Here is a 45,784-nt window from a genome sequence, read left to right on the forward strand (position 1 = left end):
TCCTGAAGTTGCAAGGCGACAGAGAATCTGTGCGGAGAGATTGTTCATACGATCAGCGGGTCGAATCTGTAATAACGGGGTTACCGGCCGTGTGCTCCGGAGCAAATGTGAACCTGAATTTAGTGCGGGGTTGACAACTTTGCAAGTGAATAAAAAAGGCGCCCTGCCGGACACCTTTTTTATTCACGCAATGGCGGTTCACTTTCCCATGGAGGCCATGGTAGTGGTTTCGTAATTCTTCCGGTAGCTCTCCAGCCCCTTGAAAATACCATAGGCTATTTTGGCCTGCTCCTGACGATCCCGAAGAACGCGCTCTTCGTCGTAGTTCGAGAGGTATCCAACTTCGACAAGAGCACTCGGCATGGAGGGTGTCCATAAAACCATAAATCCTGCCTGACGAACACCACGACCATTATTGCCCGGAATTTTTTCGACCGGCTTGAGAATATCCTGGGCAAGCGAAGTAGACTGCCGGGCAAAGGCGTTCTGCGCCATACTGCTCATAATGAGATGTTCCTCTGAAAACCCTTTATACTGCAACTGATAGTCATCCTCCTTGCGGATAACCGAGTTTTCAAACAGAGCCACATCAAGCGCTGCCTGCGTTTTGTGCAGACCGAGAATATAGACCTCGGAGCCCCGGGCTGATCGATTCGGACTTGCATTGCAGTGAACGCTGATGAAGAGTTTTCCTCCTGCTCGGTTAGCGATCTTCCCCCGTTCATGCAGAGGGATGAAGGTGTCATCCTTTCTGGTGTAGATCACGTTCACATCCGGCCAGTTCTGCTCAATAAAGTTTCCGAGATCATGGACAATGTTCAGGACAACATCCTTCTCCCTGGTACCATTGCCTCCAATAGCTCCGGGATCCTTGCCTCCATGACCGGCGTCAAGAACTACCGTATTGAGTTTCCACTTTTCAACATCCCGATTGATAACCCTGGCGATCTGCTCCTCCTTCTCCCTTTTGCGGATCTCCTGCACATCAGCTTTACTGCGGATATAGAGCTGATAACGGTTTTTTTTGGCGTCCCGCTGAAATTCGACGGAATTAATAATAAACGCCTTGTTGTCGAGCGTGATAGCAAACTGTAATCCGCCACCTTCAAACTGTTTCGGCGTAATGACCCTGACAACCCCGCTGCCATAAATTTTCGAAAGCGCATCACCGTCACACTGCCCATTCTGGAGTGAAAAATAGGCCGTTCCCTCGGCATCAGGCTTGAGAAGCGAAGCCTGGGTTGGAGCGCCGGTGGCAGCAAAGGTTATGATTGCTCCATTTGCACGATTCTCAACTTCAATGCCGGTTATCACTGTTTTTGCCTCTTCAGCTGACGCCGTTTTGCGGGCCAGATCATTTTGATCATCACGTTTTACTACGCCTATTGACGCGACTGATTCAGCAAACCGCTTCCCTTTTAGCCAGGCGGTGATCCTTCCTGAGGAGTAGCTGTAGACAATCTCCCTGTCAAGCCAGACGGTAAAAAGCCGGCAGGCCTGGGTAACCGGAAGATAGCTCCTTGACTCTATCCGTACCGGTGCGGCGTTAAGCTGAATAATTCGTTGCCGACCTTCAGGATCCTTTGAAACAACACTGGCAAAATGGTTGCCGGGCTCAACCCTGCAGCGCGACCCCGGACTATCCAGCGACTCCTCGATATCATAGGTGCCGCCCTCACTATGAAAGCTCATACGCAACGCCCTGGCCATGGAGCCAATATCCACCATCAGCGTATTGCCGCTTCTCATGGCAAGAATCTTGATGGTATAGCGCTGGTCAACACCCATATTTACCTGCACGGGAACCGTTGTCGGGCCGTAGGTGAGTGGTGGAGATGCTGCAAAAAGCGATAGGGAGAAGAGCTGCAGCAGCGTCACCAGCAGAACCAGAGCGATTCGATATATACTATGACGGATGACGTCAGGCATGGTTGTTATAAAAAGTTTGTTCGAGTAAACATTGCCGCATTACCACAATAGTAATAAAATATTTTTTGTTGACCTGCACTCCCTGTTTTAGCATCAGGAAATAATCAGTTAGAACCCGCTCTTAGCGGAACAGTATACGGTGTTAATAGTGGTAAAATTTGTTTTTTGCTCATCAACACCTATCTTTTTCAAAATTTAATTGTAACGCTCTTACCTCGGGACTGATCAATGGCTTCAAAAGCTGCAACACCATCTGCCAGAAACAGGACCCTGATTGTAGTCGAATCCCCCTCAAAGGCAAAAACAATCAATAAATATCTTGGCGACAAGTATACCGTCTTTGCGTCAGTCGGCCATATCAAGGATCTGCCGAAAAAAGAGATCGGTCTTGACTTTGAGCATCACTACGAACCGCGGTATGAGATCATTGCTGGAAAGGAAAAAGTTGTCCGGCAGTTAAAAAAACTTGCCGCAGAAGCCGATGAAATCCTCATTGCCACTGACCCTGACCGCGAAGGCGAAGCAATTGCATGGCATATTTCAAACGAGATCGGAGCAACAAAAAAACCGGTCTTCCGGGTGCTCTTCAATGAGATCACCAAAAATGCGATCATTGCAGCTATCCAGGAGCCCCGCCAGATTGACTACCGGCTTGTCCGCTCCCAGCAGACCCGTCAGGGGCTTGACAAAATAGTAGGCTACAAGATCAGTCCGTTTTTATGGAATGTTGTCCTGCGCGGTCTCTCGGCAGGCAGAGTCCAGTCTGTTGCGCTCAGACTGATCTGTGAGCGTGAAGCTGAAATCAATCGCTTCGAAATTCAGGAGTACTGGACAATCGGCGCGGAGTTCATGACTCCGGGAAAAGAGTCGTTCAGAACAAAACTTGTCCGCTTCGACGGTGACAAACCCGAGATAACCAATCAGACTCAGGCCGAAACGATAGCTGCACTCGTCAGGGAGGGGAACTACTCGGTCTCGGAGATCGCACCCAGGGTACAGCAGCGAAAACCGCCACTACCATTCACCACGTCACTGCTTCAGCAGGCAGCTTCAAACCAGCTTGGTTTCGGCTCACAGAAAACCATGCGTATTGCCCAGCAGCTCTATGAGGGAATCGATCTCGGCGCGGAAGGGGCTGCGGGTCTCATTACCTATATGAGAACAGACTCGACGCGCATAGGCACGGAAGCTGTTGCCCAGGCAAGAGCCTATATCGACAGCCAGTTCGGCAAGGAGTATATCGGATTTGGCGGTGCGGCAAAGTCCGGAAAGAATGCCCAGGACGCCCATGAAGCCATACGACCTACCTCTATTGCAAAAAAGCCTGAACAGGTCAAGCAGTTCCTCTCGGCAGAGCAGTTTAAACTCTATGAACTGATCTGGAAACGGTTTCTGGCGGCAATGATGGCCCCTGCAAAAATTGAGCAGACGAGAGTTGACGTAGAAGATCAATCCTCAAGATTTCTCTTTCGTGCAACCGGAAACAGGATCCTTTTCCCCGGATTCATGCGGGTCTATGACGACCAGAGAGAGCTGGATTACGAAGCACAGCGATCCACAAAGGAGGATGTAGAAAAGGAGCCGACCGTTCAGCTCCCGGAACGCATTGCCGTAAAAGAGTCGCTCGCGCTCGAAGATGTTGACCGCAAGCAGAGCTTCACCCGTCCTCCGGCACGATACAGCGAGGCGACGCTGGTCAAGGATCTTGATAATTACGGTATAGGCCGGCCATCAACCTATGCATCCATTTTCTCAACCCTGCAGGATCGACGCTATGTCGAGCTTGAGAAGAAAAAGATCATTCCTACCGAACTCGGTAAGGATGTTTCACTTATTCTCGTTGCCAACTTTCCCGACCTCTTCAATGTCGGCTTTACGGCATTCATGGAGGATGAGCTGGACAAGGTGGCAAGCGGAGAGGATGAGTATGAACAGGTGCTTGACAACTTCTACAAACCGCTTGAAACGGTCCTGAGCCTTCGCAAAAGCGATCCGCTTATCCCGCAGAACAGCGAAACCACTACCTGTGAAAAATGTGGTGTGGGTCAGATGGTTGTCAAATGGACGGCGAGCGGGAAATTTCTCGGCTGTTCACACTATCCCAAGTGCAAAAACATCAAGACGATCGCCACCAACAAGGAGAAGCCGAAAGACAGCGGAATTGTCTGCCCTTCATGCAAGGAAGGGCATATGCTGCTCCGCAAGGGAAGGCTGGGCGCATTTCTTGCCTGTTCGAACTATCCGAAGTGTAACACACTGCTGAATCTCAATAAACAGCGGCACATTGAACCGTTGAAGACCCCGCCGGTTCTGACCGATATTCTCTGCGCAAAGTGCGGCGCTCCGCTCTATCTCAGAAGCGGGAAAAGAGGGCTCTGGCTCGGCTGTTCAAAATTCCCGAAATGCCGCGGGCGTCTTGCCTGGAGCACGCTCGACGAAACCGCCCGGAACCGCTGGGAAGCGGTAATGGCTGAACATCAGAAAGCTCATCCAGCCGTAACGCTCACCATGACGGATGGCAAGCCGGTTCCGATGACCATTCCCGTTGATGACATTATTTCGAGAGCTGAAGAGTCCGGACTTGTCACTGCTCCGGCAGAAGCTGCGGCCGAAGTCACTGCATAAAAAGAGCTATGCGGTAGACCGCAAAAGAGAGTACCCAGGCTACCGAGAGCGAGTAGACTGAATAGAGTACTACCGGCTTCCAGCGGCCAACCTCTTTTTTCATGACCCCGAGTGTGGCAACACAGGGCAGATAGAGCAGCACAAAAACCATAAGACTGAGTGCTGTTGCCCTGCTGAATGCCGGATCGCTCTTGATGATGGATTTCAGATCAACCGACTCTCCATCACTCTTCCCTATTGAGTAGATGGTTCCCATCGTTGAGACCACAACCTCTTTTGTTGCAAGCCCGGTAACAAGCGCAATACCTATCCTCCAGTCAAAACCAAGCGGTCTGATGACCGGTTCAATCACCATGCCCGCACGACCGGCAAGAGAGTAGGCAAGCTGGGCCGAGTTGACCTGATACTCAAGCTTCTTCTGCTCTGCCTGTTTTTCGGCGTCACCCGCAGCGCTTGATGCAATGCGGGCGGTTTCAGCCAGTAGCTGTGCGTCAAGCGCTTCATTACGGGGATAGTTGCTTATCGCCCAGATAATGATGACCGCGCCTAAAATAAGGGTTCCGGCTTTTTTCAGGTACATCAGCGCTTTCATTTTTGCCTGAAAGAGCACTGAGCTGAGTGTCGGCCATCGGTATGGAGGCAGCTCCATCACAAAAGGCTCGGAATCGCTTTTCAGAATGGTTGACTTCAATATCCAGGCTGTCCAGAGTCCGACAGCAATACCGAGAAAATAGATGCCGAACATGACGTTGGCCGCAACCTCCGGAGCAAAGAATGCCCCGGTCAGGAGTACATAGACCGGCAGTTTTGCACCGCAGCTCATGAAGGGGATGATCATGATCGTCGCAAGCCTGTCCGTTGGACTTTTAAGCGTTCGGGTAGCCATAATTGCCGGGATGGAGCATCCGAACCCCGTTATCATGGGGATAAAGGACTTTCCATGAAGTCCGAAACGGTGCATCAGCCGGTCAATCACAAATGCAGCACGAGCCATGTAGCCCGATGCCTCAAGAAAAGAGAGTCCGATAAAGAGCAGCACAATATTGGGCAGAAAAACCAGTACACCTCCGACACCGGCAATAACACCGTCAATAGCTATCGAACGGAGCATCTCATTGGGCAAAAGCGGTCTGAGATGTGAGGCCAGCGTGCCGAAAAGCAGATTGAGCGCGCCCATGATCGGCGCACCAAGCGTGAAGGTAAGCTGAAAAATTGACCAGACCACAAGTAAAAAAACGGGCAGCCCGAGCACGCGGTTGAGTACCACCATATCAATATAATCGGTTACCGTAGCCTTCACCTCACCCGGCTGGCGGACACACTCTTTCATGGCTCCCCGTATGAACGCATGACGGTCTTCGGTAATAAGCATCTCCGGCTCTGAATCATGCTGACGTTCAGCATCCCGGAGTGCTTCCTGGAGGGCAAGCTCAACTTTAACCCAGACAGGATAGTGCTGAACCTCCTGATAAACCTCCCGGTCGTTTTCAAGCAGCTTGATGGCAAGCCAGCGCGAATTATAGAGTTCCAGCTCCTTCTGATTGCTGAGAAGTGCCGTTATTTTATCAACTGAAGCTTCAAGGGATGGCGTGAAAAAGAGCTTGTTCTTTTTGATTTTGATCTCCTTCTGTGAGACCCGGATGATATGATCAAGAAGTGCGTCAAGACCACTCTTCTTTTTGGCTGAAACCGGTATGATATGGCATCCGAGAAGCTGCTGAAGCTGTTTGATGTCAATAACAATACCCTTCTCTTCAACTTCATCCATCATGTTGAGCGCAACGAGGAAATCAACCTCAAGCTCCATGAGCTGGGTTGTCAGCAGAAGGTTTCGCTCAAGGTTCGGGCCCTCAAGAACGTTGACCACCACATCAGGACGCTCCCTGACAAGATAGGCCCTTGTTACCAGCTCTTCGGGAGAGTAGGGGGTAAGTGAGTAGGTTCCGGGAAGATCAACCACGGTGATCCGGTACCCTTTGTAGTCGATATAGCCTTCATGCTTTTCAACGGTTACACCCGAAAAGTTTCCGACTTTCTGCTGCGCCCCGGTAAGAGCATTGAAGAGAGAGGATTTTCCGCAGTTCGGATTGCCGGCAAGCGCAATGGTGATCTCCTTGCCTTCACTCATACCCTCCCTCCAGACTTCAGGAGCGGCTCTTCAAGCTCCTGTTGGCCAACAAGCTCCGAAGGCTCTCCGACTTTACGAACGAGAACTCCCTCAGCCTCGTTTTTTCTCAGGGCAAGATAGAGCCCCTTGAAGAATATCTCTATGGGGTCGCCAAGCGGCGCAACCCTGAGCACCTTGAAGCTGGTCCCTTTTATTAATCCCATATCCATAATCCGTCGCCTGACAGCACTTTCAGATTTCAATGCCGTCACTTCAGCGCGGTCACCAACCTGCAACTCCGATAATCTCATACAACTGACTCCTTGAAACAATAATACAATACAGGACAATATATATCCTATATAACAATTTCAACCGGATAAAATTCCATGATTGTTCTCCCGGCACCAACTCGCTCCACGCCTATCCGTGCAGCGTCGACGATCCGGCAAAGGGAGGCCATCCCATCTCTTTTCCGCCGACAAGATGACCATGGATATGAAAGACACTCTGAAGGGCATCGGGTCCCGTATTGAACACAAACCGGTAACCGGACTCCCTGATACCCAGAATACCGGCAACGGTTCCGGCCGCAAGCATAATGTTTCCTGCTGTCGCTTCATCTTCGACCTCCAGATCGTTCAGGGAGGCAATATGGCGCACAGGAATAATCAATACGTGCTGAGGCGCTACAGGCGTGATATCCCTGAAAGCCACAACATGCTCATTTCGGTAGATAATCTTCGCTGGGATCTCGCCGCTTACGATTCGGCAGAAAAGGCACTCCGGATGATGATTGGTCATTACGTTCAGTTTTTATGTAAGGGGTCACTTTTCGCTTCGGCTGACGGCACTTCCGATCGCCCGTTTTCCGGTATAACCTCCTCGGGAAGTTTTGAGGCAAGCACTTTGTCGATCCGCTGACCATCAAGATCAACAATCTCAAGCGTCCAGTTTTCCCATATCATGACATCTCCGGTCTGAGGCATTCGACCGAGCTGCCACATCATAAGACCGCTCAAGGTGTGATAAAGCCCTTTGTCCTCATCCGGAACCGATCTGAGTTCAAGCGTATCCTTCAGCTCAGGCACAGGAATAAGACCATCCAGCAGCCATGAACCATCCTGGCGCTCAACCGCCCATGAATCCTCGCTGTTGCGCGGCACAAACTCTCCTGTCACCGCTTCAAGCATATCCTGAAGGGTAACGAGCCCCTGAATCTCCCCGTACTCATCAACAACAAAAACCATCTGGGTACCCGAAGTCCGGAAATGGTCAAGCAGCTCCATACCGGTGAGGGTTTCCGGAACATAGACACAAGGCTGAAGCTGTGAGGTAAACTCCGTCAACCCCCCTTTCAGGGTTTTCGACAGAAGCTGTTTGGCGTTGACAACACCAAGCAGGGATTGCAGGCCACCATTACAGACCGGAAACCTGGAGTGCTCGGACTCTGTAACCCGCAGGATATTCTCTTCCAGTGGTTTTGAAACGTCAAGAAAGACAATATCCGCCCTCGGTACCATCAGGGTACCCAGCTGACGATCATCAAGACGGAACACATTACGGACCATCTCATGCTCGTGCTGCTCGATAACACCCGCCTCAGATCCCTCCTCAAGCATGGCATGAATCTCCTCTTCGGTAACGCTGGGATAGGCCTGGGGGCTTTGTCCCATAAGACGGAGGATAGCATCAGTTGACGCTGAAAGAAGCCTTCCGAACGGACGGGTTATTGTCGAGAGCGTATACATAGGGCGTGAAACCAGGCACGCGATCCCTTCCGGATCGAACTGGCCAAGCCTTTTGGGCACAAGCTCTCCAACAACGATCGTGATATAGGTGATCGACAGGACAACGATAGCTGTCGAAATGATATGGCTGATTTCCGGATCCATACCGAATGCCTGAAACCTGACCGCCAGTGGTCCGGCAAGAGCACCCTCACCGACAATACCATTAAGAATACCGATTGAAGTAATGCCTATCTGTATGGTCGAAAGAAAACGGGTCGGTTCATGAGCAAGCTTGATGGCTGTAGCCGCCGATTTATCACCATCCTCGGCAAGTTTTGCAAGACGAGAGCGTTTAGCCGTCACCAGGGCTATTTCCGACATAGCAAAAAGGCCGTTAACAACAATCAGTGACAAAAGAAAGAGTATTTCCATAAATTCATTTTTGAACATTCCGGGCAGCGAAAAAAATTCAGCTAAAGCGCCCTTCCATCAACAGATGGAATCGTCCCGGAGAGTTCTGTTCTTGCAATAGAGGCAGTACATCCAGGTTATCATCTACACGTTTAAACTGCAATTTCCAAACAGGAGCCGGCAAGACTCAAAATCCTCCTGAAAAAAATCCGTTTCCACAGTGTACCTCCATGAATTATAAGTATTAACCGGAAAATACGGTAAAAGATTCTTGCATTCGCACCGCTTAATCCTGCGCAGGAGATAATCATCAGGAAATTCGCTGATGTTGTTGATCTCCGGAGTCACTCAACCGTGTGTCAAAAAAAAAGAGATTGCCGAAAAAGCGGAGAGAAGCAGTGATTCAACAGGGAGAATAATAGACCGGCAGCCCTAAAACCAGAGCCGCCGGTACGGAGGCAGATACGGGTTCAGATAACAAAAAACGATTTGACTTTTGCTATAAACTGCTTCTCTGTCATACGGTCACATACTTCAACCGCCTTGACTTTTTCATGCAGTGAGCCGACCTTGCTGATCGCCTTGGCAAGCTCAATCTTTGCTTCACCGGGACCGAAAAGAGCAATACCCGAAGAATCACCGAGCAGAGCCATCACTTTTTTATAAAACGCCTGATACTGGTGTTTTCGGCTCTCGTCAGCGGTCTGCTCTTTTGAAATTGACTGGGCAACAGAAGTTCCGCTCGATTTCCAACCCCCTGAAGGCCGGAAATGACTTTCCGCTTCGGACGGAACACGCTGAACGACAACACTCTCGCCTTCAATTGAAACCAGAAGCGCATCTTTGTGATCAATCCATAAACCGGTGTTTTTTTTCATGGCAACTGAGCTCCTTCGTTGAGAGGTTCCCTGAATGGAAGCACAAGATCATTCATCACAACATCATGCATGGCAAAAACATTCCCTCTCTCTATCAAGAGAAACATGTGCACAAGCAACAGACGCACCTTGATAGCGGAAAAAGAATGCAGGGAGAGCGGAGAAAACGCAGTCCCGACCCATCGGGACTGCGTAGTAATTGTAGTGGGGAACAACTCGAACACCTACATGGAATCGCGAATTTCCTTCGCCTTGTCCGCCATGAGTTTCGCCTTGAGAAACCCCCTGTTCATGCGGGCAATATTGACTACGGAAATTCCTTTCGGGCACTCCGCTTCACAGGCATAGGTGTTGCTGCAGTTGCCGAAACCAAGCTGATCCATACAGGCTACCATCTTCTGCACCCGCTTTTCAGCCTCTACACGCCCCTGCGGCAAAAGAGCGAGATGAGAGACCTTTGCTCCGATAAAGAGCATGGCGGCGGCGTTGGAACAGGCGGCCACACAGGCCCCGCAGCCGATGCAGGCGGCAGCATCAAAGGCCGAATCGGATTTCGATTTCTCGACAGGAATGGTATTGGCGTCAGGCACACCTCCGCTATTAACCGATACATAACCGCCAGCCTGGATCACTTTATCAAACGCACTCCTGTCGACAATGAGATCGCGGATGACCGGAAAAGCCTTTGCCCGCCATGGTTCGATATGAATAGTCTCCCCGTCCCTGAAAGAGCGCATATGAAGCTGGCAGGTGGTTACCCCCTTGACCGGCCCGTGAGGCCTCCCGTTTATATAAAGGCTGCATGTACCGCAAATACCCTCCCGGCAGTCGTGGTCAAAGGAGACCGGATCACCGCCGCTCTCAATAAGCTGCTGGTTGAGGATATCAAGCATTTCAAAAAATGAGCTGTCGGAAGAGATCCCTGATACCTCGTAGGAAACCATACCGCCTTTGGCCTCCGCATTTTTCTGGCGCCAGATCTTCAGCGTAAAATTCATATTATCCTCTATTTATAGCTCCGCTGGGAGAGCTTGATCTCGTTGAATTGAAGTTCCTCCCTGTGCAGCACTGCATCACGGCCGGTGTATTGCCATGCGCCGACAAATGCGAACTTCTCATCGTCGCGCAAAGCTTCACCATCACTGGTCTGGTACTCTTCCCTGAAATGACCCCCGCACGACTCTTTTCGCTGCAGGGCGTCGCGTACCATGAGTTCGCCGAGTTCGATAAAGTCAGCAACCCGGCAGGCCTTCTCGAGTTCAGGATTATATTCATCCAGACCTCCCGAAACCTTTACTCCCCGGGCATACTCTCTCTTCAGCTCGGTAATGAGATAGAGGGCTTCGGTAAGACCCGCCTCATTTCTGGCCATCCCGCAATACTCCCACATGATCTTGCCGAGGCGGCGATGGAAGTGATCAACCGACTCCTTGCCCTTGTTGTTATGCAGTTGCTTCAAGCGATCAGATACCCCCTCAGCGGCAGCAGTGAATTCGGAAGCGGAAGGATCAAACCGCGGTGTATGAATCTCTGATGCAAGATAGTTGCCGATCGTATAGGGCAGCACAAAGTACCCGTCGGCAAGCCCCTGCATAAGCGCAGATGCCCCGAGACGGTTGGCTCCGTGGTCGGAAAAATTGCACTCTCCGGCGGCAAAGAGTCCCGGAATGGTCGTCATCAGCTCGTAATCTACCCAGAGACCTCCCATGGTATAGTGCACCGCCGGATAGATCATCATCGCGGTTTCATAGGGTGATTCAGCAACAATCTGCTCGTACATCTGGAAGAGGTTGCCGTATAACGCATCAATGGTATCATGCCCCTTGCGCTTGATGGCATCGGAAAAGTCCAGATAGACCGCCATTCCTGTAGCTCCGACACCATATCCGGCGTCACACCGCTCTTTGGCCGCCCTTGAGGCAACATCCCTCGGCACAAGATTTCCGAAAGCAGGATAACGGCGCTCAAGATAGTAATCCCGATCCTCCTCGGCGATTTCGGAGGGTTTGATATCCTTATGGCGGAGCCGCTCTACATCCTTTAATTTTTTCGGCACCCAGATTCTGCCATCGTTGCGCAGGCTCTCACTCATCAGGGTCAGCTTTGACTGAAAGTCGCCATGCACCGGAATACAGGTGGGATGAATCTGGGTAAAGGCAGGGTTTGCCATAAAAGCCCCCCGCTTGTAGGCACACCATGCCGGAGTCACATTGGAACCCATGGCATTGGTGGAGAGGTAAAAAACATTGCCATACCCGCCGCTTGCCAGCACAACCGCGTGGGCTGCATGACGCTCAATCTCGCCGGTAACCAGATTCCGGGTAATGATTCCCTGCGCCTTTCCGTCAACAAGCACCAGGTCAAGCATATCGCGCCGATTGTAAAGCGTAACGGTACCTGCGGCGATCTGACGGCTTAAGGCGCCATAGGCCCCGAGCAGCAGCTGCTGGCCTGTCTGGCCCCTTGCAAAAAAGGTTCTTGATACCTGCGCACCCCCGAAAGAGCGGTTTGTCAGAAGCCCGCCATACTCACGGGCAAAAGGCACACCCTGGGCAACACAGAGGTCGATAATCTGGTTGCTGACTTCAGCAAGCCGGTAAACATTGGCTTCACGCGCCCGGTAATCACCGCCTTTGATGGTGTCATAAAAAAGCCGGTAGGCACTGTCACCGTCGTTGGCATAGTTCTTTGCGGCATTGATTCCACCCTGTGCAGCGATGCTGTGAGCACGGCGCGGTGTATCCTGATAGCAGAATGCCTTGACATTGTAACCAAGCTCTCCGAGAGAGGCGGCTGCAGAGGCCCCGGCAAGACCGGTACCAACCACGATGATGTCAAGTTTGCGTTTATTGTTGGGGTTTACCAGCTTGCATCCCGATTTGTAGGCGGTCCATTTGTCTGCCACCGGCCCTTCAGGGATTCTGGCGTTGAGGCGTGTCATTGAAACGTGTAGTGAGTGTTGTTTTCGGTAAATAACACAGTTAGCTGCTCTTGTTTACTTGATTAACAGGAGATAGACCGGAACAAGGCTGTATCCTGCTGCAATGCATACCGAGTAGATCGTGCTTGCAAGCTTGACTGTTCCCATATAGTGGCTGTGGTTCCATCCAAGGGTCTGAAATGCCGACTGGATTGCATGATTGAGATGGATGCCGAGAGAAACAAAACCGGCAATATAGATCAGGGAGTACCAGGGCGATGAGAAGAGCAGCAGTGCGCGATGATAGAAGTCGTGCCGTTCGATGCCGGGAGGCGGGGCGACAAGACCTGTCTTGATAAAGTAGAAATCTATAAAGTGAAGAAGCAGGAAGATGAGTACAATAATGCCGGTGTGGAACATGTACTTTGAAAAAAAGGAGGTGTCCGAAGCGTTGGCACACTCATAGCGGGTCGCGCGTGCAGCGCGGTTCTGGCCGGAGACCAGCATCCCGAAGAAGATGTGAAGCAGAAAGCCTGCAAAAAGAACAATTTCAAATACCTTTATGATCGGATTGGTAGCCATAAAGGTTGCCGCTTCAGTAAACGCAGCGCCTCCATCGGATTTCAGCAGCAAAAGATTGATACCGAGATGCACGAGGAGGAAGGTAACCAGAAAAAGCCCCGCAAGCGCCATAAGCACTTTTCTGGTAATCGAAGAGTACATGAGCATAGTAGTGGTACGAATTACGAACCGTAGTTATTGCGATGATAAAGAACAGTGGATTAAATCCTGTGTACTCAAAGGTAACGCCCTCTCAATTAACTTCCAATAAAATAATCTTTGCTGACCCCTTTTATCCAACAAGGGCAACCGCACGGATCGGCGAAGCCTCAGCTCCGGCTATTTTCAGCGGAAAAGCGCAAAAAGTGAAGGGAGAATCGGGAAGTGACGACAGTGCAGTCAGATTCTCGATGAGCACAATCCCTTTCCCGAGCAGTTTTCTGTGAACAGGGAGATCAACTGCGTCCGGAAGATCCACAGAGATCATATCCACCCCGATCCCCTTCAGTTCAAAACCCGTGAGCCAGTGTGCGGCTTCAACCGAGAACACCGGATATCCTCTGAAATAATCCGGCCAGCCCCAGTAGTCGCTCCATCCGGAGCAGAGCAGAAGAAAGTCACACGAACCAATCAATGCAGAGAACGGCTTGAGCAGCTCTTTGCTGATCACCCCTCCGGCGGCATCGCGAACATCCATGACAACACCTTTTCCTGTGAATTGTTCAACACTGAAAACATCGGGAAATGAACGATCAGGAAAAATATGGGCGGGGAGGTCGATATGGGTGCCGGTATGCGAGGAGAGTGTGATGAGCTGCTCGGCAAAGCCCTCTTTATCAAGCGTTGCAAGCGGCTGAAATTCCGGTTCGGGCGTCCCCGGATAGACCGGCATTCCGGGCTCTATGGTATGCGTGAGATCAATAACCCGCATAATGCCGATCTTTTTTCATAGCAAACACGTTGCTGAACATTAGGGTACCTCTGTTAGTAGAGCCATGAAACCCCTGCTATAATGGCGTTGGAGTTTATGCCCATGTTCGAGCGGTCAACAAGTCCTGCGTGGGAGATGTGACGCCAGCGGTAGCCGCCAAAAACCGCCGTTTTGTCCGATATCCGGTATTGAAGGCCTGAACCGAAATGATCAAGAAAGTTAAACCCGGCTTTGCCCTGCTCTATCGAATCAACACTTAAAAACATGGGCGCAAAGCTTGCTTCAAAAAAAAGATCCACCGGAGAGGCGAGTTTGCGGAAATAGCGCAGACCGATACCACAACCGGCTTCAACACCATCCTGCGGACCGGAAATCAGATTCACCTGCGGCTCAAGTGCCAGTTGCAGGGTGCTCTTTGCGCCCTCAATACCCAGCAATCGGTTCATATTGAATCCAACCCGTGCAATGAGCGGATACACGGTCATGTTATCCGCTTTTCTGTTCAGCGAACCCCACACATACCCTGAAGCGAACCCAAGTTCGTTGAGCACAACCGCCGGGTTTTTCCCGGTTTCCGGTGAGCTGTCAGGAGCACTCGCCTTCAGCGGCAGAGCGTGAAACAGCATTGAAAAGAGCAGGAGAAGGGTGGAAACCGCTCTGCGGATAAACGTATTCATTTCTGTTGTGTTTTGGGTGCAAGAGAATAAAGATCACTTCGTTCAGGAATATAAAACCGTAACCTGCATTCGTCAACTTGACGCGCATGAATCGCAAAGAGCCTTTCAAAAGCTTACTCCTTTCGACCGGTTCTGCCTGCGACATACGTCATGATAGTCCGAACCGCTTTATCCCGTTCACAATCACAGAAAATCTGGTGTCCGGAACGCTCAAACCAGACAATTGAGCGCTCAACAGAAGCCGTCGATACCCGGTTGCAGAGCATGGTTGCGCTCTGGGGAAGCACGGTTGCCTCCTTTCGGTTATGCAGAATCATGAAAGGCACATTGACCCGATCCAGCAGTGACTCGGTTCTCTCGATCAGCTCAAACAGGGAGAGAATGGCTTCGGTCGGAACCCAGGCGTAATGGGGAGCCTGGCACCGGGGCCGCAGCTCCTGCAAATCACTTTTCAGATCCCACTTTTTGATAATCATGCTGACCAACGGGGCCGCAAAATGGAGTGGCCTGCCCGGTGCAAACAGAGAGACAAGCCTGAGTGCCGGTGTTGCAAGGATAAGAGAATCAACCTGTTTCGGGTAGCGTACGGCAAGAGTAAGGGCAAGCAGTGCACCCATACTGTGCCCGATCACGATAACCCGCTCCACCTCCAGCGAGAAATCCCGAAACGCCAGCTCTGCATCCTTAAGCCAAGCCTCCCATCCTACTCCATGAAGTGCGTCGGGTGAAGGGGCACCATGACCGGCAAGCAACGGTATGGAGACAGGAATGCCCATCTCCTGCAAGGGCTTGCGCAACGCCTCCACACTCTCAAGCGTTGCGGTAAAACCATGTATGATTAAAACGCCGAAAGGACTGCGGGCCTCAGGTTCTGCAACCATGTTCACACGGGGTAAATTCTATCTTTCCAACAGCAAAACCCTCAAGGCTCAATACCGGAAAGTTAAAAATAGTGTTAATAGAGGAAGAATAAGCGTAAATTGACATTTATTAAAATAAAAAGGCACCCAAAAGCTTACATCCATGTACGATTCGATGCGCAAATTATTTCTGGCCGGATGCCTGCTGCTGCCTCTGGCACTCAGTTCATGTACCTCTTCCCGATCCTCATATATAGGCGGAATTTCACCAGAAGAGGCCTACCGGACAGGAAAACTGAAAAACACCCCCTACGTCATCAACGGCAAGGTCTATGTGCCAATGAGCTATGAAGAGGCTAATTCCTATGAGGAGACTGGTTTGGCATCATGGTATGGTCATGAAACCCTGAGGCAGCATAATGGACAGCCAACCGCATACGGCGAAATATTTGACCCGTCAAAACCAAGTGCCGCACATAAATATCTTCCCCTGCCTGCCCTGGTAAAGGTAACCAACCTTGAAACCAATGCTTCTATTGTAGTCAGGGTCAACGACCGGGGACCCTTTGTCGATAACCGGATTATCGATCTGAGTGCCGAAGCGGCCAAAAGGCTCGGTTTTTATGACAAGGGTACCGCAAAAGTAAAAATCGAGGTTGTCAACCGGTAAACTGCTGTCAATGAAAACGTTACGTTCAAGGTAACGCAACAAAGCACTGGATTTTCCGGCAAAGGGCCCATCAGAGCCTCACCCGAAAATGAACACTAACGGCTTGTTTGTCATGGCAATGTCTGACATTTCATATACATTACGGTATAGAACTGATCAAAACCACATTTTTCATGGCTACACAAACAACAAAAACCGCAAAACTGGACATTCGCCTGTCAATGGCAACCAAGGATACGTTGAGCCGTGCAGCAACTGCCGCTCACAGCTCCTTAAGCCAATTCGTGCTGGAGAGTGCCCTGTCCCGAGCAGAAGAGATGCTTGTTGATCGCCGTTCATTTAATCTGGATGCAGAACAATGGGCGTTATTTATGGAAGCGCTCGACGCACCTGACCGTACGCTGCCAAGGGTCAACAAACTTTTCAAGCAACAAAGTGTTTTTGAGAACGAGTAATGCCGCCCAAAACAGGCTTCTCTGTTGAAAAGCTGACAAGCGCTCATGCCGTAGAAGATTTTGAGTGCGGCAGCAAAGAACTCGACAGGTTTCTTGCCCGATATGCGCTTGTCAATCAACGGGCTGATTCTTCAGCAACCTATGTCGGATTGTCAGACAAGTCGATAATTGGCTTCTATACACTTACCGTCGGTAAGGTAAATTACGATGATGCCCCGGATCGTCTGACAAAGGGCCTTGCACACTACCCCATACCGATCATGCTCCTTGCACGTTTGGCTGTGAGCAAAAACCGGCAAAATCAGGGGATTGGTTCCGGGCTGTTGAAAGATGCTATGCGCCGAACTATACAGGCCGCCGATATAGTGGGGATCCGGGCCATCGCTGCCCATGCAAAAGACGACCAGGCCCGGCAATTTTACGAACATTTCGATTTTATCTCTTCACCGACCGACCCCTATCACCTGCTCCTTCTGCTCAAGGATGTTCGCAGTGCAATAGTCCGAATTCACCCCTGACACCCGGTTAAAAATCAGGGTTCCTGTTTTTTCAAAGAACCCATGTCAGAGTTAAACAAAAGCTGTTGTGTGAAAAAGACAAGGCAATTTTAATATTCAAGAGCTAAGACTCACTTTGGCACCGCTGAAATGATCGCGCGGGTTGAGTAGAGGGCGGACGGGGCTCCGTCCGCGCAGAGAGAATAGATTTGTTGCGGTGTCCTACAAGGTCTGCTCAATGGAGCTGGCGGTTACGGCCATAACAGCACGTGCCCAGGCAAATTTTGCCTTGATGACATCAAAATCTGCGCCCGAGGTCTCTATGCTCGCCGTGCCCTTGATCAGAAAGCCTGCTCCGGGGCCCATATTTCCTGCAACCTTGCGGCTGCCGAGTGTAATCAGCACCTGATTGTTAAAAGCAATGTTCGCTTCCGTAAGCTGCATATAGCCCACAGGAATCAGGATGCGCTCCGCATCGGTAATTCGCACATAACTGTTCCAGGTATTGACCATGTGAGGTCCATTCTGCCCCAGTGTTGCAATCGCAACCACTCCGTCATGCTTTAATATTTCCGTTAATTTCTCAGGAATCATCACTTTCCCCCCGTTGTGCTGCATGAAAAAATCTCAATCCTGCTGACTCAGCTCCATCATGTTAAAGCTTTTACCGGAGAGTGCCAACCGAAGAAATCTCTCCAATTGCACCGGAATAAATCTCTTCTTTCGTGTGGTTTCGAGTATTTCGCGGTTAAAACTCTTCCACGCACATGTTTGCTATGGTAAAGCTCCGGCGCTTGCAAAACAACGTCACCAACTCTCTTCCTCTATAAAAATCACCGAAAACATTTGCATAAAAGAACGGTCGTTCTTAAATTCGGTCAAGGATAATACATTATGTCAAGACCGAAAAAAGTCACCGACGCAGAAATACTTGACGCAATCGAGAGGGTTGTTGTCAAGCATGGAGCATCCAACCTCTCTATCGATGCCGTGGCTCAGGAGGCAGGAATCAGCAAATCAAGGGTGGTCTACGACTATAAATCCAAGACCGCGCTGCTCGAAGCTCTGATCGACCGGCAGTTTGAGCGCGATACGGCACGCATCCAGTCGCTGCTCGTCGAGTGCGCCGACACTCCTCACCCCGAACTTTTCGCACGTATCAAAATGGCCGAGCGTGCCCTGGATGCTACGGAACGCGCTGTCGCCATGGCCATCACATCGTCCATGTCGAGCGAAGAGTCGCTCAGGCAGCGGATGCTGAAGTGGATAGAACGCGACTTGTCTGCCATGGACAGCGGAGCGAAGCCTGAAGCGGCCCGCATGGCCTTTTTCGCCTTTATCGGCTTCAATTGCAACGAGTGGTTCGGCCTTGTCCAGAGAAGCGACGAGGAGCGTCTGCCGTTCCTCGAACAGATCCGGAACATGTATATCGGTTATCCTGAAAACCATCCGGCAACCACACAAAATTCACAAAAAGGATAAGTTATCAATCATGAAAAGGTCGTATATCATCGCCGGTTTGCTTGTCACCCTGATTGCAGGCTGGTACCTGTGGCCGAAGGGATCGTCAGACCACCTGCAGGATTCGGGCATGAAACCGGAGGTCAGTGTTGTGACCATGAAACCCGAACCTCTGGTATTGACAAAAGAGCTGCCGGGCCGTACCTCTGCATTCCGTATAGCCGAGATCCGTCCACAGGTGAGCGGTATTGTTACGAAGCGCTTCTTCGAGGAAGGAAGCCTTGTTAAACAGGGTCAGCAACTCTATCAGATTGACCCCGCGACCTTCAAGGCAGCCAGTAACAGTGCAAAAGCCAACCTCAGCAAAGCCGAGGCCAACGTAAAATCGGCCCAGGCCAAAGCCGGCCGGTACGAAGAGCTGGTCAAAATCGGTGCTGTAAGCAGGCAGGAGTTCGACGATGCGAAAGCGAGCCTTGCCCAGGCCAGGGCAGATGTCGCCATTGCCAGATCCGAAGTTTCCTCAGCAGGTATCAACCTCGACTACACCAGGGTCATGTCTCCGATTTCCGGGCGAATCGGCCAATCAAAGGTAACCGAGGGGGCTCTGGTCAATGCCAATCAGCAGAGCCCCCTTGCTGTGGTGCAGCAGCTCGACCGGATCTACGTGGATGTTTCCCGGTCGAGCGCGGAGTTGATGCAACTTCGCCAGCGCCATCAGGGCCAGGCCGGCGATTCAGGTTCAGGGAGCGCTCCTGTCCAGCTTCTGGTGGATGGAAAACCCAAAGGAGAGCCCGGCACGTTGAAGTTCTCGGATGTTACGGTCAACCCGAGCACAGGTACCGTGCTGTTGAGAATATTGTTCAACAACCCCGGCCATGAAATCCTTCCCGGCATGTTCGTCCATGCACGTCTCGAAGAGTGGAGAGACGAGCGTGCCATCCTTGTGCCGCAAAAATCGGTCAGCAGAAATGCGGACGGTTCGGTTTCGGTCTGGGTTGTGGGAGCGGACGGCAAAGCAAACCCGCGCCCGATAATCGTTACGGAGGTTGTCGGTGACAGGTGGCTCGTAAGCAGCGGACTGAAAGCTGGCGAGAAGGTCGTGTACGAAGGCATCATGAAAATCCAGCCCGGCATGGCGGTCAAAACCGTCGAAGCCGGACGGCCACCCGTACCGGCGAGATAATCCAATACATTTCAACGCACCAATACCATGTCCGGATTTTTTATTGAGCGTCCAGTCTTTGCCTGGGTCATCTCCATCTGTATCATGCTCGGCGGCATCATCGCCATCAATACCCTGCCGGTCGAGCAATATCCGCGCATCGCGGCACCGACCATCAACATCAGCGCCTCCTATCCCGGCGCATCTGCCGAAGCGGTTGAAAACAGCGTAACGCAGGTCATCGAACAGGCTCTCACCGGTATCGACCATCTCCGTTACTTCAGCGCAGGAAGCGATTCGAACGGCAACGTCAGCATCACCGTGACCTTCGAACCCGAAGCCAACCCCGATATTGCCCAGGTGCAGGTACAGAACAAGTTGCAGTCGATCATGTCGAACCTGCCTCAACAGGTACAGCAGCAGGGCATCAGGGTCACCAAGGGAGATACCGGGTTCCTGATGGTTGTAGGTGTCTATTCGGATGACTCCAGGGTCGATGAATATGCGATGAACGATTTCATCAACTCGAAGCTCCTCGATCCGCTGAGCCGAGTACCCGGTGTCGGCAACATCCAGGTATTCGGGCAGCCCTATTCGATGCGTATCTGGCTTGATCCCCACCGCATGGCGAGCTTCAACCTCACCACCACCGAGGTACAGGCCGCTATTGCGGCACAGAATGCCGACGTCTCCGCCGGCCAGCTTGGAGGAACGCCGTCAGTTCCGGGCCAGCAGCTGAACGCCACCATTACAGCGCAGTCACGCCTGAAAAGCGTCAGTGATTTCGAAAAGATCATGCTTAAGGTCAATACCGACGGTTCGCAGGTACGCCTCAGGGATGTCGCCCGCGTCGAACTCGGCGTGCAGAACTACGATATGACCACGCGCTTCAACGGCAAACCGGCTGCCGGCATGGCCATCACCCTGGCGACCGGGGCAAACGCCCTGAACACCGCCAATCTGGTCAAAGCGAAAATGAGTTCCCTTAAGCCGCTGCTCCCGCCGGGCGTACAGATTGTCTTCCCGTTCGACACCTCGCCATTCGTCAAGACATCAATCGAAGGGGTTGTCCATACCCTGATTGAGGCGGTCATCCTCGTCTTCTTCGTCATGTTCCTGTTTCTCCAGAACTTCCGGGCAACGCTGGTCCCCACCATCGCGGTTCCTGTCGTACTGCTGGGTACCTTCGGGGTGATGTCGATCTTCGGCTTCTCCATCAACACCCTCAGCATGTTCGCCATGGTTCTGGCCATCGGATTGCTGGTCGATGATGCCATTGTTGTGGTCGAGAACGTCGAACGCATCATGGAAGAGGAGCGACTCTCCCCGCTGGAGGCGACAAGAAAATCCATGAAGCAGATCTCCAGTGCGCTGATCGGCATCGCCCTTGTGCTCTCGGCCGTATTCGTGCCGATGGCCTTCTTCAAAGGCTCCACGGGAACAATCTACCGTCAGTTCTCGATCACCATCGTCTCGGCGATGCTGCTCTCGGTCCTGGTGGCGCTGATCCTGACACCGGCACTCTGCGCCAGCCTCCTCAAGCCGGTCAGAGCGGATGGACATCTCTACGGCACTGGCCCCTCAGGGCGCTTTTTCGCCTGGTTCAACGGTGTGTTCAACCGCAACAGAAAACGCTATGTAGACGGAGCCCGAGCCATGACGGGCAGTGTTAACCGCTCGCTGCTCGCCTTCATGCTGGTTCTGGTGCTGCTTGGCATCGTCCTCTTGCGCATCCCGACCTCGTTCCTGCCGGATGAAGATCAGGGGTTTCTCTTCGTTCAGCTTTCCACTCCATCCGGAGCAACCAAGGAGCGGACGCTCGAAAGCGTGAAAACGATGGAACGGTACCTCCTCAATCAGGAAAAAGAGAACATCGAAAGCGTCTTCAGCGTGACCGGTTTCAGTTTCGCTGGCCAGGGCCAGAACTCGGCCATGGGTTTTGTCCAGCTCAAGGATTGGTCCAAACGCAAGAATAAGGGGCAGGATGTTGCCTCCATCGCCGGAAGAACCATGGGTGCCATGTCGAGCGTGAAGGATGCCATGATCTTTGCGTTTTACCCGCCCGCTGTCATGGAGCTTGGCAACGCTTCGGGTTTCGACCTTCAGCTTGTTGACCGGACAGGCAAGGGCCATGAGGCTCTTATGGCCGCCCGAAACCAACTGCTGGGAATGGCTTCGCAAAACTCCTCCCTGAGCAGCGTGCGTCCCAATGGCCTTGAAGATGTACCACAATTCAAGATCGATATCGACCACGAAAAGGCAAGCGCCTTTGGAGTATCAATCGCCGACATCAATTCAACACTGCAGACCGCCTGGGGTTCGAGCTATGTGAACGATTTCGTGCATGAGGGCCGCATCAAGAAAGTGTTCATGCAGGGAGACGCACCATACCGCATGAACCCGGCGGATGTTGACATCTGGCACGTCCGCAACTCGAATGGTGATATGGTGCCCTTCTCATCATTTTCCACCGGACGCTGGAGCTTTGGTTCGCCCAAACTCGAACGGTTCAACGGTATATCATCGGTCAATATCCAGGGATCACCGGCACCCGGCGTAAGCTCGGGAGATGCCATGGCCATCATGACGACACTGGCAGAAAAACTCCCGGAAGGTTTCGGTATCGAATGGACCGGCCTCTCCTACGAAGAACGTGCTGCCGGTCAGCAAACGCTGCTGCTCTACACACTCTCTTTGCTTTTCGTCTTTCTTTGCCTGGCCGCCCTTTACGAAAGCTGGAGCGTACCGATGGCCGTCATGCTGGTAGTCCCGCTCGGTGTTCTGGGCACCGTTCTGGCAACATTCCTCTCGGGTCTTTCAAACGACGTCTACTTCAAGGTCGGCCTGTTAACAACCGTTGGCCTGACGGCGAAAAATGCCATCCTTATCGTGGAGTTCGCCAAAACCCTCTACGAAAGCGGTATAAACCTGAAAGAGGCCGTTCTCTCTGCAGCAAGCCAGCGACTTCGACCGATCGTCATGACCTCAATGGCATTCATCCTTGGCGTCACACCACTCGCATTCTCATCCGGAGCAGGATCGGCAAGCCAGCACGCCATCGGCATCGGCGTAATCGGAGGAATGTTATCCGGAACACTGCTGACAATCTTCTTTGTGCCACTCTTCTTCATTCTCGTGCAATCGCGGTTTGCCCGAAAAACGGTAACCGACACAGCAGAAAACCAAAACGACAAGGGATCGAATCATGAACACTAAACTGCTGCTTCCTTTTTTCCTGGCAGCAACCACCCTTTCTGCCTGTTCGATTGCGCCAACTTATGTGCGCCCGACAGCGCCCGTCACCAAAGAGTGGCCGGTGGCTTCCGGAATCGGGACAATGCCCCCCACTGCACCGTCCTCAACTGCGCCCCAATCCGGCGAGCAGCCGCGTACCACCGATATCGGATGGCGAAGCATGTTCAGGTCGCCAAAACTGCAAAGCATAATCGAAGAATCCCTTACGAACAACCGTGACCTGAGGATAGCCACCCTCAACATCGAGGCGGCCCGCCACACCTATCGCATCCAGCGTTCGGATCTCCTGCCATCAATTAACGCCTCGGGAAGCTTCACCCGCCAGGAGAGCAGAAACGGCACCGGACAAGCGGAAATCACCTCAACATATACCGCGGGCATCGGAACGACGGCTTATGAACTGGATCTTTTCGGGCGTGTACGCAGCCTCAGCAATCGCGCAATAAACCAGTATCTCGCTACCGAAGAGGGCCGCAAAGCTGCCCAGACAAGCCTTGTCGCTGAAGTTGCCAACGCCTATCTCACCTACCTTGCCGATGTCGAACTGCTGCGACTGACCGAAAGCACCCTCAAAACAAGGCTGGATGGGTTCGATCTCATCAAACGCAGCTTCGATCTCGGGGCAAAGTCCCGGCTCGATGTAGCACAGGCTGCAACCCTGGTCGAATCGGCCAGAGTCAACCGTGCACAATATCAGCGTCAGGTTGAACAGGACAGGAACGCCCTCACCCTGCTCGTCGGAAAGGAGATTGATCCGAAACTGCTCGAACCCCAACCCCTGGCCGATCTCCAGATACTAAACACACTCCCCGTCGGCATTCCCTCCGTCGTCCTGCTTGACAGGCCGGACATAAGGCAGGCGGAATTCTCACTGAAAGCTGAAAACGCCAACATCGGTGCAGCACGGGCTTCATTATTCCCCAGCATAAGCCTTACCGGTTCCGCAGGGTTCGCCAGCGCCAGCTTGTCAGATCTCTTCGTGACCAATTCAAGCGGTCTCTGGAGCTTCGCCCCACAGGTAACGCTCCCGATATTTCAGGGAGGCCGGTTGCGCTCAAACCTCAAACTGGCTGAAACCAACCGGGACATTGCCCTCGCCCGATACGAAAAAGCTATCCAGACGGCATTCCGCGAGGTCGCCGATGCACTGGTCGCCCGTGCAACCTGGACCGAACAACTGCGGGCCCAGCGAGCGCTGCTCAAAGAGAGCGATCAAACCTCGACCATCACAAAAGCGCGTTACGAGCATGGCATCGACAGCTATTTCGCCCTGCTTGATGCCCAACGATCCCTCTTCGAGGCTCAGCAGAACGAAATTCTGATCCATCAACAGACGCTTGCCAACATGATCGACCTCTACAAAGCCCTCGGAGGCGGATGGCAATAACAAGCCACATCCCCATCCGCACGAGACTGTCAGTTTCAGATCGGGGGTACGTCCCGAGCGCCGAAGATCGTTATCAATAAGTCGAAACATGTTGCCTTGTCAGGGTCGCACAACATCAGATATCTTTAAAAATACAAGGCTCTTTATGCTATTTCGGCACACAAATACAAGGCAATTTGATCTGCAAGAAAAAAACCATGCCCCTCGTTGATGGCCATCAGCCCAGATTATCACTCATAAAATCCATTGCCCGGCGCGTGTTAACCTGCTCAGGATAAAATATTGTTGCACGTAACGCTTTTACCATGTATGTTACATGTAACAAGGAAACTCACAAATAAGCAAGGGGACAGATGAGCGGAGTTCTTGAAAGAGTACATAAGTACAGGGAGAAGTTACGCAGGGAGGGAATGCGACCGATACAGATATGGGTTCCCGATACACGTCGCTCCGGTTTTTCCGAAGAGTGCCGACGCCAGTCTCTGCTGGTCAAACATGATCCGCATGAAAAAGAAATACTTACGTTTCTTGATGAAGCCGCAGACCGCGAGGGTTGGGAAGCATGAAGAGAGGTGATCTGGTTACCATTGCACTACAGGGTGATTACGGAAAGCCTCGCCCTGCAGTTGTCGTTCAGGCGGATTTTTTTTCTGAACATCCTTCGCTGACCATACTGCCGGTAACGAGTGAATTGCGGACAGCCCCGTTATTCAGGATTATGGTTGAACCGACAGAGGGAAACAATCTAAAAAAAAGATCACAGGTCATGGTTGACAAGGTCCAGACCGTCGCGCGTGAAAAGATAGGACCCACTTTCGGAAGACTTGATGATACCTCGATGCTTGCCATTAACCGGGCGCTTGCCGTCTGGCTTGGATTCGCATAAGCGGCCCTGATCTAAGACAATTGATACCGGAGTATGCAGTCATGATGTGATGCGGACGGAGTCCCGTGCGCATTGATAGAATAGATTTATTGCGGTGTCCTACAATGTCTGCTCAATGGAGCTGGCCGTTACGGCCATGACGGCACGTGCCCATGCAAATTTTGCCTTGATGACATCAAAATCTGCGCCCGAGGTCTCTATGCTCGCGGTGCCCTTGATCAGAAAGCCTGCACCCGGACCCATATTCCCTGCAACCTTGCGGCTTCCCAGCGTAATCAGCACCTGATTGTTAAAAGCAATGTTCGCCTCTGTAAGCTGCATGTAGCCCACAGGAATCAGGATGCGCTCCGCATCGGTAATGCGGATATAGCTGTTCCAGGTATTGACCATATGAGGACCATCCTGCCCCAGAGTTGCAATCGCAACCACTCCGTCATGCTTCAATATTTCCGTTAATTTCTCAGGAATCATCGCTTTTCCCCCATTGCGCTGCATAAAAAAATCTCAACCCTGCTGAACCCCATCATGTTAAAGCTTTTACGAGAGAGTGCCAACCGAAGAACTCTCTCCAATTTCACAGGAATAAATCTCTTCTTTCGTGTGGTTTCGAGTATTTCGCGGTTAAAAATCTTCCACACCCTGACCCGTTGAGTAAATAACTGGTTGTTATAAACACCTTCCCGTTACTCACGGAATTCACGATCTCTTCAGGGTATCAAGCCGGTCTGATTACAGCCGGTTTGATCACTTTCAGGATTTTATACTCAGTTTTGCGGGCATGATAAAGATCCCAGCGTTGCTGGATGTTCATCCAGAAATCCGCCGAATTCCCGAAAAACAGTGCCAAACGCAATGCAGTTGAGGGGGTTACTCCCCGTCTGCCGTTGATAATCTCATTGATTCTCTGATAGGGAACAAGAATGGCATCGGCCAACTGCCGCTGACTGATTGCCATAGGGGTTAAAAACTCCTCAAGCAACATCTCTCCGGGATGTGTAGGTTCCCTGTGTGAAGGTATACGTATCATGTTCTGGTTATGACTTTTAATGATAATCAACTATTTCAATGTTTTCAGGGCCGGAAGCTGACCAACAAAAGCAAATTCTGTATTGCCGGTTTATTCGAATGCTGTATTGGCCGTTTCTTGATCCCGACAATGCTTCCAGATGATTTCCCGGCGGAATACGCAACTCTTCAAGTGCTACAACAGAATCAAGCTGATCGAGTTTCCGGGAGGCATGTCGCCATAGTGAAACAGGACACAATTTCATGGCGGCTTTTGTGCCCTTTCCGTTGAAGATCTCTTCTGTTTCCCTGTTTTTGAATGACTGTATCATGATAACACGGCTTCCATGCTATTAAACAGCAAACTAAACTATTTTTGAATTTCTTCAAATCATGCAGAGTCAGACTTCCTGGTTCTGAGACGGCTTAATTATGGACGCCTCTATTTATTGTCGTGAGTGTTTTGATGTTCAAGCCCTGGAGGGGCGACATATTGGTAGCGCAGTCCCGACGAGGTCGGGGCTGGGATGAGGATTTCGAGCACCACCCAACGCAGTAATCGGGTTTCGGAATAAATAAATAGAGGTGCCCTTGCAACAGATGTACGGCTATAATGGCTACGCATCAGTTTCTGACAGCAATGAATGTCGTCCACTACTCTCCGTACAGCTCAGCCCGAGCGGTAAATTCCGCCAGTTTTATCACGCCCATCCCCAACTGATCAAAAGCGATTATCGAATTGAAAGAATTGGAGTTAGCTGGACTGGGGCAAGTAGAGGGGTGAATAGTTTTTATCGTTATTACACAACGTCCCGGAAGTTGCTCTTTGCACCAACTGTTATCAGCACATAAATCATTTTTTGGTATTTGCCGCTTATTATAAATATTTCGATATTAGTAGTATGACTACCAATAATCGAATAAAATTAAAGTCAGCCATCGCCCACCACACCCAGGGCACTGTTGATCTGGCATCATGGCTTGAGCAGCTTGGCATATCCCATGACCTCCAAAAGCATTACCGTAAAAGCGGCTGGATGGAGTCTGTAGGCACAGGGGCGATGAAACGGCCGGGTGAAGAGCTGACATGGCAAGGAGCCCTCTATACCCTGCAATCGCAAGCCGAACTTCCGCTTCATGCCGGGGCGCTCACTGCCCTGGCTTTGCAAGGATTTGCGCATTATGTGCGTCTTGGCAGGCAGACCGTCTATTTATTTTCTCCCATCAAAACACGTTTACCGGCATGGTTCAGGAAATATGAGTGGCTGGAACTGATCGTCCATGAAAGGACGTCATTCCTTCCGAACGATAGCGGAATAACTGATCTGCAATTACCCTTTTTTTCCATACGCATATCTTCACCGGAACGGGCAATGCTCGAATGCCTCTACCTCTCACCGGATACCCTGAATCTACTGGAGTGCTATCAGCTTTTGGAAGGCTTGACAACACTTCGCCCGCAAGTAGTGCAGGATCTTCTTGAGCAATGCCGCTCAATCAGGGTAAAACGCCTTTTTCTCTACATGGCCGAAAAAGCCGGACATGAGTGGTATAGGCGGCTTGATCACGCTAAACTTAATCTCGGAAAAGGAGCAAGAAGTATTGTTAAAGGAGGAGTTTATGTTGAAAAATATGCTCTCAACCTGCCAGAGGAGCTGGTAAAGCTATGAATCAACGCGAACTCGCCTGATCAAGGAGATTCATTGTCAGTTAAGTGAAACCGAAAAAAGGTTTCTTTTGAGCTTCAAAAGCGGCACTCCCGACTGGGAGCTTATGCCATTTGAAAATCTGCGCTATATGCCAGCGGTACAATGGAAACTTGCCAATATCATAAAGCTTAAAACACACAATCCGGAGAAACACAAGACTCAGCTCAATGCTCTGGAAAAAATCCTGATGACTGATTAAAAGACGGGGAGCCCCTATAACCAGCCAACGGTTCCTGCCACCTCCGAAAGAAACTCGGTCACAAAAAACAAAAACCGGGACATACCGTGGTGGCAGAAGTGTAAAACGTTGGGAGGGATGGCGCACTACTTATTGTGCGGCTTAGGGGCAGAGAGCTTACCTAAAACCGATAACAAATGCTGGTCCCGAGTCAATAGCTCCAGCCCAAAACAACGTGTGGTTGCAGCAATAATCGCATCTGGCAATTTGATTTTTCGCAACCGACGCAACTCAATGACCGCATCTTCAATCTCTTTTGTCAAAGGCAGGTAAGTAAGATGATCAAGTTTCTCCCTGATCATGCTCTCCTCATCAACAGTTATACCCTGATATCCCAATAATTCCATGCGGGTTATTGCACTATAAAAACATTGATTGGCTTGAATCTGCCGAGAGGATATCAGCCCCAGGACTGCTGAATCAGCCCGAAGGATCCCCAGAATAAAATTTGTATCAAGCAAATAGTTATTCCCACTCATCCCGCATCCGTTGCTGAATTTCTACAAGATCGCCTGAAAATGTTTTTGACCTCTCTAAACCACCAGCGAGATCAATAAGCATCTCTTTTCTGTCAGCCAGAGCACCCACAACCCTTTTCTTCCGCAAAAACTCGGCAAAATCAAGGATTTCGGCAACCAAAGGTTCAGGCAACTCTTTCGCTGTTTTATAAAGTTTTTCTGCTGTTGTCATATAATCGCTACTCCTTTGGCAAACATGATCCCGTATTCTAAATAAATATACTCCACCCTTACACTATTACAAAATAACGCCACCCCTACCATTTTCCTCACTGAACAGGTTGGTTATGCATTATCCCACGCACGAGCGAGCACACCGGAGTGTATAGTGCCAGTAACTCCGGAACATTATATACCGAACACATGCAGGATGCAGGTAAGGGCAAGCTCAAAGTGAATATTGAAAAAATACCGATGAACCGAACCGTTCAACAGTTCCGACTGCATAAAAAAAACGCAGTCACAAAAAACAAATGCTCAAACATTCCGAGGCGGTGTTGCGGCAGGATCAAAATCAAATAATTTACAGTAAACCGATATTACTGGACATCATTTTAAACTCAGTCCTCAATTATTGAAATACAGGGGATGTCACCATAAGGTTTGACAAACATCCCAAATTCCTTTCTCTCCGTACAGCTCAGCCCGAGCGGTAAATTCCGTCAGTGTTATCACGCCCATCCCCAAGTGATCAAAAGAGATTATCGGATTAAAAGAATTGGAGTTAGCTGGACAGGGGCAAGTAGAGGGGTGAAGAGTTATTATCGTTACTACACAACGTCCCGGAAGTTGCTCTTTGCCTGACAGCAATGAATGTCGTCCCGTAATTGCACATCCCCAACTAATCAAAAGCGATTATCGGATTTAAAGAATTGGAGTTAGCTCGACAGGGAGAAGTAGAGGGGTGAAGAGTTATTATCGTTATTACACAACGTCCCGGAAGTTCTCTTTAGGTGCGTAATAACTTTTTATAGGTTCCCTTTCGTATATGCCAGACGAAACGGATCGTGATTCGGTGCCAACCTGTGCCTGCATGAGCAGGAGAATGTGATAAATATTTTGAAATATATCTGTATTTTGAAATTTAATCAGTTGGCACCAGCTTGCAAATAGTGTTAAAACATGCACTTGATGATGCCAAAATCAAAAATTCAGTAACGCTTCATTGGTTGCGGCACTCTTATGCAACACATTTACTGGAAGCTGGAACTGATCTTCGATACATACAAGAGCTCTTAGGGCATAAGAGCAGTAAGACGACAGAAATCTATACCCATGTATGCGAACAGAGTTTACTAAAAATATCCAGCCCCTTTGATAATTTGTAAAAAATATTGTGCACCTCAAAGGTGTATAAAGCATGTCAGAAAAGCTGGCTTTATGCACCTTTTGGTGAAATATGGTGCATAGATAAAGGAGTTGGCGGTAATTGAGGTCAAGGATTCATTTCTGTGATTATAAATTACAATATTTTATAAAACATTTTATATTTTAACATAACATAAAACTCATTACATTTGATAAACAACTTATTATTAATCAAGAATATATAACCATGTCAGAAGTTTTATTAGGAATAGTCGCTGGAATTATAACGTCCATGATTATTGGAGCAGTAACCCGTTTTTTTTATGATACAATTCTACCTTGGTATCAACAAAAGGTATATAAAGGTGTCATATTGCAAGGCACATGGGATGGGGAAATGGCCATATCTGGAATTACATATTCAATGAGTCTCTGTATAAATCAAAAAGGTCATAAAATCAGCGGCTCTTTAATTGCTAATACAGAAGATAAAAATGCCCCAAAAAAACATACTAATATGCAATTCTTAGGTGAGATAAATGATGGATATGCAATGATTAATTGCATTTCAACTGATAGGACTGATATATCTTTTGGAACAATGATTCTAAAAATAGGAAATAGAATTATGACAGGAAAACAGCTATTTAGAGACTTATCTGAGTCAAAAGTTGATGTTTTTCAATCTAAGGTTAGATTTACTTATGCTTAAATTATGACTCAAGTGGAATTTAAAATAGAAACTTATAATAATTACAATATTTTAGAATCTGATTTAAATATTTGCGCTGAAATATTTTCTAATGATTTTGGATATTGGATAAATAATAGAAAACTAAAACTATCTTCTCTGAAATTAAAGAAATTTTTTATTTCATCAGATTCATTTATTTCAATAGCAAAAATTGACAATGAACCGATTGGGTATTTAATTGCTTTGAATGATACTCAAGGAAACAATAAGCCATTTTATTGGATAAGTCAGATTGTTGTCAAAGAAAAATACAGAAGAAAAGGGGTTGCAAGTAGACTTATTAGTTCAATTGATAATTTTGAAAAAGCAAGTATCGGAATATTAACGAGAAATATTATATTAGAAATACTTCTGTCTAGATTAAATAAACAGATAATTTATGATACATGGCCTATAAAGAGTTTTAAACTTGAGAATAAGTTCTGTTATTTATTAGATTTATATTTAGTTGATAATGTGCACTTCTCCAATACAGGCTGTTTAACTGAATCAACATTGAAATTTGAGACTAAAGAAAAGACCTTTACCTATAATAATTTAAAATTAGGAATGGAAAAACTAATCTTTGCATTATAAATAAACAACATACCGCCAACAAAGGCTCATAAAACATAGGGGTTCAAGTGGTTAGGCAACAGTTTAGCTCGCTGGCAAGGTTTTTATCGGTTGATACAATCGCAATCACGCAATCCCCTACGTTTCATAGCCTCGAACGTTATCGGCAAGCGTTTACGACACATTCCACCTTTATTTAAATCTAAAAATGATAAAAGTATTTATAAGCCATAGTTCTCAAGACAAAAAATTTCTAGACAGGCTCACCACCGCACTTAAAAATGATGGCGTTCAGACTTGGAGAGCTGATAAGGAAGTAACTGCTGGAGAAAACATTCAAGAGAAAATTAATGATGCAATTTCGAATACTGATTACTTTATAGTACTTCTGTCAAAGCATAGCACGAGTTCAAGTTGGGTAAATTTTGAATTATCCGCAATACTCAATCGAGAAGTTTCAAAACAACAGAGAATTATTCTGCCTGTTCTTATTGAAGATTGTGATATCCCGTTTTCACTTAGAGACAGATTATTTGCTGACTTCAGATTTTCGTTTGAGGAAGGGTACGAAAAATTAATTAGGGCACTCAAACAGAAAGAAACTAAAAGCTATCAAGGAGTAAAGCGTGAGGTTGAGAAGTTTCAACCAGATTCCTATGAGTTTCAAATCCGAAATCTTAGAGAAGAATACAATAGAGGAAACTTGTCTTTATTCTGTGGTGCTGGTATTTCTTATGACGCAGGTATTCCAACTTGGAATACTCTTTTAAAATCACTTCTTAGAGAAGTCTATTCTGATAACACTGATGTTCCAGACATAGACACAAGACTTGCCAATTTGTTTCAGAAAAGAATAAATGTCTCACCACTTATACTTGCACAATACTTAAAGACACTTTTAGGAAAGAAGTTTACATCGACTGTAAGGGATACCCTGTATAAAAACTGTACTGATAAGAGTTCTACAGTAGATGCTATATCTGAACTGAGCAGACCAAAGCGTGAAAGAAAACCATTGAGAGCAATAATTACATTTAATTTTGATGACTTAATTGAAGAAAACTTAGCAAAGGAAAAAATCGAATTTAAATGCATATTTTCTGAAGGAGAACGTTTTACGGACAAACAAATACCAATTTATCATCCCCACGGCTGCTTACCAAGAAAGAAGAACTTAACCTCAAAAAACGAAATTGTTTTTAGTGAGGATGCATACCATTCTCAGTTTATAGACCCGTTTAGCTGGAGCAATTTAGTACAACTTAATCATCTTAATAATTGTACCTGCCTTTTTACAGGAATTAGCCTGACTGACCCTAATATGCGCAGACTATTAGATGTTTCTATACGTAAGAACGGCAAAGACGAAAAGAACCATTATATAATCAAAAAGCGGTACTCAATTGAAGATTTATATCCCGAAAATGATGCAGTAAAAATTAAAGACCAAAAGCTGATTCCTGTAATAGAAAATATTGAAGAACAAGACGCCAATAATTTAGGATTCAACGTAATTTGGATAAACTCATTTAAAGAAATTCCTGAAATCCTCAAAGAAATTGGTAAATGATGACTTCTGACAATACGCCAGCCGATAACAGCACCTACCCAAAAGGTGGGGTTTTGTGTTCCAAAGACAGTTTTGGTAAAAGTCCCGCCCTTCGGGTAGCTGCAAACCGTTAAGTGCAATTAGGGGAGGTAGGGACAATCCTGAAATCATGAACTTGCAATGACCACAATCAAGAATTATCCTTCTACGATACTAACCAACCAGTATATGCATGCCGATTTGGCCCAGTCTCGATTCGCCAGACAAGTTGCATTAATGCAGGAAATAGGTGACGAAGTGCTATAGAATCACAGTATTTTATTGTTCTTATCGTGCTTTGACTGTGATTGTGTTTTTCCTTTTTGCAAAACGAGTTATTCTACCCAAAAACTCCCATAACCCTTGCCACTTTCGAATGGATAAAAATACTCTCTCCGAGCGGGATGTCAAGGAAAACAACCACTCCTTTGGCGACGTGGTACAGCAGGCGCTCAAGGCTGAACTGATGGCTTGCCATTTGATAGACAAGAGGGGGAAGGCATGAGCGGGAGAAAAAAAAAGGTAAGGAGGTAACTATCGTGCGTTCCTCGGTGGCTGAATATCTGACCTTTATCGCTGCCAGCGGCACTGGCGGCATCGATGCGGTTTATGCCGATGAGAATATCTGACTTACCCAGAAGATGATGGGGGTGCTCTATGACGTGGACGTGCGCACTATCAACTATCACCTAAAAAAGATATTCAGTGACAGTGAATAGCAGGAAGATTCAGTTATCCGAATTTTTCGGATAACTGCTACCGACGGAAAAAGCTACAGCACCAAACACTACAGGCTCCCGGCAAAGTGACTGCAGAAATTGCCAAAACACACGTTGAAAGAGAGTTTGAAAAGTACCGGATCGAGCAGGATAGGCTGTTCGAAAGCGACTTTGACCGCATGCTAAAGGAGATCACAATAGAGTTGCGCATATAAGCAAGTTAGCGGTAATAGTATCACGACATAACTAAATATGGATTTATGGCTCTGAAAGCACTAATAGATAAGCAAAAAATTATTATTGACGACCATAAAAGAGGAAGTCGAGAGGTAAAGAATTGGGACGACAAAACTGCGGACGTTCATATTGACAAGTCAACTAATTTTCCAGTAAATGGAGAACGACAAGACATCAGAATCAGAGTCCCTATTAATTCTGACAGACCAATAATAATAGAAAATGCTAAAAAGAAAAAACTGAAAGAAATCCCATCACAACTAAAAAGAGAAATTCAAAGAGCATTTGAAGACAAGCAAGGAAGGGAAAGTTTTATAAAGGACATAATTGAACACATTAAAAATTTCGACACCATCCTTTCAAGTGAGGATAGAGTTAGACAAGTCCTCTCAAATATTTCAAAACACTTTGGTTTAGATTGGAATAATGAGATAATTGCAACTTATACTGACGACATTTTATCTTTATACACTCAGAATTATACTGACGATAATGGTAGACAATATTTTATTACAGTTGATAAAGAAAAAATACAAATTGGAGAAAATAATGGTTATGTAAGACATCAACGACATATCAAACGGAAATAAAACTACTACCGCTAACACTGGTTTTGCGTCAGGCGATGGAACAGGGGGATGTTCCTGAAATCATGAACTTGCAATGACCACAATCAAGAAATATCCTTCTACGATACTAACCAACCAGTAGATGCATGCCGAGAGGTCCAAGACTCGATTCGCCGGGCACGTTACATCATGTGATTATTCGCAGGATCGAAAAAAGAGAGATTGTTGCCGACGATAAAGATCGGGGAAAACGAAGCCCAAGGGGGACATCCTATATTGAAACTACCAAACACATAGTTTTACCGTTTACACAATAATCCCACCGGTGCTGTTCACAGCACAAAATAAAAAGGCGGGTTGCTCACTTTCGCAGAATCTCGTACCTTATCGTTATCGTGTATTCGACATGCTGATGAACGGCTGTCAAGCATCCTTTGTCCAGGTTACGAGATTCGAGTGAGAGGCCCTAAGTGTCCCGCACGAGGTCATAGCCTCAACGTTCGTATGAACAGGCACTCCCGCCGAATCCCAGGCTTTTCAGCTGTTTGTCAGCTGTTGTTTAGCTGATCATAGGCAAACATCTCTTTTTTCTTCATCAAAGTCCAGGCTATAACCAGCATCTTTGCTGCCAGTTTCACCCGTACGACCATATAGATCCCTTTCTCGCGTTCTCTGCCCTGTAGTTTGCTTGCAAACCATGTGCTGAACAGGCTGTTACTGTTTGAGGCTACCAAACCAGCCAGCCCGAGGGGACATCCTATATTGAAACTACCAAACACAAAGTGTTCCCGTTTGCACAATAATCCCACCGGTGCTGTTCACAGCACAAAATAAAAAGGCGGGTTGCTCACTTTTGTAGAATCTCGTACCTTATCGTTATCTTGTATCCGGCATGCTGATGAACGGCTGTCAAGCATCCTTTGTCCAGGTTACGAGATTCGAGTGAGAGGCCCTAAGTGTCCCGCACGAGGTCATAGCCTCAACGTTCGTATGAACAGGCACTCCCGCCGAATCCCAGGCTTTTCAGCTGTTTGTCAGCTGTTGTTTAGCTGTTCATAGGCAAACATCTCTTTTTTCTTCATTAAAGTCCAGGCTATAACCAGCATCTTTGCTGCCAGTTTCACCCGTACGACCATATAGATCCCTTTCTCGCGTTCTCTGCCCTGTAGTTTGCTTGCAAACCATGTGCTTAACAGGCTGTTACTGTTTGAGGCTACCAAACCAGCCAGCCCGAGGGGGACGTTCATGATTTACTGTATTTACTACCAATATTTCGCCTCCAGGGAGGCTTGAACAGGAAGATTTTGAACTCTGGATGCTGAATTCTTTATTGCGGACAGCAGGGCACTTATTTCATCGGCTCACGCCGAAACCTTGCGGGATCATTTGACGGTATGGGTAACCCCCTGACGGTGCCTTATGTCTCGACTTGTCCGGTTGGCGTGATAATGGTCACGACTGACCGCCTCCTTTGCCCAACTCTTCAAGTAATCTGCGTCCTTTTTCCGTGAGCCGGTATTTCTGTAGGCGGCTGGTAGGTTTCTCGGGTATGGTTGGTTCAATGGTTTGATCGGTAACAAGCACCCTGATGACCTTGTTTAACTGGCCGGAGATGACTTTTTGTCCCATTGCTTCCGATAGCTGGGCTTTCCCCATTGGCTGGAGAACAAGTTGCCGAAGCACGCGAACTTCCATCGACTCTGGCTGTGACTCTGGCTGCTTGCTAACTGGTGCCGTGACTTGTCCGGGAACTTGATCCCGACTGGGCCCTTGACTTGGCCCCAGACTCAGGTGTTTTTCTCCAAATCGTCAACACAAAACAGCCTCCGTCAAGCCTGATTTCAGGTTCTGGAAGTCCGGCGTTTTTGCATCGGCGGATCATGTCGCGGATACCGGTGCCCATACGTTCAATGTACTTGGTCAGGTACATGGGCTCGGCAATCAGACGATTATGCGCTGTCCATGATCGGAAAAAATAAAATAATCGTCTATATTATCCTTTTCAAACGGACACTATAGCAGCAAATCATCCTTTATGAACGGATACCTGAGAGGCATAATCCGCCAAAAGATTGTTGACGCCCAGGCCGCACCTCTGCCGGAATTCACCTTCAGGGATACGAGAGTGCCTGTGGTGAAGGGTAAAGCTATTGCTGTCATCGGGATGAGGCGCTCAGGAAAAACAACACTGCTGAAACAAATCATCTCTGAGCGGTTGAAACAGGGAGTGCCTCGTGAAGGGGTGCTCTATTTCAGTTTTGAGGACGAACGGCTCGCCGGGATGAAGAGCAGTGACCTGGATATTGTTATCGAGGAGTTCTATCGTCTGCACCCGCAATTAAGGGTTCATCAGAGAGTCGTGCTCTTTTTCGATGAAATACAGGTCGTCCCGGACTGGGAACTGTTCATTCGCCGTTTGCTTGATACCGAAAATGCAGAGATTTTTATTTCAGGCTCCTCTGCCCGTCTGCTGTCACGTGAAGTTGCCACGAGCATGAGAGGTCGTGCACTGGAAGCGGTTGTCTATCCGTTCAGTTTCAGGGAGTATCTCCGCCACGAAAAGGTTGAACCGTCAAAGCCTGCAGAAGAGTGGACAACGTCTGATCGCTCAACCATTGAGAGTGAACTGCGCAACTATCTTGCATTTGGCGGATTTCCGGAAGCAACCGGCATCAAAGGGCGTGACCGCCAGGAGCTGCTTCGGGCCTATATCGATGTTGTGCTCCTGCGTGACGTGGTTGAGCGTTACGCAGTTACAAACCCGGCAGCATTGCGCTGGATGGTGCGTCAACTGCTTGGAAATGCAGCAGGGTCATTCAGTATTAACCGTTTTCACGCCGATTTAAAATCCCAGGGCTTTTCTGTAGCAAAAGATACGCTGCACACCTATCTCGGTTATCTCGAAGACTCGTTTCTCCTCCAAACCCTGTTCCTTGCAACCGACTCTGAGCGTCGCCGTATGGTTAATCCCCGAAAAATCTATCCTGTTGATACCGGCTTTATTCCTCTTTTTGATCGATCAGGTAAAGAAAACACCGGTCATGCTCTGGAAACTGCTGTTTTTCTCGAACTTTCAAGACGAGGTTATGCAATAGGCTATGTTCATACCGCTTCAGGCCATGAGGTAGATTTTCTTGCCAGAGATCTGACAAAGGGAGATGAGCTGATTCAGGTATGCACTGACCTCACTCAATCAACTACCAGAGAACGGGAGGTAAGAGCACTCCTTGACGCAGCGCCAGAGTTTCGGAATGCACGGTTACGGCTGATAACACTGGAACCACCTCCCGGAGTTGAATTTCCTCCTGAAATAGCCATCACGCTCGCCAGTGAGTGGCTTCTTCTCGACTGAAAGCAAAAACAGTACTTGTTCATCTTGAATTGCTGTTTATCCATCCATACAGGGAGGGAAACGGTCGTACGGCAAAGCTGGTTGCAACCTTGATGGCAAAGTTTCATCACCATCCCGGAAACATCGCTCACCGACGACACAGATCAACCAGCCCTTTTCCGATGAGAACAACCCTGCTCCGACACGGTCAAATCAAGCACCGCTGAACTGATTGCATCTTGAATCATCCCCCTCAAAATTCCTCTTGCACGACATACGGCATTGCCGTACATTATTTGCAACGCAAGATTATTTAGGCGAAGGCAAAGGAGTTAAAAAACATGTCAAAAGCAGGAAGTAAACTGATCAAATCTGCCACTCATGCCCTGGCCTATGCTCGTGGTGAAATCAGCGAAGGATTTATTGCCCATGTTCCGGAGGAGGTTGACGTCAAGTCGATCCGAACCCGCCTGGGACTTACACAACCCGAATTTTCCTTGCGGTTTGGCTTTGATGTGCGAGCGGTGCAGGACTGGGAGCAAAAACGCCGTCAGCCTGACCGTTCAGCACGGATACTTTTGACTGTCATTGCCCATGAACCTGAAGCTGTCAGCAGGGCTTTGGCTCATTAAAGCAGCAAGTAAAACCGGTTCAGCTTTTCATGCTTGCTGAACCGGCAGAGAGAGCGGGAGGGTTACTTCTTCATAACCGAGGCGTCTTCCATAAACTTTTTCAGGCCGAGATCGGTCAGCGGGTGGTTGACAAGCTGGCGGATAACACTGAAGGGGATGGTGGCAATATCGGCTCCGATCAGGGCGGAATCAACAACATGCTGCGGATGTCGCACGCTTGCTACAATAACCTCGGTCATGTAGCCATAGTTACGGTAGATGGAGACAATCTGCTCGACAAGCGTCATCCCTTCGGTGCTGATATCATCCAGGCGACCGACAAAGGGGCTCACATAGCTTGCTCCAGCCTTGGCGGCAAGGAGTGCCTGGTTGGGCGAAAAGACCAGCGTTGCGTTGGTGCGTATACCCTTCTCTGAAAAATGGCGGATCGCCTGAAGGCCGTCGATGGTCAGAGGGCATTTGACAACCACATTGTCGTGAATTGCTGCCAGATCCTCTCCCTCGATAATCATCTCCTGCGCCTTGAGTGTTGTCACCTCGGCGCTGACCGGGCCGTCAACGATATCGCAGATCCGGGAAATATGATCCTTGAAATCCTGATAGGTAAAGTTCGCCGGATCACCGACGATTTTGGCAATCAGTGACGGGTTGGTGGTCACGCCGTCAAGAACTCCAAGTTCGCGTGCGGCATGAATTTCATCAAGGTTTGCGGTATCAATAAAAAATTTCATCAGGCACCTCCTCAGGCTTTTACATTTTCACCTTCAAGCATTGCGTTGAAATTTTTAGCCTTGCGACCCTCCCAGTTGCGTTTGTGGTAGGCATAACCGGCGATGAGCGGCAACGCAATGGTTGCCTCGGCAAAGACCATCTGCTCATAAACCGTGTCAACCTTGCCCCATGAGCTGGCCTCCTTGAGGGTTGAACCGGAAAGCGCACCGTCACGCTCGTCGGCAACCGTAATCTGGACGGCATAGGTGTGCATGGAGACATCTTCGTAACCAAGTACCTCAGCTGCAACAACAATATCCTGTGTAAAGTTTTTCGGTACGCCGCCGCCGATCATAAAAATACCGGTTCTGTCGTTCTCGATCTTGATTTTCGTGAGTTCGCGAAAATCCTTTACCGAGTCGATGGCAACATGGTTCTCCGGATTGTGCCACTGATGATGCACCAGCCCGAACCCTGCCGAGCAGTCCGAGAATGCGGGGCAGAAGATCGGCACCCCTTTTTCGTAGGCCTTGTAGACGATGGAGTTTTTGTCGTGGTTGTTTTTTTCGATGTATTTGGCCATCTCCACAATAAACTCGCGGGAGGAGTAGCTTCCCGGCTTCATGGAGTTGGCAATAATTGCCGTGGTGTCATCGCAGACACGGAGATCATCCTCATCAATATAGGTATCGTAAATACGGTCGATGTGCATATCACGGAGAATGGCATCATCAATAAAGGGGGTTCCCTTGTAGTGTTTGAAGCCGAGAGCCTCAAAAAAGTCCTGGTCGACAATATTGGCGCCGGTGGAGACAATGGCATCAACCATGTGGTTGTCGATCATGTCAATAATAACCTGCTTCAGTCCGGCACTGATCAGTGACCCGGCAAGGGTCAATATAACGGCGCACTCCTTGTCCTGCTGCATAAGGTCAAGAATCGAAGCTGCCCTTGCAAGATTTCTGGCCTGAAAAGCGGTATCGTTCATCTGGTCTATAAGTGGAACAATATTCAGCTGCTTGATATCAATATGGCGGACCGGTGCGCTCAGTAACTCCTCTTTTCTGACTCCTGATTCCATTTCTGCTCCCGACGTGGTTTATAATTGGCTAAATAAAAAAAGAGAGTAAGCTTACTATATCACACATTCATATTACCGGATGCTGCTTCCTTCCGGATCTGACATGGTTGGGTAACTGAATGTTGTATAGGACTTACTCTCCTAATATATCGGTTTCAAATTCTTCTTTTTGATACGAACCTGAAACAAGTTGGATAATATAGTGCAAGCAATACAAAAAACAAACAAAGCCCTTTTATCTTTCTGTGAACTGTTATAACTTCTTGGGCATTCAGAGCTTTATAAAAACCACGACCCCGCCTGAAACAGCCGCACGTTCTGCCGGTTGACGCGGCAACAACACTTTTATGGGAACACTTCGAATTTTAAGCGGTATGCGGCCGACCGGCAAGCTCCATCTTGGTCACTATACCGGAGCGCTTGAATCATGGGTTGAGCAACAGAATCAGAGAAACGAAGCGGGCGAACGGGTCTATGAAACCTGCTTTCTGATCGCCGATTATCATAACCTGACGACCTCACTTGAAACCGGTGAAATCTATACGCACACGCTTGACATGCTTATTGACTGGCTGGCCGCAGGGGTAGACCCTGAAAAAAGCCCGGTTTTCCGTCAGTCACAGGTCAAGGAGCACACTGAGCTCTTTCTGCTCTTTTCGATGCTCATCACCTCATCGCGCCTCGAAAGGAACCCGACCCTGAAAGATCAGATTCGTGACCTGAATATGGAGTCGCTGACCTACGGTCATCTCGGTTACCCCGTCCTGCAGGCGGCTGATATACTGCTTTATAAAGGCAATGTTGTTCCTGTCGGTGAAGATCAGCTCCCTCATGTTGAGATCACCAGGGAGATTGCCCGCCGCTTCAACAACCTCTACCAGCACCCTATTTTGGGAGAGGTATTCCCTGAACCGGCGCCGAAAATCACAAAATTCTCGCGACTGCCGGGGCTTGACGGAAAGGCAAAAATGTCAAAATCACTTGGCAACACCATTCTCCTCTCGGACAGCCCGGATGAGATTGCGAAAAAAATGCGCACGGCTGTAACCGATACCAAGAAGGTTCGCAAAAACGACCCCGGTCACCCCGAAGTATGCACGGTTTACAGCTACCATGAAAAATTTGCTCCCCAGGAGCAGCTCTCAGCCATAGAGGCTGATTGCCGGTCCGGTTCCCTTGGGTGTGTGGACTGCAAAAAGATGTGCGCAGCAAATATTGCAGCAGAACTCTCCCCGCTGGTTGAAAAAAGAGCTTATTACGAAACGCACATGGAACTGGTGAAATCAATTCTGCTTGAAGGCGAAGCAAAGGCCAGAGCCATAGCCCGTGCCACCATGCAGGAGGTCCGAACCGCCATGAAACTTGGAGAGATCACCTGCTGAATCAATCGATCATGCTTACTACCGACCCGAGATACGCCTTTATTTTTGATATGGATGGCGTCCTGACAGACAACATGCGTTTCCATGCGGATTCATGGGTTGAGCTTTTCCGGGATTTCGGACTTGAAGGACTTGATGCCGACCGCTATCTGGTTGAAACCGCAGGCATGAAAGGCCATGATGTACTCCGCTATTTCCTCGACCCGGAGATCAGCGAAGCGGAAGCGGCAAGGCTGACTGAACTCAAGGACTTTCTCTACCGGATCATGTCGCGCGAACTGATCAAGCCCATGCCGGGTCTGGAGCTCTTTCTTGACCATGCGGCGGCAAGCCGTGTACAGCTTGGTATCGGTACCGGTGCCGGGCCGCGCAATATCGACTACGTGCTCGATCTGCTCGGCATTGCCGGCAGATTCCAGGCAATTGTTGACCCGTCACAGGTCATAAACGGCAAACCCGCCCCGGATATCTTTCTTCGGGCAGCCGGGCTGCTTGAGGTGCCGCCATCAAACTGTATCGTATTTGAGGATGCCCTGCCCGGTGTTCAGGCCGCCCGGAGTGCCGGAATGAAATGTGTCGCAGTTACGACCACAAACAGCGCCGATGCATTCCGGGAGTTCGATAACGTTATTCGAATCATCGACAATTTCTCCGGGCTCCGCCCCGTTGAACTCTGTGCACTGCTCAATCAGGAGCAACCAACGACCCTATTATAAAGAAATACAATGCATGAATTTTTTCTCCCGGTCATAGCTCGGGCAGTTGAAGCGGCCGGAATAGTAACCGAAAATCCGATCCGGATTGAACAGCCTGCCGACAAGAAGTTCGGAGACTTTTCAACCAACATAGCCTTTCTTGCGGCAAAAGAGTTACGAAAGAATCCCAGGGAGCTGGCCCAGCAAATCATACCCCACCTCTCTTTCCCTCCGGATACCATAGCTAAAATTGAAGTTGCAGGAGCCGGGTTCATCAACTTTTACCTCACACCGCTCTTTATCATGCAGAGTGTAGAGCAGGTGCTGCTCTACACTGACCGCTACGGAGAGGGCGCGAGCGGCAAAGGGAAGCGCGCTATCGTGGAGTATGTAAGTGCCAATCCCACAGGGCCTCTGACCATCGGAAGGGGAAGAGGAGGCGTGCTTGGTGACTGCATAGCAAATCTCTTCGCAACGCAGGGCTATGACATAACCCGTGAGTATTATTTCAACGATGCCGGACGCCAGATGCAGATTCTCGGAGAGTCGGTCAAACTCCGTTACCGGGAACTCTGCGGCCAGATTGTTGAATTTCCTGCCACCCATTACCAGGGCGACTATATCAGGGAGATTGCCGAACAGGTTTTCAACGACCATGGTGCCGCCCTTGCCGGTACGGAAGAGGTTGATCTCTTCAAAAACACGGCCGAAAGCATCATCTTTTCGGCAATACGCGCTACACTTGAACGACTCGGAATCCGTCATGACTCATTTTTCAATGAGCATACCCTCTACACTCCCGATGAAACCGGCACTACGGCAAATCAGCGGGTCATTGAGGCTCTCGGAGAAAAAGAGTTTATCTCCAAGTATGACGGAGCTACCTGGTTCATGACGACAAAGCTCGGTCAGGAGAAGGACAAGGTGCTCATAAAATCAACCGGTGAACCGAGCTACCGTCTGCCGGATATTGCCTATCATCTTACCAAGTATAAACGCGGGTTCGACGTCATCGTCAATGTCTTCGGCGCTGACCACATTGATGAGTACCCTGATGTGATTGAGGCCCTGAAAATCCTTGGAGAGGATACCAGCCGGATCCGGATCGCCATAAACCAGTTTGTTACCACAACGGTTGACGGCCAGAGCGTCAAGATGTCAACAAGAAAAGGCAATGCGGACCTGCTTGACGATCTGATTGATGATGTTGGCGCCGATGCCACCCGGCTCTTTTTCATCATGCGGGGCAAGGATTCGCACCTCAACTTCGATGTAGAGCTGGCAAAAAAACAGTCACGGGAAAATCCGGTATTCTATCTGCACTACGCTCATGCACGCATATGCAGCCTGCTGCGCCTTGCAAAGCAGGAGATTGGATTCGATCCGCACTCCGACCCGGATTACCACCTGCTTCGGCTTCTTGACAATCCTGCCGAGATCCAGCTCGGCTTTGCCCTGCTCGATTATCCTGATATGATCAAAACAAGCCTGCGTCTGCTTGAACCACAGAAAATGGTAGAGTACCTGCACTCACTTGCAGAGCTCTTTCACCGTTTTTATCAGGAGTGTCCGATTCTCAAGGCTGAGCCGGAAATCGCCAGGGCAAGACTCTTCCTCTCGCTGGCCACCCGCCAGGTTCTGCGCAACGGGTTCAGGATACTGGGAGTCTCGGCACCGGAATCAATGTGAAAGCACCTCTCTTTATTTGTTCCGAAACCCGATAACTGCGTTGGGTGGTGCTCGGAAAAGAGATCAAGGACTACAGTGACTACAGGAACAGCAAGGACGAAGAGAAGAGCCGGATGGTTTTCTTGTGCATCATTGGGTTTGTTCCGAAACCCGATAACTGCGTTGGGTGGTGCTCGGAATGGCGGGGGGAGCTCACGGACGGTAGAGGTTGTGCTCTGCGATATAGCGGGCTATTGAAGAGGGAACATATGGTGCGATGGATTGACCTGAAGCCGCAAGTTCACGGATGGCGGTTGAGGAGAGCGGATAGGCAAAATCGATAAATCGCATCCCCTCTGTTCCCTCCCGGGAGGCAGGCGAAGGCTCGCCCATGGAGGAAGCTCGGCCAAAGACACAAATTTCAGCAAGCGAATAGAGCTGTTCATACGCTTTCCAGGAGTTGAACTCCCGGAAACTGTCCTCTCCCAAAAGAAGGGTAAGTCGATCATGCGGGTAAAGCGCGTGAATATAGTGCAGAAGATCGACTGTATAGGAGGGGGTACGCTTTTCAAGCTCCCACAGGCTGACCTCACTGCTCCACCCGGTAAGATTTATTTCGGATGAGAGAAGGGATGCCATGCGCTTTCTGTGCTCATCAGCGGTGCCCCTCCTCTGCTTGAGAGGATTGTTTGATACCGAAACGATGATCCGGTCGATCTTCAGCAGCTCCCTGGCAAACAGAGCGAGAGCAAGATGGCCATTGTGCGGAGGATCAAATGTTCCGCCAAAAACTGCCAGATGCACAGCACTCTCCGTTCAGCTGTTTTTAAGATTCCGTATTATTTTTTCGCGTTCTCCGGCCATCTCCTTCTCTTTTGCCGGATAAAGCTGCAGATACTGATCAAGCGACTGCTCTGCATCAAACCACTTTTTACGCTTCATCTGCATATCAATTTTTCCTGACCAGGACTGATGAATATATCCGGTATCGGAAAAACGCCGGATAACCTCATCATAAAATATCTCCGCTGCCTTGTATTTGCCGAGCTGAACATAGTTGCGAGCAATGGAAAATGAATTTCTCGCCAGCTTCTCCCTGAATTCCTTAATGGTTCTTGCCGCATAACGAACAGTGTCAACCCTCGCATACTGTGCAGAAGCCCTTGCATAGCTCTCTTTATAGGATTGATTATCAGGATTGATTTTAAGCAACTCCCTGTAGGTATCAACTTCATTTGAAATCTTGAGCGAATCGGTTACCGGATAGAGGTCAAGATAGACGGAGAACTGGTCAATGGCTTTTACGGTGTACTGCTGATCAAGTTCATAATGCGGTGAGAGCTGCTCATATGATTTGGCAAGCATGAACTGTGCTGTTTTTGCATAGGGGGTAGAGGGCATCTGCTGAAGCAGGCGGGAGTAGATATCTCCGGCAAGCAGGTACTCTTTCGAACGGTAATAGGACTGCGCGAGAAGAAACAGCACATCATCCTCAAGAGCTGTAGCACGGGAGGTAAAGATCAGTGATTCAAGGGCAAGTGAAGCTCCGGTATAATCCTTTTTGGCAAATAGTCTCTCCGCCTTTGCATAACCTTCATTGACAAGGGCAGTTACCGTAGCCGGAGGCTTTGTTGATGACACCCCGACAGCACTAAAATACCCGTCGTACATATCAGCAG

General features: G+C 49.1%; 51 protein-coding genes, 1 other RNA gene and 1 pseudogene (1 of these 53 running past the window's edge). 25 read left to right on the top strand and 28 right to left on the bottom strand.

What is annotated here, in order from left to right:
• Together CFERDRAFT_RS03110 and CFERDRAFT_RS03115 are read right to left on the bottom strand one after the other, a co-directional pair.
• A protein-coding gene (locus CFERDRAFT_RS03110; protein WP_006365748.1) for a biotin--[acetyl-CoA-carboxylase] ligase crosses the window boundary here: on the bottom strand, positions 1 to 48 show its 5' end (the start). Its footprint begins 936 nt before the window's first position; the window shows 48 of its 984 coding nt (coding positions 1-48); the start codon lies at positions 46 to 48; its stop codon lies beyond the left edge, outside the window.
• 150 nt (positions 49 to 198) lie between these two features.
• Positions 199 to 1,929: an N-acetylmuramoyl-L-alanine amidase family protein gene (locus tag CFERDRAFT_RS03115; protein WP_006365749.1), complete on the bottom strand. Its 1,731-nt coding sequence runs from the start codon at positions 1,927 to 1,929 to the stop codon at positions 199 to 201.
• A 228-nt stretch (positions 1,930 to 2,157) separates the two neighbouring features.
• Here CFERDRAFT_RS03115 and topA point away from each other — a divergent pair, with 228 nt between their 5' ends.
• The gene (gene topA, locus CFERDRAFT_RS03120; RefSeq protein WP_006365751.1) at positions 2,158 to 4,554 is read left to right on the top strand and encodes a type I DNA topoisomerase; all 2,397 of its coding nucleotides are present in this window, start codon (positions 2,158 to 2,160) and stop codon (positions 4,552 to 4,554) included.
• On the opposite strand, the gene feoB is transcribed toward topA, so the two are convergent.
• The 11 genes from feoB to CFERDRAFT_RS03175 all read right to left on the bottom strand — a co-directional run bounded on the left by feoB (position 4,544) and on the right by CFERDRAFT_RS03175 (position 15,653).
• A complete protein-coding gene (gene feoB, locus CFERDRAFT_RS03125; RefSeq protein WP_006365750.1) occupies positions 4,544 to 6,682 on the bottom strand; it encodes a ferrous iron transport protein B in 2,139 nt (712 codons plus the stop codon). The genes topA and feoB overlap by 11 nt on opposite strands.
• The gene (locus CFERDRAFT_RS03130; RefSeq protein WP_006365752.1) at positions 6,679 to 6,972 is read right to left on the bottom strand and encodes a FeoA family protein; all 294 of its coding nucleotides are present in this window, start codon (positions 6,970 to 6,972) and stop codon (positions 6,679 to 6,681) included. The genes feoB and CFERDRAFT_RS03130 overlap by 4 nt, the downstream gene beginning before the upstream one ends.
• Before the next feature lie 112 nt (positions 6,973 to 7,084).
• Positions 7,085 to 7,465, bottom strand: coding sequence for a histidine triad nucleotide-binding protein (locus CFERDRAFT_RS03135; protein WP_006365753.1), 381 nt, complete (start codon positions 7,463 to 7,465; stop codon positions 7,085 to 7,087).
• A 5-nt stretch (positions 7,466 to 7,470) separates the two neighbouring features.
• A complete protein-coding gene (locus tag CFERDRAFT_RS03140) occupies positions 7,471 to 8,826 on the bottom strand; it encodes a hemolysin family protein (RefSeq protein ID WP_040432998.1) in 1,356 nt (451 codons plus the stop codon).
• A gap of 449 nt (positions 8,827 to 9,275) precedes the next feature.
• The gene (locus CFERDRAFT_RS03145) at positions 9,276 to 9,683 is read right to left on the bottom strand and encodes a hypothetical protein (protein ID WP_006365755.1); all 408 of its coding nucleotides are present in this window, start codon (positions 9,681 to 9,683) and stop codon (positions 9,276 to 9,278) included.
• A gap of 224 nt (positions 9,684 to 9,907) precedes the next feature.
• Positions 9,908 to 10,681: a succinate dehydrogenase/fumarate reductase iron-sulfur subunit gene (locus tag CFERDRAFT_RS03150; RefSeq protein WP_006365756.1), complete on the bottom strand. Its 774-nt coding sequence runs from the start codon at positions 10,679 to 10,681 to the stop codon at positions 9,908 to 9,910.
• 8 nt (positions 10,682 to 10,689) lie between these two features.
• Positions 10,690 to 12,624 carry a fumarate reductase/succinate dehydrogenase flavoprotein subunit gene (locus CFERDRAFT_RS03155; protein WP_006365757.1) on the bottom strand — a complete coding sequence of 645 codons (1,935 nt, stop codon included), beginning with the start codon at positions 12,622 to 12,624 and terminating at the stop codon, positions 10,690 to 10,692.
• Between the two features lie 54 nt (positions 12,625 to 12,678).
• Positions 12,679 to 13,332 (bottom strand): succinate dehydrogenase cytochrome b subunit, encoded by a 654-nt coding sequence (locus CFERDRAFT_RS03160; protein WP_006365758.1) that lies wholly within the window; start codon positions 13,330 to 13,332, stop codon positions 12,679 to 12,681.
• Positions 13,333 to 13,456: 124 nt separating this feature from the next.
• The gene (locus CFERDRAFT_RS03165) at positions 13,457 to 14,095 is read right to left on the bottom strand and encodes a cyclase family protein (RefSeq protein ID WP_006365759.1); all 639 of its coding nucleotides are present in this window, start codon (positions 14,093 to 14,095) and stop codon (positions 13,457 to 13,459) included.
• Between the two features lie 53 nt (positions 14,096 to 14,148).
• Positions 14,149 to 14,772, bottom strand: a complete 624-nt coding sequence (locus tag CFERDRAFT_RS03170; RefSeq protein ID WP_006365760.1) for an acyloxyacyl hydrolase — start codon at positions 14,770 to 14,772, stop codon at positions 14,149 to 14,151.
• Between the two features lie 113 nt (positions 14,773 to 14,885).
• Complete coding sequence (locus CFERDRAFT_RS03175) at positions 14,886 to 15,653, bottom strand: alpha/beta hydrolase (RefSeq protein WP_006365761.1); 768 nt, start codon at positions 15,651 to 15,653, stop codon at positions 14,886 to 14,888.
• Positions 15,654 to 15,795: 142 nt separating this feature from the next.
• On the opposite strand from CFERDRAFT_RS03175, the gene CFERDRAFT_RS03180 reads away from it, so the two are divergent.
• The 3 genes from CFERDRAFT_RS03180 (at position 15,796) to CFERDRAFT_RS03190 (ending at position 17,275) form a co-directional block, all read left to right on the top strand.
• Positions 15,796 to 16,302, top strand: coding sequence for a septal ring lytic transglycosylase RlpA family protein (locus CFERDRAFT_RS03180; protein ID WP_006365762.1), 507 nt, complete (start codon positions 15,796 to 15,798; stop codon positions 16,300 to 16,302).
• Positions 16,303 to 16,475: 173 nt separating this feature from the next.
• Positions 16,476 to 16,757, top strand: coding sequence for a type II toxin-antitoxin system TacA family antitoxin (locus CFERDRAFT_RS03185; protein ID WP_040432999.1), 282 nt, complete (start codon positions 16,476 to 16,478; stop codon positions 16,755 to 16,757).
• Positions 16,757 to 17,275: a GNAT family N-acetyltransferase gene (locus CFERDRAFT_RS03190; protein WP_006365763.1), complete on the top strand. Its 519-nt coding sequence runs from the start codon at positions 16,757 to 16,759 to the stop codon at positions 17,273 to 17,275. The genes CFERDRAFT_RS03185 and CFERDRAFT_RS03190 overlap by 1 nt, the downstream gene beginning before the upstream one ends.
• 201 nt (positions 17,276 to 17,476) lie before the next feature.
• Here CFERDRAFT_RS03190 and CFERDRAFT_RS03195 read toward each other — a convergent pair whose 3' ends face one another.
• On the bottom strand, positions 17,477 to 17,848 hold the full coding sequence (locus tag CFERDRAFT_RS03195) for a pyridoxamine 5'-phosphate oxidase family protein (protein ID WP_006365765.1): 372 nt from the start codon (positions 17,846 to 17,848) through the stop codon (positions 17,477 to 17,479).
• 300 nt (positions 17,849 to 18,148) lie between these two features.
• Here CFERDRAFT_RS03195 and CFERDRAFT_RS03200 point away from each other — a divergent pair, with 300 nt between their 5' ends.
• The 6 genes from CFERDRAFT_RS03200 to CFERDRAFT_RS03225 all read left to right on the top strand — a co-directional run bounded on the left by CFERDRAFT_RS03200 (position 18,149) and on the right by CFERDRAFT_RS03225 (position 25,405).
• Positions 18,149 to 18,736 (top strand): TetR/AcrR family transcriptional regulator, encoded by a 588-nt coding sequence (locus CFERDRAFT_RS03200; protein ID WP_006365766.1) that lies wholly within the window; start codon positions 18,149 to 18,151, stop codon positions 18,734 to 18,736.
• A 10-nt stretch (positions 18,737 to 18,746) separates the two neighbouring features.
• Positions 18,747 to 19,898, top strand: a complete 1,152-nt coding sequence (locus tag CFERDRAFT_RS03205) for an efflux RND transporter periplasmic adaptor subunit (protein ID WP_006365767.1) — start codon at positions 18,747 to 18,749, stop codon at positions 19,896 to 19,898.
• 27 nt (positions 19,899 to 19,925) lie between these two features.
• On the top strand, positions 19,926 to 23,093 hold the full coding sequence (locus CFERDRAFT_RS03210) for an efflux RND transporter permease subunit (protein WP_006365768.1): 3,168 nt from the start codon (positions 19,926 to 19,928) through the stop codon (positions 23,091 to 23,093).
• A complete protein-coding gene (locus CFERDRAFT_RS03215; protein WP_006365769.1) occupies positions 23,083 to 24,519 on the top strand; it encodes an efflux transporter outer membrane subunit in 1,437 nt (478 codons plus the stop codon). Before CFERDRAFT_RS03210 ends, CFERDRAFT_RS03215 begins: the two co-directional genes overlap by 11 nt.
• A gap of 353 nt (positions 24,520 to 24,872) precedes the next feature.
• Complete coding sequence (locus CFERDRAFT_RS03220; RefSeq protein WP_006365793.1) at positions 24,873 to 25,085, top strand: antitoxin MazE family protein; 213 nt, start codon at positions 24,873 to 24,875, stop codon at positions 25,083 to 25,085.
• Positions 25,082 to 25,405 (top strand): type II toxin-antitoxin system PemK/MazF family toxin, encoded by a 324-nt coding sequence (locus CFERDRAFT_RS03225; RefSeq protein ID WP_006365770.1) that lies wholly within the window; start codon positions 25,082 to 25,084, stop codon positions 25,403 to 25,405. The genes CFERDRAFT_RS03220 and CFERDRAFT_RS03225 overlap by 4 nt, the downstream gene beginning before the upstream one ends.
• 99 nt (positions 25,406 to 25,504) lie before the next feature.
• On the opposite strand, the gene CFERDRAFT_RS03230 is transcribed toward CFERDRAFT_RS03225, so the two are convergent.
• From CFERDRAFT_RS03230 to CFERDRAFT_RS11850, 3 genes are all read right to left on the bottom strand, one after another.
• A complete protein-coding gene (locus CFERDRAFT_RS03230; RefSeq protein ID WP_040433023.1) occupies positions 25,505 to 25,876 on the bottom strand; it encodes a pyridoxamine 5'-phosphate oxidase family protein in 372 nt (123 codons plus the stop codon).
• 244 nt (positions 25,877 to 26,120) lie between these two features.
• Positions 26,121 to 26,432, bottom strand: a complete 312-nt coding sequence (locus CFERDRAFT_RS03235; RefSeq protein WP_006365772.1) for a HigA family addiction module antitoxin — start codon at positions 26,430 to 26,432, stop codon at positions 26,121 to 26,123.
• A 16-nt stretch (positions 26,433 to 26,448) separates the two neighbouring features.
• A complete protein-coding gene (locus CFERDRAFT_RS11850) occupies positions 26,449 to 26,742 on the bottom strand; it encodes a type II toxin-antitoxin system RelE/ParE family toxin (RefSeq protein WP_006365773.1) in 294 nt (97 codons plus the stop codon).
• Between the two features lie 570 nt (positions 26,743 to 27,312).
• Between CFERDRAFT_RS11850 and CFERDRAFT_RS03245 the strand changes: the two genes are divergently transcribed.
• Positions 27,313 to 28,080 carry a type IV toxin-antitoxin system AbiEi family antitoxin gene (locus CFERDRAFT_RS03245; protein ID WP_006365774.1) on the top strand — a complete coding sequence of 256 codons (768 nt, stop codon included), beginning with the start codon at positions 27,313 to 27,315 and terminating at the stop codon, positions 28,078 to 28,080.
• A 67-nt stretch (positions 28,081 to 28,147) separates the two neighbouring features.
• The gene (locus CFERDRAFT_RS12280; RefSeq protein WP_198002386.1) at positions 28,148 to 28,318 is read left to right on the top strand and encodes a hypothetical protein; all 171 of its coding nucleotides are present in this window, start codon (positions 28,148 to 28,150) and stop codon (positions 28,316 to 28,318) included.
• Between the two features lie 125 nt (positions 28,319 to 28,443).
• On the opposite strand, the gene CFERDRAFT_RS03250 is transcribed toward CFERDRAFT_RS12280, so the two are convergent.
• The gene (locus CFERDRAFT_RS03250) at positions 28,444 to 28,836 is read right to left on the bottom strand and encodes a type II toxin-antitoxin system VapC family toxin (RefSeq protein ID WP_006365775.1); all 393 of its coding nucleotides are present in this window, start codon (positions 28,834 to 28,836) and stop codon (positions 28,444 to 28,446) included.
• Entirely contained in the window at positions 28,823 to 29,047 is a 225-nt protein-coding gene (locus CFERDRAFT_RS03255) for a DUF2281 domain-containing protein (protein ID WP_006365794.1), read from the bottom strand. Before CFERDRAFT_RS03255 ends, CFERDRAFT_RS03250 begins: the two co-directional genes overlap by 14 nt.
• A 940-nt stretch (positions 29,048 to 29,987) precedes the next feature.
• Here CFERDRAFT_RS03255 and CFERDRAFT_RS11855 point away from each other — a divergent pair.
• The 7 genes and pseudogenes from CFERDRAFT_RS11855 (at position 29,988) to CFERDRAFT_RS03280 (ending at position 34,626) form a co-directional block, all read left to right on the top strand.
• A complete protein-coding gene (locus CFERDRAFT_RS11855; RefSeq protein WP_006365776.1) occupies positions 29,988 to 30,203 on the top strand; it encodes a tyrosine-type recombinase/integrase in 216 nt (71 codons plus the stop codon).
• Positions 30,204 to 30,430: 227 nt separating this feature from the next.
• Entirely contained in the window at positions 30,431 to 30,895 is a 465-nt protein-coding gene (locus CFERDRAFT_RS03260; protein WP_040433001.1) for a hypothetical protein, read from the top strand.
• 3 nt (positions 30,896 to 30,898) lie between these two features.
• Positions 30,899 to 31,513, top strand: coding sequence for a GNAT family N-acetyltransferase (locus CFERDRAFT_RS03265; protein ID WP_040433002.1), 615 nt, complete (start codon positions 30,899 to 30,901; stop codon positions 31,511 to 31,513).
• 187 nt (positions 31,514 to 31,700) lie between these two features.
• Entirely contained in the window at positions 31,701 to 33,062 is a 1,362-nt protein-coding gene (locus CFERDRAFT_RS03270) for a TIR domain-containing protein (RefSeq protein WP_006365795.1), read from the top strand.
• A gap of 394 nt (positions 33,063 to 33,456) precedes the next feature.
• On the top strand, positions 33,457 to 33,585 hold the full coding sequence (locus CFERDRAFT_RS12620; protein WP_269479150.1) for a hypothetical protein: 129 nt from the start codon (positions 33,457 to 33,459) through the stop codon (positions 33,583 to 33,585).
• A gap of 31 nt (positions 33,586 to 33,616) precedes the next feature.
• Positions 33,617 to 33,883 (top strand): annotated as a pseudogene (locus CFERDRAFT_RS12675) (cell filamentation protein Fic); the annotation flags it as partial.
• Between the two features lie 176 nt (positions 33,884 to 34,059).
• Positions 34,060 to 34,626 carry a hypothetical protein gene (locus CFERDRAFT_RS03280; protein WP_040433003.1) on the top strand — a complete coding sequence of 189 codons (567 nt, stop codon included), beginning with the start codon at positions 34,060 to 34,062 and terminating at the stop codon, positions 34,624 to 34,626.
• Between the two features lie 527 nt (positions 34,627 to 35,153).
• Here the strand turns inward: CFERDRAFT_RS03280 and CFERDRAFT_RS03285 are convergent.
• The 4 genes from CFERDRAFT_RS03285 to CFERDRAFT_RS12680 form a co-directional block, all read right to left on the bottom strand.
• Positions 35,154 to 35,384, bottom strand: coding sequence for a hypothetical protein (locus CFERDRAFT_RS03285; protein WP_232209747.1), 231 nt, complete (start codon positions 35,382 to 35,384; stop codon positions 35,154 to 35,156).
• A 255-nt stretch (positions 35,385 to 35,639) separates the two neighbouring features.
• Positions 35,640 to 35,852 carry a hypothetical protein gene (locus CFERDRAFT_RS12285; protein WP_040433005.1) on the bottom strand — a complete coding sequence of 71 codons (213 nt, stop codon included), beginning with the start codon at positions 35,850 to 35,852 and terminating at the stop codon, positions 35,640 to 35,642.
• A gap of 205 nt (positions 35,853 to 36,057) precedes the next feature.
• The gene (locus CFERDRAFT_RS03295) at positions 36,058 to 36,300 is read right to left on the bottom strand and encodes a Fic family protein (protein ID WP_006365796.1); all 243 of its coding nucleotides are present in this window, start codon (positions 36,298 to 36,300) and stop codon (positions 36,058 to 36,060) included.
• A gap of 28 nt (positions 36,301 to 36,328) precedes the next feature.
• Complete coding sequence (locus tag CFERDRAFT_RS12680) at positions 36,329 to 36,535, bottom strand: ATP-binding protein (protein ID WP_040433007.1); 207 nt, start codon at positions 36,533 to 36,535, stop codon at positions 36,329 to 36,331.
• A gap of 105 nt (positions 36,536 to 36,640) precedes the next feature.
• Here CFERDRAFT_RS12680 and CFERDRAFT_RS03305 point away from each other — a divergent pair, with 105 nt between their 5' ends.
• The 3 genes from CFERDRAFT_RS03305 to CFERDRAFT_RS03310 all read left to right on the top strand — a co-directional run bounded on the left by CFERDRAFT_RS03305 (position 36,641) and on the right by CFERDRAFT_RS03310 (position 38,568).
• Entirely contained in the window at positions 36,641 to 37,957 is a 1,317-nt protein-coding gene (locus tag CFERDRAFT_RS03305) for an ATP-binding protein (RefSeq protein WP_006365778.1), read from the top strand.
• A complete protein-coding gene (locus CFERDRAFT_RS12685; protein ID WP_006365797.1) occupies positions 37,939 to 38,163 on the top strand; it encodes a Fic family protein in 225 nt (74 codons plus the stop codon). The genes CFERDRAFT_RS03305 and CFERDRAFT_RS12685 overlap by 19 nt, the downstream gene beginning before the upstream one ends.
• Positions 38,164 to 38,277: 114 nt before the next feature.
• Positions 38,278 to 38,568 (top strand): helix-turn-helix domain-containing protein, encoded by a 291-nt coding sequence (locus CFERDRAFT_RS03310; protein ID WP_006365798.1) that lies wholly within the window; start codon positions 38,278 to 38,280, stop codon positions 38,566 to 38,568.
• A gap of 62 nt (positions 38,569 to 38,630) precedes the next feature.
• Here the strand turns inward: CFERDRAFT_RS03310 and fsa are convergent, their stop codons facing one another.
• The 3 genes from fsa to ffs all read right to left on the bottom strand — a co-directional run bounded on the left by fsa (position 38,631) and on the right by ffs (position 40,499).
• On the bottom strand, positions 38,631 to 39,299 hold the full coding sequence (gene fsa, locus CFERDRAFT_RS03315; RefSeq protein WP_006365779.1) for a fructose-6-phosphate aldolase: 669 nt from the start codon (positions 39,297 to 39,299) through the stop codon (positions 38,631 to 38,633).
• Positions 39,300 to 39,310: 11 nt separating this feature from the next.
• Positions 39,311 to 40,360 (bottom strand): 1,9-bis(guanidino)-5-aza-nonane synthase, encoded by a 1,050-nt coding sequence (locus CFERDRAFT_RS03320; protein WP_006365780.1) that lies wholly within the window; start codon positions 40,358 to 40,360, stop codon positions 39,311 to 39,313.
• A gap of 40 nt (positions 40,361 to 40,400) precedes the next feature.
• An RNA gene (gene ffs / locus CFERDRAFT_RS11870) (signal recognition particle sRNA small type) lies at positions 40,401 to 40,499 on the bottom strand.
• A 208-nt stretch (positions 40,500 to 40,707) separates the two neighbouring features.
• Here ffs and trpS point away from each other — a divergent pair.
• From trpS to argS, 3 genes are read left to right on the top strand one after another with little or no spacing between them, the layout of a single operon-like run.
• Positions 40,708 to 41,742 (top strand): tryptophan--tRNA ligase, encoded by a 1,035-nt coding sequence (trpS, locus tag CFERDRAFT_RS03325; RefSeq protein ID WP_006365781.1) that lies wholly within the window; start codon positions 40,708 to 40,710, stop codon positions 41,740 to 41,742.
• Between the two features lie 11 nt (positions 41,743 to 41,753).
• On the top strand, positions 41,754 to 42,458 hold the full coding sequence (locus tag CFERDRAFT_RS03330) for an HAD family hydrolase (protein WP_006365782.1): 705 nt from the start codon (positions 41,754 to 41,756) through the stop codon (positions 42,456 to 42,458).
• A gap of 9 nt (positions 42,459 to 42,467) precedes the next feature.
• Positions 42,468 to 44,126, top strand: a complete 1,659-nt coding sequence (gene argS, locus CFERDRAFT_RS03335) for an arginine--tRNA ligase (RefSeq protein WP_006365783.1) — start codon at positions 42,468 to 42,470, stop codon at positions 44,124 to 44,126.
• A 192-nt stretch (positions 44,127 to 44,318) separates the two neighbouring features.
• On the opposite strand, the gene nadD is transcribed toward argS, so the two are convergent.
• Both nadD and CFERDRAFT_RS03345 read right to left on the bottom strand, forming a co-directional pair.
• On the bottom strand, positions 44,319 to 44,909 hold the full coding sequence (gene nadD / locus CFERDRAFT_RS03340) for a nicotinate (nicotinamide) nucleotide adenylyltransferase (protein ID WP_006365784.1): 591 nt from the start codon (positions 44,907 to 44,909) through the stop codon (positions 44,319 to 44,321).
• A gap of 12 nt (positions 44,910 to 44,921) precedes the next feature.
• Positions 44,922 to 45,784 (bottom strand): outer membrane protein assembly factor BamD (locus CFERDRAFT_RS03345; protein WP_232209748.1); only part of this gene is annotated, 863 nt, incomplete at its 5' end.

This window comes from Chlorobium ferrooxidans DSM 13031 (assembly GCF_000168715.1).
GTDB lineage: Bacteria > Bacteroidota > Chlorobiia > Chlorobiales > Chlorobiaceae > Chlorobium > Chlorobium ferrooxidans.

Excerpts from the sequence above, each read along its gene's own strand:
- CFERDRAFT_RS03115 (WP_006365749.1), bottom strand. The coding sequence starts at position 1,929 with ATGCCTGACGTCATCCGTCATAGTATATATCGAATCGCTCTGGTTCTG.
- topA (WP_006365751.1), top strand. The coding sequence starts at position 2,158 with ATGGCTTCAAAAGCTGCAACACCATCTGCCAGAAACAGGACCCTGATT.
- feoB (WP_006365750.1), bottom strand. The coding sequence starts at position 6,682 with ATGAGTGAAGGCAAGGAGATCACCATTGCGCTTGCCGGCAATCCGAAC.
- CFERDRAFT_RS03130 (WP_006365752.1), bottom strand. The coding sequence starts at position 6,972 with ATGAGATTATCGGAGTTGCAGGTTGGTGACCGCGCTGAAGTGACGGCA.
- CFERDRAFT_RS03135 (WP_006365753.1), bottom strand. The coding sequence starts at position 7,465 with ATGACCAATCATCATCCGGAGTGCCTTTTCTGCCGAATCGTAAGCGGC.
- CFERDRAFT_RS03140 (WP_040432998.1), bottom strand. The coding sequence starts at position 8,826 with ATGGAAATACTCTTTCTTTTGTCACTGATTGTTGTTAACGGCCTTTTT.
- CFERDRAFT_RS03145 (WP_006365755.1), bottom strand. The coding sequence starts at position 9,683 with ATGAAAAAAAACACCGGTTTATGGATTGATCACAAAGATGCGCTTCTG.
- CFERDRAFT_RS03150 (WP_006365756.1), bottom strand. The coding sequence starts at position 10,681 with ATGAATTTTACGCTGAAGATCTGGCGCCAGAAAAATGCGGAGGCCAAA.
- CFERDRAFT_RS03155 (WP_006365757.1), bottom strand. The coding sequence starts at position 12,624 with ATGACACGCCTCAACGCCAGAATCCCTGAAGGGCCGGTGGCAGACAAA.
- CFERDRAFT_RS03160 (WP_006365758.1), bottom strand. The coding sequence starts at position 13,332 with ATGCTCATGTACTCTTCGATTACCAGAAAAGTGCTTATGGCGCTTGCG.
- CFERDRAFT_RS03165 (WP_006365759.1), bottom strand. The coding sequence starts at position 14,095 with ATGCGGGTTATTGATCTCACGCATACCATAGAGCCCGGAATGCCGGTC.
- CFERDRAFT_RS03170 (WP_006365760.1), bottom strand. The coding sequence starts at position 14,772 with ATGAATACGTTTATCCGCAGAGCGGTTTCCACCCTTCTCCTGCTCTTT.
- CFERDRAFT_RS03175 (WP_006365761.1), bottom strand. The coding sequence starts at position 15,653 with ATGGTTGCAGAACCTGAGGCCCGCAGTCCTTTCGGCGTTTTAATCATA.
- CFERDRAFT_RS03180 (WP_006365762.1), top strand. The coding sequence starts at position 15,796 with ATGTACGATTCGATGCGCAAATTATTTCTGGCCGGATGCCTGCTGCTG.
- CFERDRAFT_RS03185 (WP_040432999.1), top strand. The coding sequence starts at position 16,476 with ATGGCTACACAAACAACAAAAACCGCAAAACTGGACATTCGCCTGTCA.
- CFERDRAFT_RS03190 (WP_006365763.1), top strand. The coding sequence starts at position 16,757 with ATGCCGCCCAAAACAGGCTTCTCTGTTGAAAAGCTGACAAGCGCTCAT.
- CFERDRAFT_RS03195 (WP_006365765.1), bottom strand. The coding sequence starts at position 17,848 with ATGATTCCTGAGAAATTAACGGAAATATTAAAGCATGACGGAGTGGTT.
- CFERDRAFT_RS03200 (WP_006365766.1), top strand. The coding sequence starts at position 18,149 with ATGTCAAGACCGAAAAAAGTCACCGACGCAGAAATACTTGACGCAATC.
- CFERDRAFT_RS03205 (WP_006365767.1), top strand. The coding sequence starts at position 18,747 with ATGAAAAGGTCGTATATCATCGCCGGTTTGCTTGTCACCCTGATTGCA.
- CFERDRAFT_RS03210 (WP_006365768.1), top strand. The coding sequence starts at position 19,926 with ATGTCCGGATTTTTTATTGAGCGTCCAGTCTTTGCCTGGGTCATCTCC.
- CFERDRAFT_RS03215 (WP_006365769.1), top strand. The coding sequence starts at position 23,083 with ATGAACACTAAACTGCTGCTTCCTTTTTTCCTGGCAGCAACCACCCTT.
- CFERDRAFT_RS03220 (WP_006365793.1), top strand. The coding sequence starts at position 24,873 with ATGAGCGGAGTTCTTGAAAGAGTACATAAGTACAGGGAGAAGTTACGC.
- CFERDRAFT_RS03225 (WP_006365770.1), top strand. The coding sequence starts at position 25,082 with ATGAAGAGAGGTGATCTGGTTACCATTGCACTACAGGGTGATTACGGA.
- CFERDRAFT_RS03230 (WP_040433023.1), bottom strand. The coding sequence starts at position 25,876 with ATGATTCCTGAGAAATTAACGGAAATATTGAAGCATGACGGAGTGGTT.
- CFERDRAFT_RS03235 (WP_006365772.1), bottom strand. The coding sequence starts at position 26,432 with ATGATACGTATACCTTCACACAGGGAACCTACACATCCCGGAGAGATG.
- CFERDRAFT_RS11850 (WP_006365773.1), bottom strand. The coding sequence starts at position 26,742 with ATGATACAGTCATTCAAAAACAGGGAAACAGAAGAGATCTTCAACGGA.
- CFERDRAFT_RS03245 (WP_006365774.1), top strand. The coding sequence starts at position 27,313 with ATGACTACCAATAATCGAATAAAATTAAAGTCAGCCATCGCCCACCAC.
- CFERDRAFT_RS03250 (WP_006365775.1), bottom strand. The coding sequence starts at position 28,836 with ATGAGTGGGAATAACTATTTGCTTGATACAAATTTTATTCTGGGGATC.
- CFERDRAFT_RS03255 (WP_006365794.1), bottom strand. The coding sequence starts at position 29,047 with ATGACAACAGCAGAAAAACTTTATAAAACAGCGAAAGAGTTGCCTGAA.
- CFERDRAFT_RS03260 (WP_040433001.1), top strand. The coding sequence starts at position 30,431 with ATGTCAGAAGTTTTATTAGGAATAGTCGCTGGAATTATAACGTCCATG.
- CFERDRAFT_RS03265 (WP_040433002.1), top strand. The coding sequence starts at position 30,899 with ATGACTCAAGTGGAATTTAAAATAGAAACTTATAATAATTACAATATT.
- CFERDRAFT_RS03270 (WP_006365795.1), top strand. The coding sequence starts at position 31,701 with ATGATAAAAGTATTTATAAGCCATAGTTCTCAAGACAAAAAATTTCTA.
- CFERDRAFT_RS12620 (WP_269479150.1), top strand. The coding sequence starts at position 33,457 with ATGGATAAAAATACTCTCTCCGAGCGGGATGTCAAGGAAAACAACCAC.
- CFERDRAFT_RS03280 (WP_040433003.1), top strand. The coding sequence starts at position 34,060 with ATGGCTCTGAAAGCACTAATAGATAAGCAAAAAATTATTATTGACGAC.
- CFERDRAFT_RS12285 (WP_040433005.1), bottom strand. The coding sequence starts at position 35,852 with ATGAACGTCCCCCTCGGGCTGGCTGGTTTGGTAGCCTCAAACAGTAAC.
- CFERDRAFT_RS03295 (WP_006365796.1), bottom strand. The coding sequence starts at position 36,300 with ATGGAAGTTCGCGTGCTTCGGCAACTTGTTCTCCAGCCAATGGGGAAA.
- CFERDRAFT_RS12680 (WP_040433007.1), bottom strand. The coding sequence starts at position 36,535 with ATGTACCTGACCAAGTACATTGAACGTATGGGCACCGGTATCCGCGAC.
- CFERDRAFT_RS03305 (WP_006365778.1), top strand. The coding sequence starts at position 36,641 with ATGAACGGATACCTGAGAGGCATAATCCGCCAAAAGATTGTTGACGCC.
- CFERDRAFT_RS03310 (WP_006365798.1), top strand. The coding sequence starts at position 38,278 with ATGTCAAAAGCAGGAAGTAAACTGATCAAATCTGCCACTCATGCCCTG.
- fsa (WP_006365779.1), bottom strand. The coding sequence starts at position 39,299 with ATGAAATTTTTTATTGATACCGCAAACCTTGATGAAATTCATGCCGCA.
- CFERDRAFT_RS03320 (WP_006365780.1), bottom strand. The coding sequence starts at position 40,360 with ATGGAATCAGGAGTCAGAAAAGAGGAGTTACTGAGCGCACCGGTCCGC.
- trpS (WP_006365781.1), top strand. The coding sequence starts at position 40,708 with ATGGGAACACTTCGAATTTTAAGCGGTATGCGGCCGACCGGCAAGCTC.
- CFERDRAFT_RS03330 (WP_006365782.1), top strand. The coding sequence starts at position 41,754 with ATGCTTACTACCGACCCGAGATACGCCTTTATTTTTGATATGGATGGC.
- argS (WP_006365783.1), top strand. The coding sequence starts at position 42,468 with ATGCATGAATTTTTTCTCCCGGTCATAGCTCGGGCAGTTGAAGCGGCC.